At 70.7% G+C, this 57,671-nt stretch carries 45 protein-coding genes and 1 pseudogene; 28 read left to right on the top strand and 18 right to left on the bottom strand.

The annotated features are described in order from the left end of the window. Nucleotides 1–30: 30 nt before the first annotated feature. Nucleotides 31–675 (top strand): class I SAM-dependent methyltransferase, encoded by a 645-nt coding sequence (locus AB0H43_RS17285; protein ID WP_360000335.1) that lies wholly within the window; start codon nt 31–33, stop codon nt 673–675. Between the two features lie 128 nt (nt 676–803). Beyond that, the gene (locus AB0H43_RS17280) at nt 804–3,080 is read left to right on the top strand and encodes a UvrD-helicase domain-containing protein (protein ID WP_360000334.1); all 2,277 of its coding nucleotides are present in this window, start codon (nt 804–806) and stop codon (nt 3,078–3,080) included. 136 nt (nt 3,081–3,216) lie between these two features. Here AB0H43_RS17280 and AB0H43_RS17275 read toward each other — a convergent pair whose 3' ends face one another. From AB0H43_RS17275 to AB0H43_RS17255, 5 genes are all read right to left on the bottom strand, one after another. Next, nucleotides 3,217–4,410, bottom strand: coding sequence for an FAD-dependent oxidoreductase (locus tag AB0H43_RS17275; protein ID WP_360000333.1), 1,194 nt, complete (start codon nt 4,408–4,410; stop codon nt 3,217–3,219). Between the two features lie 93 nt (nt 4,411–4,503). After that, a complete protein-coding gene (locus AB0H43_RS17270; RefSeq protein WP_360000332.1) occupies nt 4,504–5,448 on the bottom strand; it encodes an RNA polymerase sigma-70 factor in 945 nt (314 codons plus the stop codon). 314 nt (nt 5,449–5,762) lie between these two features. After that, nucleotides 5,763–6,581, bottom strand: coding sequence for a DUF72 domain-containing protein (locus tag AB0H43_RS17265; protein WP_360000370.1), 819 nt, complete (start codon nt 6,579–6,581; stop codon nt 5,763–5,765). 46 nt (nt 6,582–6,627) lie between these two features. Then, nucleotides 6,628–7,584, bottom strand: a complete 957-nt coding sequence (locus AB0H43_RS17260; protein ID WP_360000331.1) for a hypothetical protein — start codon at nt 7,582–7,584, stop codon at nt 6,628–6,630. Nucleotides 7,585–7,653: 69 nt separating this feature from the next. After that, nucleotides 7,654–9,300, bottom strand: a complete 1,647-nt coding sequence (locus AB0H43_RS17255; protein ID WP_360000330.1) for a serine/threonine-protein kinase — start codon at nt 9,298–9,300, stop codon at nt 7,654–7,656. A 207-nt stretch (nt 9,301–9,507) separates the two neighbouring features. On the opposite strand from AB0H43_RS17255, the gene AB0H43_RS17250 reads away from it, so the two are divergent. Then, complete coding sequence (locus tag AB0H43_RS17250) at nt 9,508–11,343, top strand: adenylyl cyclase (RefSeq protein WP_360000329.1); 1,836 nt, start codon at nt 9,508–9,510, stop codon at nt 11,341–11,343. Between the two features lie 56 nt (nt 11,344–11,399). Here the strand turns inward: AB0H43_RS17250 and AB0H43_RS17245 are convergent, their stop codons facing one another. Beyond that, a complete protein-coding gene (locus AB0H43_RS17245; RefSeq protein WP_360000328.1) occupies nt 11,400–12,161 on the bottom strand; it encodes an SDR family oxidoreductase in 762 nt (253 codons plus the stop codon). A gap of 319 nt (nt 12,162–12,480) precedes the next feature. On the opposite strand from AB0H43_RS17245, the gene AB0H43_RS17240 reads away from it, so the two are divergent. Continuing rightward, complete coding sequence (locus AB0H43_RS17240) at nt 12,481–13,854, top strand: hypothetical protein (RefSeq protein WP_360000327.1); 1,374 nt, start codon at nt 12,481–12,483, stop codon at nt 13,852–13,854. Nucleotides 13,855–13,986: 132 nt separating this feature from the next. On the opposite strand, the gene AB0H43_RS17235 is transcribed toward AB0H43_RS17240, so the two are convergent. Next, complete coding sequence (locus AB0H43_RS17235; protein ID WP_360000326.1) at nt 13,987–14,883, bottom strand: NAD-dependent epimerase/dehydratase family protein; 897 nt, start codon at nt 14,881–14,883, stop codon at nt 13,987–13,989. A 71-nt stretch (nt 14,884–14,954) separates the two neighbouring features. Here AB0H43_RS17235 and AB0H43_RS17230 point away from each other — a divergent pair, with 71 nt between their 5' ends. Continuing rightward, on the top strand, nt 14,955–15,881 hold the full coding sequence (locus AB0H43_RS17230) for a LysR family transcriptional regulator (protein WP_360000325.1): 927 nt from the start codon (nt 14,955–14,957) through the stop codon (nt 15,879–15,881). A gap of 54 nt (nt 15,882–15,935) precedes the next feature. On the opposite strand, the pseudogene AB0H43_RS17225 reads toward AB0H43_RS17230, so the two are convergent. Then, nucleotides 15,936–16,490, bottom strand: a pseudogene (locus AB0H43_RS17225) (EamA family transporter); the annotation flags it as partial. A gap of 305 nt (nt 16,491–16,795) precedes the next feature. Between AB0H43_RS17225 and AB0H43_RS17220 the strand changes: the two are divergent. The 7 genes from AB0H43_RS17220 (at nt 16,796) to AB0H43_RS17190 (ending at nt 22,323) form a co-directional block, all read left to right on the top strand. Next, nucleotides 16,796–17,731: a LysR family transcriptional regulator gene (locus AB0H43_RS17220; RefSeq protein ID WP_360000324.1), complete on the top strand. Its 936-nt coding sequence runs from the start codon at nt 16,796–16,798 to the stop codon at nt 17,729–17,731. 40 nt (nt 17,732–17,771) lie between these two features. Then, nucleotides 17,772–18,437 carry an NADPH-dependent F420 reductase gene (locus AB0H43_RS17215; RefSeq protein ID WP_360000323.1) on the top strand — a complete coding sequence of 222 codons (666 nt, stop codon included), beginning with the start codon at nt 17,772–17,774 and terminating at the stop codon, nt 18,435–18,437. A 77-nt stretch (nt 18,438–18,514) separates the two neighbouring features. Continuing rightward, nucleotides 18,515–19,258, top strand: a complete 744-nt coding sequence (ppgK, locus tag AB0H43_RS17210) for a polyphosphate--glucose phosphotransferase (RefSeq protein ID WP_360000322.1) — start codon at nt 18,515–18,517, stop codon at nt 19,256–19,258. An 83-nt stretch (nt 19,259–19,341) separates the two neighbouring features. Continuing rightward, on the top strand, nt 19,342–19,566 hold the full coding sequence (locus AB0H43_RS17205; RefSeq protein ID WP_360000321.1) for a hypothetical protein: 225 nt from the start codon (nt 19,342–19,344) through the stop codon (nt 19,564–19,566). A 66-nt stretch (nt 19,567–19,632) separates the two neighbouring features. Further along, nucleotides 19,633–20,154 (top strand): hypothetical protein, encoded by a 522-nt coding sequence (locus AB0H43_RS17200; protein ID WP_360000320.1) that lies wholly within the window; start codon nt 19,633–19,635, stop codon nt 20,152–20,154. Between the two features lies 1 nt (nt 20,155). Continuing rightward, nucleotides 20,156–21,925 (top strand): ABC transporter ATP-binding protein, encoded by a 1,770-nt coding sequence (locus AB0H43_RS17195; RefSeq protein ID WP_360000319.1) that lies wholly within the window; start codon nt 20,156–20,158, stop codon nt 21,923–21,925. Further along, nucleotides 21,922–22,323 (top strand): S26 family signal peptidase, encoded by a 402-nt coding sequence (locus AB0H43_RS17190; protein ID WP_360000318.1) that lies wholly within the window; start codon nt 21,922–21,924, stop codon nt 22,321–22,323. Before AB0H43_RS17195 ends, AB0H43_RS17190 begins: the two co-directional genes overlap by 4 nt. 38 nt (nt 22,324–22,361) lie before the next feature. On the opposite strand, the gene AB0H43_RS17185 is transcribed toward AB0H43_RS17190, so the two are convergent. The 3 genes from AB0H43_RS17185 to AB0H43_RS17175 form a co-directional block, all read right to left on the bottom strand. Further along, nucleotides 22,362–25,358, bottom strand: coding sequence for a BTAD domain-containing putative transcriptional regulator (locus AB0H43_RS17185; protein WP_360000317.1), 2,997 nt, complete (start codon nt 25,356–25,358; stop codon nt 22,362–22,364). A 30-nt stretch (nt 25,359–25,388) separates the two neighbouring features. Continuing rightward, nucleotides 25,389–26,003, bottom strand: a complete 615-nt coding sequence (locus AB0H43_RS17180) for a disulfide bond formation protein DsbA (protein WP_360000316.1) — start codon at nt 26,001–26,003, stop codon at nt 25,389–25,391. Between the two features lie 101 nt (nt 26,004–26,104). Continuing rightward, entirely contained in the window at nt 26,105–28,132 is a 2,028-nt protein-coding gene (locus AB0H43_RS17175; protein ID WP_360000315.1) for a bifunctional SulP family inorganic anion transporter/carbonic anhydrase, read from the bottom strand. Between the two features lie 339 nt (nt 28,133–28,471). Between AB0H43_RS17175 and AB0H43_RS17170 the strand changes: the two genes are divergently transcribed. The 3 genes from AB0H43_RS17170 to AB0H43_RS17160 all read left to right on the top strand — a co-directional run bounded on the left by AB0H43_RS17170 (nt 28,472) and on the right by AB0H43_RS17160 (nt 32,968). After that, entirely contained in the window at nt 28,472–29,437 is a 966-nt protein-coding gene (locus AB0H43_RS17170; protein WP_360000314.1) for a penicillin-insensitive murein endopeptidase, read from the top strand. 106 nt (nt 29,438–29,543) lie between these two features. Continuing rightward, complete coding sequence (locus AB0H43_RS17165; RefSeq protein ID WP_360000313.1) at nt 29,544–30,587, top strand: ScyD/ScyE family protein; 1,044 nt, start codon at nt 29,544–29,546, stop codon at nt 30,585–30,587. Between the two features lie 170 nt (nt 30,588–30,757). Continuing rightward, a complete protein-coding gene (locus AB0H43_RS17160; RefSeq protein ID WP_360000312.1) occupies nt 30,758–32,968 on the top strand; it encodes an amphi-Trp domain-containing protein in 2,211 nt (736 codons plus the stop codon). Nucleotides 32,969–33,023: 55 nt separating this feature from the next. Here AB0H43_RS17160 and AB0H43_RS17155 read toward each other — a convergent pair whose 3' ends face one another. Both AB0H43_RS17155 and AB0H43_RS17150 read right to left on the bottom strand, forming a co-directional pair. After that, a complete protein-coding gene (locus tag AB0H43_RS17155) occupies nt 33,024–33,755 on the bottom strand; it encodes a D-Ala-D-Ala carboxypeptidase family metallohydrolase (protein WP_360000311.1) in 732 nt (243 codons plus the stop codon). 114 nt (nt 33,756–33,869) lie between these two features. After that, a complete protein-coding gene (locus AB0H43_RS17150) occupies nt 33,870–34,757 on the bottom strand; it encodes a hypothetical protein (RefSeq protein ID WP_360000310.1) in 888 nt (295 codons plus the stop codon). A 247-nt stretch (nt 34,758–35,004) separates the two neighbouring features. On the opposite strand from AB0H43_RS17150, the gene AB0H43_RS17145 reads away from it, so the two are divergent. After that, nucleotides 35,005–35,598 (top strand): dihydrofolate reductase family protein, encoded by a 594-nt coding sequence (locus AB0H43_RS17145; RefSeq protein ID WP_360000309.1) that lies wholly within the window; start codon nt 35,005–35,007, stop codon nt 35,596–35,598. A gap of 258 nt (nt 35,599–35,856) precedes the next feature. Here the strand turns inward: AB0H43_RS17145 and AB0H43_RS17140 are convergent, their stop codons facing one another. Further along, nucleotides 35,857–38,853: a S8 family peptidase gene (locus AB0H43_RS17140; protein WP_360000308.1), complete on the bottom strand. Its 2,997-nt coding sequence runs from the start codon at nt 38,851–38,853 to the stop codon at nt 35,857–35,859. A 431-nt stretch (nt 38,854–39,284) separates the two neighbouring features. On the opposite strand from AB0H43_RS17140, the gene AB0H43_RS17135 reads away from it, so the two are divergent. Then, nucleotides 39,285–39,914, top strand: a complete 630-nt coding sequence (locus AB0H43_RS17135) for an HNH endonuclease family protein (protein ID WP_360000307.1) — start codon at nt 39,285–39,287, stop codon at nt 39,912–39,914. Here the strand turns inward: AB0H43_RS17135 and AB0H43_RS17130 are convergent. Beyond that, nucleotides 39,905–41,311: a GH1 family beta-glucosidase gene (locus AB0H43_RS17130; protein ID WP_360000306.1), complete on the bottom strand. Its 1,407-nt coding sequence runs from the start codon at nt 41,309–41,311 to the stop codon at nt 39,905–39,907. The two genes, AB0H43_RS17135 and AB0H43_RS17130, sit on opposite strands and share 10 nt — an antisense overlap. A gap of 129 nt (nt 41,312–41,440) precedes the next feature. On the opposite strand from AB0H43_RS17130, the gene AB0H43_RS17125 reads away from it, so the two are divergent. From AB0H43_RS17125 to AB0H43_RS17105, 5 genes are all read left to right on the top strand, one after another. Continuing rightward, a complete protein-coding gene (locus tag AB0H43_RS17125) occupies nt 41,441–44,869 on the top strand; it encodes a discoidin domain-containing protein (protein ID WP_360000305.1) in 3,429 nt (1,142 codons plus the stop codon). 166 nt (nt 44,870–45,035) lie between these two features. Beyond that, entirely contained in the window at nt 45,036–46,088 is a 1,053-nt protein-coding gene (locus AB0H43_RS17120; protein ID WP_360000304.1) for a LacI family DNA-binding transcriptional regulator, read from the top strand. 162 nt (nt 46,089–46,250) lie between these two features. Then, nucleotides 46,251–47,147, top strand: a complete 897-nt coding sequence (locus tag AB0H43_RS17115) for a sugar ABC transporter permease (protein ID WP_360000303.1) — start codon at nt 46,251–46,253, stop codon at nt 47,145–47,147. Next, nucleotides 47,147–48,031, top strand: a complete 885-nt coding sequence (locus tag AB0H43_RS17110) for a carbohydrate ABC transporter permease (protein WP_360000302.1) — start codon at nt 47,147–47,149, stop codon at nt 48,029–48,031. Before AB0H43_RS17115 ends, AB0H43_RS17110 begins: the two co-directional genes overlap by 1 nt. A 210-nt stretch (nt 48,032–48,241) precedes the next feature. Then, on the top strand, nt 48,242–48,721 hold the full coding sequence (locus AB0H43_RS17105) for a GNAT family N-acetyltransferase (protein WP_360000301.1): 480 nt from the start codon (nt 48,242–48,244) through the stop codon (nt 48,719–48,721). On the opposite strand, the gene AB0H43_RS17100 is transcribed toward AB0H43_RS17105, so the two are convergent. Together AB0H43_RS17100 and AB0H43_RS17095 are read right to left on the bottom strand one after the other, a co-directional pair. Beyond that, nucleotides 48,673–49,338, bottom strand: coding sequence for a response regulator transcription factor (locus AB0H43_RS17100; RefSeq protein WP_360000300.1), 666 nt, complete (start codon nt 49,336–49,338; stop codon nt 48,673–48,675). The two genes, AB0H43_RS17105 and AB0H43_RS17100, sit on opposite strands and share 49 nt — an antisense overlap. Beyond that, on the bottom strand, nt 49,335–50,486 hold the full coding sequence (locus AB0H43_RS17095; RefSeq protein WP_360000299.1) for a sensor histidine kinase: 1,152 nt from the start codon (nt 50,484–50,486) through the stop codon (nt 49,335–49,337). The genes AB0H43_RS17100 and AB0H43_RS17095 overlap by 4 nt, the downstream gene beginning before the upstream one ends. Before the next feature lie 155 nt (nt 50,487–50,641). Between AB0H43_RS17095 and AB0H43_RS17090 the strand changes: the two genes are divergently transcribed. Together AB0H43_RS17090 and AB0H43_RS17085 are read left to right on the top strand one after the other, a co-directional pair. Then, nucleotides 50,642–51,064, top strand: coding sequence for a hypothetical protein (locus AB0H43_RS17090; RefSeq protein ID WP_360000298.1), 423 nt, complete (start codon nt 50,642–50,644; stop codon nt 51,062–51,064). Continuing rightward, the gene (locus AB0H43_RS17085; protein ID WP_360000297.1) at nt 51,061–52,587 is read left to right on the top strand and encodes a multicopper oxidase domain-containing protein; all 1,527 of its coding nucleotides are present in this window, start codon (nt 51,061–51,063) and stop codon (nt 52,585–52,587) included. The genes AB0H43_RS17090 and AB0H43_RS17085 overlap by 4 nt, the downstream gene beginning before the upstream one ends. Here the strand turns inward: AB0H43_RS17085 and AB0H43_RS17080 are convergent. Then, the gene (locus AB0H43_RS17080) at nt 52,584–53,468 is read right to left on the bottom strand and encodes a BadF/BadG/BcrA/BcrD ATPase family protein (protein ID WP_360000296.1); all 885 of its coding nucleotides are present in this window, start codon (nt 53,466–53,468) and stop codon (nt 52,584–52,586) included. The two genes, AB0H43_RS17085 and AB0H43_RS17080, sit on opposite strands and share 4 nt — an antisense overlap. Before the next feature lie 120 nt (nt 53,469–53,588). Here AB0H43_RS17080 and AB0H43_RS17075 point away from each other — a divergent pair, with 120 nt between their 5' ends. Genes AB0H43_RS17075 through AB0H43_RS17060 form a run of 4 tightly spaced genes read left to right on the top strand, consistent with a single transcriptional unit; the run spans nt 53,589 to nt 57,565 of the window. Continuing rightward, nucleotides 53,589–54,473, top strand: coding sequence for a MurR/RpiR family transcriptional regulator (locus tag AB0H43_RS17075; protein ID WP_360000369.1), 885 nt, complete (start codon nt 53,589–53,591; stop codon nt 54,471–54,473). After that, nucleotides 54,470–55,222, top strand: coding sequence for an SIS domain-containing protein (locus AB0H43_RS17070; protein ID WP_360000295.1), 753 nt, complete (start codon nt 54,470–54,472; stop codon nt 55,220–55,222). Before AB0H43_RS17075 ends, AB0H43_RS17070 begins: the two co-directional genes overlap by 4 nt. Nucleotides 55,223–55,241: 19 nt before the next feature. Continuing rightward, entirely contained in the window at nt 55,242–56,657 is a 1,416-nt protein-coding gene (ngcE, locus tag AB0H43_RS17065) for an N-acetylglucosamine/diacetylchitobiose ABC transporter substrate-binding protein (protein WP_360000294.1), read from the top strand. After that, nucleotides 56,657–57,565 carry a sugar ABC transporter permease gene (locus AB0H43_RS17060; protein ID WP_360000293.1) on the top strand — a complete coding sequence of 303 codons (909 nt, stop codon included), beginning with the start codon at nt 56,657–56,659 and terminating at the stop codon, nt 57,563–57,565. The genes ngcE and AB0H43_RS17060 overlap by 1 nt, the downstream gene beginning before the upstream one ends. Nucleotides 57,566–57,671 lie beyond the last annotated feature (106 nt).

Below are 57,671 nucleotides of genomic sequence, written 5' to 3'. Positions count from 1 at the left end.
CGACGAGCGTGCTCCGGGCAGGCTGAACGCATGGAGCATGAGCACGAGCACAATCACCAGGAGATGTTCACGGCGGAGTTCTGGGACGAGCGCTACGGCTCGGCCGACCGGATCTGGAGCGGAAACCCCAATCCCCACCTCGTCAGGATCGCGTCCGAGCTGACCCCGGGCACGGCACTCGACGTCGGCAGCGGCGAGGGCGCCGACGTGATCTGGCTCGCCCGGCACGGCTGGCAGGTGACCGGCACCGACATCTCCGAGGTCGCGTTGAAGCGGGCAGCCGAGGCGGCCGGCCCTGAGCTCGCGGATCGCATCACCTGGCAGCAGGCCGACATCTTCACCTGGGTCCCGTCGAAGGCGGCGTACGACCTGGTGACGGCGCATTTCGTGCACCTGCCGTGGGAGGACCTCCAAGCGCTGCACAGGCGCCTGGCCGACGCGGTCAAGCCCGGCGGGACGCTGCTGATCGTCGGCCATCACCCGTCGGACGTCGAGGCGATCCAGCGCCCGGCGCACGTGGCGGCCCTGATGAACACCGCCGAGCGGCTGGCGACCACGCTCGACGCGAAGGACTGGGAGATCGAGGCGACCAACCCGGGACGCCTGTTCACCGATCCCGACGGGAACGAGGTGACCCTCCACGACGCGGTCGTGCGGGCGGTCAAGAAGCAGTAGGAATCCCCCCTGCCCTTTTCAGTATATGGGAGGGAGGGCGCCGCGCGAATCGCCCCGAATGACGATTTTTGGCGCGTGAACTGCCCATATGCTCGTCAGGTCCCGCAAACTCAGTACCGGGGAGCACTGTGCCTGACGCCAGAACGCTGGAAATCCACGACGAGCAGAAGCACGTCGATCGGGTCTACGAACGGGTCGAGTTCGTCCGGGCCCAAGCCAAGGAACTGGAGCACGAGGCCTACGGCCGGTCCGCCGCCGGCCCGAAGACCGGGCTCGTCGAACGGGACGCCATGGTGCACCGCGCCAGCCGGCAACTGCGCTCACTGGACGCCGAGGCGGAGGGGCTGGTCTTCGGCCGGCTCGACTTCGACGACGGCGAGGCGTACCACATCGGTCGCCTGGGCCTGCGCGACGACGACATGGAGCCGCTGCTCGTGGACTGGCGCGCCCCGGCCGCCGCGCCGTTCTACCGGGCGACCACCGGCGATCCGCTCGGCGTCGTCCGCCGCCGCGTGATCATCTGCCGCGGCCAGGAGGTGATCGACCTCGACGACGACGTGCTTACCCCCGATCGGGCCGGTGACCTTCGCGTACTCGGGGAAGGCGCATTGCTCGCGGCGCTGCGCCGATCGCGCGGGCCGCAGATGCGCGACATCGTCACGACCATCCAGAAGGAGCAGGACGAGGCGATCCGCGCGCCCGCCCGCGGCGTCACGCTCATCACCGGCGGACCCGGCACGGGCAAGACCCAGGTCGCGCTGCACCGCGCGGCGTACCTGCTCTACACCGACCGCGGCAAGTTCGCCGACGGACGGGTCCTGGTGGTCGGTCCGTCCACCGTGTTCACGAACTACATCAGCCGCGTCCTGCCCGCCCTGGGCGAGGAGAGCGTGCACCTGCGCGCGCTCGGCGAGCTGGCCCCCGGAGTCACGGCCACGCGGCGAGACAGCGCCGCGGTGGCCGCGGTCAAGGGCGACGTGCGCATGCTAGCGGTCCTCGCGGACCTCATGTGGCAGACCCCGCCCGAGGCCCCGGACCGGCTCAAACTCGTCTACTCAGGCCAGGTCCTGACGCTTCAGGCCGCGGAACTCGCGGCCGTTCGCCAAGGGGTACGCCGAAAGGGGCAGGCGGAGTCGCTGGCGCCCAACGGCGCGGCCGGGATCGCCTCGGCCGAGCTGGCGGCGGCGTTGTGGTCCAAACTGGACAAGCCGACGCTGGAACGCGACCTCTTCCTGGAGGACGTCGTCGACCGGCCCGAGTTCCAGCGGTTCCTGGCGGCGTGGTGGCCGCCGCTGCGCCCGGCCCCGGTGCTGTCCTGGCTGCTCGACGTCGAGCGGATCACCGGGCTCAGCCCGGCGGAGGCGGCCACGCTGTCGGAGTCGTACCACGTGAACAACGACTGGTCGGTGGACGACGTCCCGCTGCTCGACGAGCTGTCGCTGATGCTCGGCGAGCCACCTCGTAAGGCGCGGGCGGCGGCGCCCGCCGCCCGGCTCCGCGAACTGACGACAGGACCGCAGGTGGTCGAGACGTTCGTGCTGAGCATCAGCCTCAACGACGGCTGGAACCTATACGCTCCAGGGCATCCGACACCGATCGCCAACGCCGGCCCGAACATCGACAACGACGCGATCGTGGCCGCCCAGCGCTGGGCCGAGGCGGTCATCCTGCGCGAGGGGCACAAGGTCGTCAGCTGGATCGACGGCTACGACCCGTACGGCGAAGACGGCTACGTCCCGGTGCTCGCCGATCCACTGCCCGTCCAGGAGGAGGACGAGGCCCCGGTCGAGCCGCCCTACGCCCACGTGATCCTGGACGAGGCGCAGGATCTGTCGCCGATGGAGTGCCGGATGATCGCCCGCCGCTCCGAGTACGCCTCGATGACGATCGTCGGCGACCTCGGGCAGGCCACGCATCCGCTCGCCGCGCCGACCTGGCCGGATCTCCTGCTCCGGCTGGGCCGCCGGGAGGCGCACACACTCGACCTGACCACCGGATACCGGGTGCCCCAGGCGATCGCCTCGTACGCCGCGGAGTTCCTCGCACCCGGCATCGCCCCGACCCAGTCCTATCGCGACGGCGGTTCGCTGACCCTGCAGCCCGTCGGCGACCTGCTCACCGGCGTACGCGACGCGATCGCGGCGGCTCCGGCCGGCAGCACGGTGGCCGTCATCGCCGCCGACGCGGCCGTTGCGCTGCTGTCCCCGATCGTCGGGCCGGAGGTTTCGCTGGTCCCCGCCAGCCTGGTCAAAGGGCTGGAATACGACCACGTCATCGTGGTGGAACCGGCCGACGTCGTGGCCGCCGAACCCCGCGGGTACGCCCGGCTCTACGTATCGCTGACCCGAGCCGTCGCCAGCCTCGTGGTGGTGCACCAGCAGCCGCTGCCCACCCCGCTCCGCTGACCCCGGACATGCACGGGGCGGGCGCCCTCCGGCGCGCCCGCCCTCTCCCGCGCGATGATGAACTATCGGCCATGATCGACCGGCGCGGCGTGTCCGTAGCGCCCTGATCAACTCCGCAAGCAGGTGATCGACTTCGCTACGCAAGGGCTTCGACGGCGCTGCCGGCAGCCGCGTCGCGGAGAACGTGGCGGCGGCGGGTCGGCATACCGAGGGTGGGGTTGGCCACGCCCCAGGCGGCGCCCTTGCAGACGAGTTCCTTGTAGACGGCTGCGAAACGGCCGGTGAGAACGGCGTTCACCGACCGGTCGTCGCCGGTGACGTACTGGATCAGGCCCTCCTTGCGGCCCAGCGAGATGCACTGGTTGAAGTACTTCAAGTGCGCCTGCGGCAGTTTCCCGCCGGTCAGCCGAGCCGCGATCGAGTCCGCCGCCTGCCACGCCATCGGCGTACCGGAGGCGCAGGACATGCGCAGCGGCTTGTCGCCCACGCCCATGGCGTACGCCGCGTCGCCGACTGCGTACACGTCGGGGTGGGAGACCGAGCGCATCGTTTCGTCGACCACGATCTGCCCGGTGGCGGTGACGTCGAGCGTCGTCGCCGCGGCGATCGGGTGCACCGCGAATCCAGTGGTCCACACGGTGACGGCGGCCGGGATCGACCGTCCGTCGGCAGTCGCCACGGCGTCGGCCGCGACGTGCGTGACGTCGGCGTGCTCGTGCACGGTGATCCGGAGCTTGCCGAGGACCTTCCGCAGGTGGCCCTGCCCCTTCGCGGAGAGCCAGTCGCCGAGAGCGCCCCGGACGACCAGGCTGACGTCGAGGTCCGGCCGAGCCTCGGCGATCTCGGTGGCGGCTTCGACGCTGGTCAGGCCACCGCCGACGACTGCGACGGGCTGCCCCGCCTCGAGACGGCTCAGCCGCTCCCGCAGGCGCATCGCGCCGGGGCGGCTGGCGAGTTCGTATGCGTGCTCGGCCGTCCCCGGTACGCCCTGCGCGTTCCAGCCACTGCCCAGTGCGTACACGAGGGTGTCGAAGGAGAGCGTCTCGACGCCGCTGGAGCCGGCGACGGACACGGTCTTGCGGTCGACGTCGACGCTCGTGACCTTGGCGATCTTGACCTCGACGCCGCTGCCGGCGAACATCTCGCTGAACGGGCGGTGCTTGAGTTCCTGGCCGGTCGCGACCTGGTGCATCCGGACGCGCTCGACGAAGTCGGGCTCGGCGTTCACCAGAGTGACGGCCACTTCCTCGCGGTGCAGCCGCTTGGCGAGGCGGCCGGCGGCGATGGCTCCGGAGTATCCGGCGCCCAGAACGACGATGCGGTGCGGCATGTCCTTGCTCCTGTCTGACTCGGTTTCGCTCCCTGAACCGAGCAGCCCGCCGAACCCTGACAGGTAAAGGCTGTGAAGCAGGTCACAGCCTGCTCAGGACGCCTGGAACAGCGCCTTTCCGTGCTCGGACGACGCGAATCGAGCGCTCACGCGATCCAGCTTGTCGGGGTTGACCTGGTTGAGCACGGACGCGATGCCGTCCGCCGTGACCTCCAGGCACATCACGCCGATCACCCGGCCGTCGAGCACCGCCAGCAGGGCGGGATCGCCGTTCGCCGTCCCCGCGTAGACGTCCGGTATTCCGCCGAGCACCTTGCGCTTGGCCTCGGTCGGCTTGAACAGGCCCCACAGGAACTTCGCGACCGCGAGCGCACCCTCGAAGGCCTTCGCCCGGGCGGGCACCTTCCCGCCGCCGTCGCCGATGGACACCACGTCCTGGGTCAGCAGCTTCACCAGCGGCTCGGTCCGGCCACTGGTCGCCGCGGCCAGGAACTCGTCGACGATCCGCCGGGCGGTCGCCTCGTCCACCTGGGTCCGGGCCTTGCCCTCCGCGATGTGCTTCTTCGCCCGGTGGTAGAGCTGCTGACTACCGGCCTGGCTGAGTTCCAGGATGTCGGCGATCTCCTGATGGGAGTACTCGAACGCCTCCCGCAGCACGTACACCGCGCGCTCGTTCGGCGACAGGCGCTCCATGAGGGTGAGGACGGCGTACGACACGGATTCGCGCTGCTCGACGGTCTCGAGCGGGCCGAGCATCGGGTCACCCGCGAGCAGCGGCTCGGGCAGCCACTGCCCGACATAGGTCTCCCGGCGCGCTCGCGCCGAGGTCAGCAGGTTGAGGCAGATGTTGGTCAGGACCTTCGTGAGCCAGGCCTCGGGCACCTCGATACGGTCGACCTCGGCGGTCCGCCACCGCAGGAAGGTCTCCTGCACGGCGTCCTCTGCCTCGGCCGCCGATCCCAGCATCCGATAGGCGATGGCCTCCAGACGCGGGCGCGCCGATTCGAACAGGTCGACGTCACTCGCGAGCAGAGCCATACGCCGAGCCTAGCCGGGCCTCGACGGCTTCCGGACGGCGCCGGACCCCAACTCCTGGAGATCGCGTTGCGGGCCGTCGTACCCACTGCATCGGCACGGCTCGTCGCAGACCCATTTAGGGGGTGTCGAGGCATACTCTTCGACCCAGTGGTCCTCCTGCCAATGGCCGATCACCTCCTCGCACCGGCCGGAAGCCGCGCTGTGCGAGCCGACGCCATGCCCACAGGAACAGCGCGCACCACCGCTCTGTCGCGACGGTTCGTCCTGCGGCGAAGGGAACTTGGGACCGAAGATGACCAACGAACCGCCTCCAGCTAGAACAACGTGCCCTGTTCGACCGGCTCGGCTTCGGGCAACGGCGCCAAATCGGGTACGCGGACGCGTACCTCGTCGTGGAAGCGCCGGGCGAGCACGGGGGCGTCGGCGTTGTCCGGCGTATGGATGAACACGGTCGGCGACCGGCCTTCCCGAAGCCATCCGGCGACCACCTCGAGCCACGGTCGCCAGCCGTCGACCGTCTGCGAGGTCGCATCGCGACCCAGGTAGCGCACGATGGGCCTACCAGTCAGCGCACGCTCGCGCTTCGGCATCCGCGGCTTCTTCTCCCAGGCGTCCCGCTCGGCATCGCTCGTCGGCGCGGCCCGGAAGAATGCCGTCGTGTCGAACGGGATCCACTCCGCGTCCGCCCCGGCCAGGACGCTTTCCAGGATCGCCGTCGCGCGAGCGTCTTCGAAGAAGGCGCGATGACGCACTTCGACGGCGTACCGGTGGTCGGGCGGCAGCCGGCGCAGAAAACTCTCCAGCGCCGGGACGTCGGCGGGGGCGAACGAACCCGGCAACTGCAACCACAACGCGTGCGTACGCCCACCGAGCGGCTCGATGGCGGCCAGGAAGCGGCGAAGGTCCTCGTCGACGCCGTGGAACCGGCGCTCGTGCGTGATCGTCTTCGGCAGCTTGATCACGAACCGGAAGTCGTCGCCGGTCTGGCGCGCCCAGGTCTCGACGGTCGCCCGGGACGGGGTGGCGTAGAAGGTGGTGTTCCCCTCGACGGCGTCACACCAGGTCGCGTACGCCCGCAGCCGGTCGCCGCCGGACGGCATCAGGTGCCCTTGCCACGCCTTGTGCGTCCACATCGCGCACCCCACCGCCAACCGCATGGGATCACCCTATCCAGGGTGGTCAGCGGAGGTCGTCGAGGTCGAGGCGGTACCAGGTGGTGTCCGCGAAGACGTGCAGGTGCGGTCCCCGGCCGATGACCCAGGCGTTGCTCGGCAGCCGCCGGTTGCCCGGCAGGATCAGCTGGTACGCCCGGAAGTGCCCCCGGGTCAGGTCGCCGGCCAGGAGACGGTCGCGGTCGGCGGCGTATCCGCCGAGGAGGGCGCAGCGGGTGCCGTCCACGATGAGGGCTTGGGCCGCGCTGCCGGTGCCGGGCCAGGACGTGACCGTGTCGCCGTCGACCCGGACGATCGGGAAGCGGGAGTAGTAGGTGCTCCACGCGGTTTCGCCGGAGAGGTTGAGCGCGTAGCACTCCTCGATCGGGTCGGGGCCGTTGGCGAAGCGCCATTCGGGGCGCAGGCGGGAGCTGAAGCGGACCATCCCCGCCGCGCCGAGGGGTTCGACCGAGCCGACGTGCCAGCCGTTGCCGCCGTAGACGCCTTCGTCGAAGTAGCCGACCCAGATTTTGCCGGCCGGGGTGGTCTGGACGTGCTCGATGCCGTCGCCGAGGACCCCGGTGCGTTCCACTTGGCCTTCGGCGGTGACGATCATCGCGTTGGCCTCGGCTCCGTCCGCGCCGAGGCGGCAGCGGGCTGCCACGAACAGGACGCGACCGCCGGGCAACGGCTGGACGTGGCAGTGCGCCAATCGGAGGTCGCCCACGGTGAGGTCGAGTCCCGGCTCCGGGGCGTACGCGACGACGCGGGCACGGACGCCGTGGGCTGAGGTCGTGACGGGGAACGACGCCCCGCTCGGCTCGGTGACGCGGGCGGTCAGCGCCTCCCGTCCCGAGGCCGACGACCAGAGCGCGATCGCCTCGCCGAACGGGCCGACGGAGACGGTCACCAGCACGTGGTCCGTCTCGGGCGGGTGCAGCCGTGCGTGTTCGCGCAGCGCGATCGGCTTGCGACGTCTGGCCATGGGCTCCTTCTCGGTCCGGTGCCGTCCCGAGAAAGAAACGCGTGAGGGGCGGTGAAGGGTTGGCTCAGGTCAGCCGCGAGGCTGGAAGCCGCCCGCGACGACGGCGAGCCCGTCCTGGTTGGCCGCCCATTCGTCGGCCGGCACATACCAGGAGAAGGTGTAGAAGCGGTTGTTCGCGATGATCCCCCGGCGCAGCACGTGCATGTGGGTGCCGTTGCCGGTGGTGTACAGCCATTCCCAGTCGGCGGCGGGGAGGCCCCGGTAGTCCACGGTGTCCAGCTTGAGCTTGTCGTACCCCGACTTGCCGCTCTGCTCGCCTTCCTGCTCGGCGAGGGCCGCCTTCGGGTCGCCGGTGGTGACCTCGGAACTCATCACGCCGAGGACGCGGCCGAGACCGTCCTGCTCGCGGAACAGGATCATGCCGCCTTCAGTCGACTTGGACCAGCCGTCCGGAACGGGGATCGAGTAGTCCTGGCCGGTGAAGACGTGCCAGCCCGCCGGGAGCGTGCCACCGTCGGTGGGAGCGGCACTCGGCGACACGGCGCTGGGCGACGCCGCCGGGCTGGGCGACCGCGACGAGGAAGGCGATGCCGACGGAGACGAGGTGGCGACGCGTGTGGGGGTGGCCGACGGCTTGCCGCTCGCGCCGGCGTCGTTGTCCCGATCGCTCAGCAGCGGCACCGTCACGGCGACGGCGACCACGATGAGCACGCTCGCGGCGACGGCGTACCAGCGTTGGCGGGCGGTGAACCGGGGGGTCGCGGGCGGGGGCGGTGGGGCCGCCGGGGCCTCCGAAGTGGACGGCTCCGGGTTGAGCCGCGACAGGTCCAGCCGCGTCGGCTCCGGCTTCGCGGCTACTGCGGGCGCGACGGTCCGCGTCGGCTGCGCGGCCGCTCGGGCCAGCAGCTTCTCGGCCTGCTCCGCCGTCATCCGCTTGGCCGGATCCTTGCGCAGCAGCCCGGTGAGCACCGTCTTCAGGGGGCCGGTCGCGTTCTTCGGGGGTGGTGGCGGCTCGCTCGCCAGCGCGGTGAGCGTCGCGATCGCGGTCGCTCGGGCGTACGGGGATTGGCCCTCGACCGCAGCGAAGATCGTGGCGCCGAGGGACCACAGGTCCGCCTCCGGGCCCGAGGTCCCCTCCTTGGCCCGCTCCGGCGAGATGTACGCCGGTGAGCCGAGCACCAGCCCGGTACGCGTCACGTTGGGGTCGCCGGGGACGGTCGCGAGCCCGAAGTCGGTGAGGACGACGCGGCCGTCCTCGCCGAGCAGCACGTTTCCGGGTTTGACGTCGCGATGCATCACTCCGGCCCGGTGCGCCGCCTGCAGTGCGTGCAGGACCTCGAGTCCGACGTGTGCGGCCTGCTGGGCCGGCAGGGGACCGTCCGCCGCGAGAGCGTCCTGAAGGGAGCGTGACGCCACGTACTCCATCACGATCCACGGATCGGTCTCCGGAGTGGTGCGGACGACGTCGAAGACGCGTACCACATTGGGATGATTGAGCCGCGCGATGGCCCGCGCCTCGCGGAGCGAGCGTTCCCGCATCTCCCGGCGCTCGGCGTCGGTCAGGCCCGGCGGCGGGACGATCTCCTTGATGGCGACGTCGCGGCCGAGGATCTCGTCGCGGGCGAACCAGACCCGCCCCATGCCGCCCTGGCCGAGGGCGTTCTCCAGGCGATAGCGGCCGGCGATGGTACGCGGTTCGGCGGGGGAGGGGGACATCCTTCCGGAGGGTAGTCGTCTCCGGTCGATGCCCTTCGGCTGGGGGGAGCATCGTGAGAGCTGCGCCACGCGTTTGTTCGAGCCGACAACCTATTGTCCCCGGCGACGACTCAAGGTACAAATATTCACACCGCCCGAACCTGTCACACGGATCAATAGTCCTGCGCAAGAGAGCGCTCTCTTTGAGCTCCGTCCTGAGAGGAACCCATGAGCACACGTCCGCTCCGCCGGAGACTGGCGTTCGGCCTCGCGGCCCTGGCTGCGGTCGCCGCGACCGCGTCCGCCGCCCCCGCCGCCGGATCGACCGGCGGCTGGCTCGGCCCGAACGTCACCGTCTTCACCCCGGACATGCCGGTCAGCCAGATCCAGGCCACCCTCGACGCCGTCCACGCCGCCCAGGTGGACGCCGAGATGTCCACCGACCGGTACGCCTTCCTGTTCCAGCCCGGCGTCTACGGAACCGCCGAGCAGCCGCTGCAGATCAAAGTCGGGTACTACACCGAGATCGCCGGGCTCGGCGCGTCCCCCGCCGACGTCGTCATCAACGGCAAGGTGGAGGTCTACAACCGCTGCCTGGCCGACGGCGGCACCGGCAACTGCCTGGCCCTGGTCAACTTCTGGCGTACGCTGTCGAACCTGTCGCTGTCGATCGACTCGACCGGGCAGGACGGCTGCCGGGCGTCGGCCGACTTCTGGGCGGTGTCCCAGGCGGTCTCGATGCGGCGGCTGAACATCAGCGGCGCCAACCTGTCCCTGATGGACTACTGCACCGCCGGACCCCAGTACGCCAGTGGCGGCTTCATCGCCGACTCCCGGCTGCCCTTCGTCGTCAACGGTTCGCAGCAGCAGTGGCTGATCCGGAACAGCGAGATCGGCGGCTGGTCCAATGCCGTGTGGAACCAGGTGTTCTCCGGCGTCGTCGGCGCGCCCGCCGACGCCGGGTTCCCGGACCCGCCGTACACGACGCTCGCGGCGACTCCGGTCAGCCGGGAGAAGCCCTATCTGTTCACCGACGCGCAGGGCCGATTCCAGGTACGCATACCGGCGGCCCGGACGAACAGCAGCGGGATCTCGTGGGCCGACGGCCTCACGCCCGGGCGTACCACGTCGCTCAAGAACTTCTTCGTGGCCCGGCCCGGCGACTCCGTGAAGGAGATCAACAACGCGCTGGCCCGAGGCCAGAACCTGCTGCTGACTCCGGGTGTCTACGACATCGCGCGCAGCATCGAGGTCAAGCGGCCCGGCACGGTGGTCCTCGGGCTGGGGCACGCCACGCTCACGGCGGTCGACGGGGCGATCCCGCTCGACGTGGCCGACGTCCCGGGCGTGATCGTCGCGGGTGTCACCATCGACGCGGGCCTCACCGAATCGCCGGTGCTGCTGCGCGTGGGCAAGCCGCACGGGCCCCGGAAGGGCTCGGCGGAGAACCCGACGACCCTGTCCGATGTGTACTTCCGAGTCGGCGGCCCGCACGTCGGCAAGGCGGACACGGCACTCGAGGTCAACAGCGACCACGTGCTCATCGACCACACCTGGGTGTGGCGCGGGGACCACGGCGTGGAGGGCTTCACCGACACCGAGCGCTGGAACACCAACACCGGCCGGTACGGCGCGGTGATCAACGGCGACGACGTCACGGCGACCGGCCTGTTCGTCGAGCACTTCCAGCGGTACAACACCGTCTGGAACGGCGAGCGCGGCACGACCATCCTGTACCAGAACGAGCTGCCCTACGACCCGCCGACGCAGGCGGACTGGATGAACGGCGCGGTCGAGGGCTACGCCGGTTACAAGGTCGGCGACCATGTGCGTACGCACAACCTGTACGGCGCCGGGGTCTACGTCTTCAACCAGAACAACCCGTCGATCCACACTGAGAACGGGTTCGAGGTGCCGGATCAGCCGGGCGTACGCCTGCACCACATCATGACGGTCAACCTGAGCGCCGGGACGATCGACCACGTCGTCAACGGCGTCGGCGGTCCGGCCGACACGACCCGGATCGGCCAGCCCGTCTTCGTGACGGACTATCCGACTCCGTGAACTGCGCCGCGCCGCCCGGCCCTCGGGCCGGGCGGCGCGGCACCGCGTACCAGTCGCTAATGGACGGAGAAGCCGCCGTCCACGTAGAGGATCTGCCCGGTGACATACGCCGACGCCCCACTGGCCAGGAACACCGCGGCGCCGGCGAAGTCCGGCGGCAGGCCGTTGCGCTTGGCCATCGAGCGTTGCGCGAGTTCCTCGGCGCGGCCGGGGACGGCCATCGCGGGCGCGGTGAGCGGGGTGACCACGAAGCCCGGGATGAGCGTGTTGACGCAGACCCCGTGCGGGCTCCACGCCTCGGCCTGTGACCGGGTGAGACCCGCGATGCCGGCCTTCGTGACGCCGTAGCCGCCGCTGTTGCCGAAGGCGGCGATGGTCTGCTGTGAGCCGACGTTGACGATGCGGCCCCAGCCGCGCGCCGCCATCCGCGGACCGTACTGCTGCCCCAGCCGGTACGGCGCGGTGAGGTTCAGCGCGACCGAGACGTCCCAGTCCTCGTCGGTCAGCGTGTCCATCGGACGCCGGATGTTGTTCGCAGCGCAGTTCACCAGGATGTCGACGTCCGGCACCGCCTCGGTGACCCGGTCGACGCCGGCCCGCTCCGCGAGGTCCGCGCTGATCGTGCGCACCCTTACGTTCGCGCTCGCGAGCTGCTGGGCCGCCGATGCCAGTTCCTTCTCTCGCCGTGCTACGAGGACGAGATCCGCTCCGGCGCGGCCCATCGCCTCGGCCATGGCGAAGCCGATGCCGGAGCTGCCGCCGGTGACGAGCGCGGTGCGTCCGGCCAGCGAGAACAGGTCTTCCAGATACGACGGCATAGTCGACGAGGCTAGCACCGGGCTGGTCGCGGACCGCCGGCTTGCGCGTTATCCGGGATAACGCGGTGTCGGCGGGGTCGCAAGGCCGCCTTATCCCGCATAACGCGCGGCGAGGCCCAGCGCGGCGAGGCCCAGCGCGGCGAGGCCCAGCGCGGCGAGGCCCGGCGCGGCGAGGCCCGGCGCGGCGAGGCCCGGCGGCCGGCGCGGGCGAGGGCGGGCGAGGGCGGCCAGGGAGCGACAGCATGGGAGCGCTTCCGGTAGGGTGACCGACGCGGAACCGGGAACCGCGTCCGAAGATGTCGATCGACGTGAGGCAGGCATGAAGCATCGCCGACCGGTACGCAAACCCCTTCTGATCGCGCTCGCCGCCACCGCCGTCGCCACCATCACCGGGTTCGCCCTGGTGGTGGCGCTGTCCGGGGCGGGCACGCCGTCTGCCGACAACCAGGCTGCGACGAGCCCGACGAGCGACGCGGCGACGCTGGACCCGAGCCAGAGCCCGAGCGCCGCAGTGAGCTCCACTCCAACGGCGGCGGCGAGCGCGGGACCGTGTGGGCGAGTGGCGTCGGCGACGCCGGTCGTGAAAGTCACCACGGTGAACGTCGGGGTGGCCGTGAAGGGCTACGGCGGCGAAGGAGACACCGAGCCGCTGCCGATGGCGATCGCGGCGACCCCTTCCGGCGGTTCCTGGCTCGCCTGGCTCGGCACCAACGGCAAGGTCTACCTCGGCAGGCTCGGCTGCGACGACAAATTGATCGGTACGCCGACGAGCTTCACCGGCATCGACCTGCAGGACGTCCAGGCGGACGCGACCGGGGGCGTACTGCTGGTGACCCGGCGCGGCGACTGCAAGACGGGACCGCTGTGCGGCGGCACGTCGAGCCCGTGCAACACGATGCACATGATCCGCTTCGACACCAGCGGCAGGCAGGTGTGGGAGCGGCAGGTCACCAACCTGACGAGCAGCCGCGGCGGGTACGACGACGGCGCCCGGTTCGTCTGGTGGTACCAGCATCACGGGCGGCTGGCCTCGGACGGCAAGAACTACGCGGCGTACTTCGGGGTGGCGATCACCGTCCAGAACGGGTCCTGTGTGGACATCCATGAGGGCGACCGGATGCAGGTCGTCGGCCCGTCCGGGGCGCTGCTGTCCGGGCACGACACCTTCGAGGTCGGCTGCAGTCACGCGTGGACGTCGCGGATCGTCTGGGATCCCCGGACGAGCCACTTCGTGATGGTCTGCGCCACCGACAACGACTGCCGCATCGCCCGGCCCAATCCTTATCGGACAGTCGCCAAGGGCGCCTGTGACGGGACGTTGTTCGGCGGAGACCTCGTGCTCGCCAAGGCCAAGGGCTACTGGACCGCGTGGAGCCAAGGCGGCCAGGCCCGCCTGGAACACTTCACCACCGGCGCGTCCGACACGACCGTCAAGACCGGCGCGTCCACGAGACATCCGCATCTTGTGAGCTACGGCAGCGGCCGCATGCTGCTCGCGTGGTCCTCCGGGTCCGCCCTCGCCGCCCAGGTCTACGACTCCGGTACCGGCAAGACCGTGGGCGTACGGTTCACCATCGGCGTCAAGGACCACGACTATCTGGCGTTCAAGTCGTACGCCGACGGCAGCGTCGCCTATCCGGCGGCGGGCGGCAGCACCACGATCAAGGTCGCGCGCGTGCTGCCGCTGGCCTGATCAGCCGAGGCGAGCCAGCTCGGCCGACAGTGGCGATCGCCCGAGCCCGGTCCGGCCGGTTCTCGATCGACGGCGGCATCGCGCCCAGGCCGATCGCGCTCACGTCGACGTCTCCGATCCGGCGCGTACGCATCACGCCGCCATCGCTTCGGCGGCGATCGCGGGCAGCCAGGCCGCCGCGTCGGGCAGCTTCATCCCCAGCGACGCCAGCCGGGCGGTGTCCATGGCGTACCAGCGGTCGAAGGCGTAGGGGGAAGTGCCAGAGGTATAGCGCGGCGCGGTGTCTCCGGCGAGTGCCGCGACCAGCTCGTAGACGTCGAACTGGGCCGACGCCGCGTTGACCGGTCCGGTGAAGTCGGCCTTCAACGCCCAGGTCAGGACGTCGGCGATCTGCCGGTCGGTGATGAACGACGACGCGTACGCGGTGGCCGGGGCCTCGATGGGCCGGCCGCTGCGCAGCCGGTCGGCGTAGTACGCCAGCCGTCCGGTGAAGTCCGCCACCCCGCCCCCGAGCACGTGTCCACACCGCACGGATGCGACCGGGAAGGCTGCCCCGGCGAACACCGCCTCGGCCTGGCGCTTGCCCTCGCCGTACGCCGAATCGCGGAACGCCGGGTCGTCCCACGGCTCGTCGAGGTCGACCGGCCAGCTCGTCAGATCGATCGCGTCCTCGGTGACGGGGACACCGGGCGGCGCCGGGAGCAGCCGGGCGCTGGACAGCGGGTCGTAGACCTCGATCGTCGAGGTCATCACATACCGTCCGGTACGCCCGGCGAACACCCGCGCGGCGATGCCGGCCTGACGCGGGGTGTAGCAGACCTGGTCGAGGACGGCGTCGAAGGAGCGCGACCCGAGCGCCTCCCGCAGGGCGGCCTCGTCGTCGCGGTCGGCAACCAGGTGGGTGGTGCCCACCGGAGCGGCCGTCGAGCCCCGGTTGACCACCGTCACGCGTACGCCCCCGGCCAGCAACTGCTCGATCACGTGTTTCCCGAAGTACCGGCTTCCGCCGATCACCAAGACGTCCCTCATGCCGATCACAATGCCTTGCCAGGGTCGCCAGCAGAAGTGATGATCAGCTAACTCAGTCGTAAGGAGAACTGATGATCGACGTTCACCGGCTACGGGTGCTGCACGAAGTCGCCCGGCACGGCAGCTTCAACCGCGCGGCGACTGCGCTGCGCTGTACGCCGTCGGCGGTGTCGCAGCAGATCGCCGCGCTCGAACGGACCCTCGGTACGCCGGTCGTCCACCGCAGCACCCGCGGCGTCCGGTTGACCGCGTCCGGCCGTCTGCTCGTCGAGGCGGCCGAGAACATCACGGCCGAACTGGATCACGCCCGCGAACGCATCGACCGGCTCACGACCGGATCGGTGCGCTTCACCATCGCGACGTTCGCCAGCGGGGGCCGCCGGTTGCTGCCGCCCGCGCTCACCCGGTTGTGCGCCGAGCATCCCGAGGTCGAGCTGACGATCCTCGAACGGGAGCCCGAGGACAGCCTGCCGTTGGTGCGCTCGGGCCGGGCCGACATCGCGCTGGCGTACCACTTCGACGGGCCACCGCCTGCGCGCGGGGAGCGCTCCGGCCTCATCTGGACACCGGTCGCGGAGGATCCGCTGTGGCTGGTGCTCCCGGCCGATCACAAGTACGCCGACGCCCCTGCGGTGCACCTGGCCGAGCTAGCCGCCGAACGCTGGGTGCTGGGCTGCCTGAAGACGGCCGACCTGCTCCAGCGGTACGCCGCCCTCGCCGGCTTCGAGGTACGCATCTCGTGCAGCGCCACCGACTACTTCTTCGCCGCCTCCCTGGTCGCGGCGGGAGTCGGGGTCTCGCTGATCCCGCAGGTCGCCCTGGACCAGCTGCCGCCGGGGCTGGCCGTCGTCCCGCTGGAGACCCCGCGCCCGGCCCGTCACATCGGCCTCGCCGTCGCCCGCCGCGCCGACCGGCCGGCTCAGGCGTACCTCGACACCCTCACCAGCGCGCTCCTCACCGGCGCTCCGGAGTCCTTCGCCTGGAACAGCCGCCGCTGAGGTCGCATGACGAGCGGCGGCGGTGACGGCGAGCGCGTTCACCCCGACGACGATCCCGATGCCGAGCCACACGTGCGGGGCGAGGACCTGGTTCAGCAGCACGAGCCCGGCCAGCGCCGCGAGCACCGGATGGATGCTCATCACGACGCCGAAGAACTTCGTCGGCACCCGGCGCAAGGCGATCAGGTCCGCGGCGTACGGGATGACCGAACTGAGCACGCCGGCGCCGACGGCGTACCAGATGGCGCTGCCGGTGAGCCGGCCCTGCGCGAGCAGGATCCCGGCGACGGGCAGGTAGAGCAGGGCCGAGACCGACGTGGCCGCCGCCGGACCCTGCAGGCCGGGCAGCCGCTGCCCGATCATGCGATTGAGCAGGATGTACGCCGCCCAGCAGGCGGCCGCGAGCAGCCCGAGCCCGATGCCGAGGTAGTCGCTGGACGGGTCGGGCAGCACGAGGACGTAGACGCCGAGGCTCGCGCCCGCCGCGCAGAGCAGATCGACCCGGGTACGCGAGCCGGCCAGCGCGACCGCCAGCGGGCCGAGGAACTCCAGGGTGACCGCGAGCCCGAGGCCGACCCGGCTGATCGCGGTGTAGAGGCTGAGGTTCATCGTGGCGAAGACGAGACCGAGCAGGATCGTCGGCCACCACTGGGCCCAGGTGAATCGGCGCAGGTTGGGCCGGGCCGCCGGAAGCAGAACGGCGACCGCGACGAACTGCCGGACCGCGACGACACCGGCCGGGCCGATCGCGCCGAACGCGTGCGCGCCGACGGCCGCCCCGACTTGATTGCTGGCCGCGCTGGCGACCATCGTCGCGAGCCCGCCGATCACCTTGCGTGCACTCACGCGACCAGTGTGAGAGCGGCTGGTCCAGCCGAGAAATGCGTGAACCGGTCCACTTATACGATCAGCGTATGGATGTGCAGCTGCGGCAGCTCGCCGTCCTCGTGGCCGTGGCGGACGCGGGGACGTTCACCGACGCCGCCCGTGACCTGGGCGTTTCGCAGGCCGCGGTGTCCCGGTCGATCGCCGCGCTAGAGGAGGCCCTGGGTACGCGCCTGGTGCAGCGCACCACCCGGCAGGTCGGCCTGACCGGCGTCGGCACGCAGGTGCTCGCCGGAGCGCGGCGTGTCCTGGAAGAGGTGGGACACCTGCATCGGCTCGTCGAGCAGGCCCGGACCGAACTGCGCGTCGGGTACGCCTGGGCCGCTCTCGGCAAGCACACCCGGCGGCTGCAGAAGGCCTGGGCGGCCGAGCATCCGCAGACGCCGCTCGTCTTCGTCCAGTCGGGCTCGGTCACCGCCGGGCTGAGCGAAGGGCTGGCCGACGTCGCCGTCGTGCGCCGGCCGCTGACTGACCCGCGCTTCGCCACCGCCCAGGTCGGCGTGGAGTCCCGGGTCGCCGCGGTGGCGACCGACAACGCCCTGGCCCGGCGGCGCAGCCTGCGGTTGGCCGAGCTGTCCCGATACACCGTGGCGATCGACGCCCGCACCGGCACCACCACCCTCGACCTGTGGCCGGCCGGCACCGCGCCGACCTCGGTACGCCCCACACACGGCGTGGACGAGTGGCTGACCCTGATCGCGGCGGGCCAGGCCGTCGGCGTGACCTCCGAGGCGACCGCCCACCAGAACCCGCGTCCGGGCGTGGCGTACCGGGCGCTCCGGGACGCCCAGCCGATCCCGGTGCTCCTCGCCTGGTGGAAGGACGATCCACCGGAGTTGCTCGGTGACCTGATCCGGCTCACCTCGGCGCTGGAGGCTTCCGCGCCGGGTTCCGCGTCCAGCGTTCTGGCGCTGGATCAGGGTTCACGGCCGAATCTTGCCCCAAGATTCGACCCAGAACCCTGATCCAGCACGGTGGCAGGAATCCGGCGATACCGTAACCAACGTGGCCATCATCGGACTCATCGGCAGTGGCAACATCGGCAGCACGGTCGCCCGGCTCGCCGTCACCGCCGGACACGAAGTCGTCCTGAGTAACTCGCGCGGACCGGACACGCTGGCCGACCTGGTCGCCGACCTCGGCCCGCTCGCCTCGGCCGGAACCGTTGACGAGGCAGCCGATCAGGGCGAACTCGTGCTGGTCAGCATCCCGCTGCGGGCGTACGCCACGGTGCCGGTCGAGCCGCTGGCCGACAAGCCCGTGATGGACACCAACAACTACTACCCGCAGCGCGACGGTGACATCGCGGCACTCGACGACGGCTCGACCACCAGCAGCGAACTGTTGCAGCGCCATCTCGGGCGGGCGAAGGTCGTCAAGGTGTTCAACAACATCAACTATCGGCATCTGTTGTCGTTGCCACGCCCAATCGGGGCGCCTGATCGGACGGCGCTGCCGATCGCCGGGGACGACGGTCTCGCCAAACAGGTGGTGAGCGACTTCCTCGCCGAGCTGGGCTACGACGCCGTGGACGCCGGTCCGCTCGGCGAGGGCGGCCGGCGCTTCCAGGTCGGCACGCCCGCGTACGGGCTGCCCTATGGTCCGATCAGCGACCCGGCGGGCACTCCCGCGCCGATCCCCGTCATCGAGGCGGCGCTCGCCCGCGCTTGACCGTTTCCAGGACTGCCCGAGATCGTGCCCTGGCGGATTTTCCCCACGCCTGCCCGAGATCGCGCCATGATGGAGTGGTGACTGAGAACCGGACAGGTCAGGCCCTCGGCATCGACATCGGGGGATCAGGCATCAAAGGCGCGCCCGTCGACCTCGCCGCCGGGCACTTCGCCGCCGACCGCGTACGCCTCCCGACGCCGGAGAAGGCGACCCCGGACGCGGTGGCCGAGGTCGTCGTGCAGGTTCTCGGCCAGCTCGGGGTGGCCGGTCCGGTCGGCATCACCCTGCCCGCCGTCGTCCGGCAGGGCATCGCGATGACCGCCGCCAACATCCACGAGAAGTGGATCGGCACCAACGCCGTCGAGCTCTTCCAGCAGGCGACCGGGCGGACCGTGACGGTGCTCAACGACGCCGACGCGGCCGGCATCGCCGAGATGCGCTTCGGCCGGGGGCGCGACCGGAAGGGCGTGGTCCTCATGCTCACCTTGGGGACCGGCATCGGCAGCGCGCTGTTCGTCGACGGGGTGCTCGTGCCCAACACCGAACTCGGCCACCTTCCGCTGCACCACGGCGACGCCGAGGACTGGGCCGCCGCCTCGGTACGCGAGGAGGACGACCTCTCCTGGGGCGAGTACAGCAAGCGGCTGCAGGCGTACCTGGACCTGGTCGAGCGGCTGTTGTGGCCGGATCTGATCGTCGTCGGCGGCGGCGTCAGCAAGAAGGCGGACAAGTTCCTGCCCCGCATCAAACTCCGGACCGAGATCGTCGCAGCCGAGCTGCTCAACGACGCCGGGATCGTGGGGGCCGCGCTCTCGGTGTGACAGTGGACAGTCGATGGAAGTCGGATGGAAAGGATCACCCGCCAGGCTGATGGCAGTTCACCGCAAAGCCTGAAGGAGGCGCGATGAAGACCATCAGCAAGTGGGGCGACCGTCTGCTCGGCCGGGCCCTCGGCACCGGCACCGCCGGCGCGTGCGTACCGGAGCAGGGCAACTCCTGCAGCTACTACAAGAGCGACGGCCACTGCTCGGGTGGCTACTGGTGGCAGACCTACTGCAGCGGCACCATCAGCTGCACCGGCTCGTGCGCCAACACGAGCTGCTACGTCCGCAAGCGCGGCACCTGCTGACAGCCACACCGGTGGGGCCGTGGTAGGGCGGCCCCACCTCCCGCGTACCCCCGTGGAGGTAACCCCATGACCGCCGTGCTGACCGCCGCCGTCGTCGTTCTCGCCGCCCTCACCGCCGTCTGCCTCCTCATGCTCGCCGCCGTCGTGCGGCGGTTGCGCACGATCGAGGAGCGCCTGAACGGGCCGGCGGCCACGCTGCCCGAGGTGGGCCTGACGGTCGCCGGCTTCCAGGCGGCCGACCTGACCGCCACCACGCTCAGTGAGTCTGATGTGGAGGACGGAACCGTCCTGTTCGTCATGCCGGGCTGCGGCCCGTGCGCCGACCTCATCGCCGCGCTCGCCGAGCACCCGTCCGGCGCGCTGACCGCCTTCGTCGCCGGAAACCCCGCCGACGAGGTCACCCAGGAACTCGCCCGGAAAGTCGGCGCGGTCGCCGGTCGCGTCGCCGTCGTCGACGAAGGCGGCGCGGTCACCGCGGCGTTCGGCGGCGTCTCGAGCTTCCCGACCGTCCTGCGGATCTCCGGCGGCGTCATCGCCGCGGCCGGTCGCTCGGTCGACGCGGTCGCCCCCTCTCTGGTCGCGGCCTGACATGAAGGCCGCGCTCGGCCTGGCGCTGCGGCACGCGGCCGGTCCGACCGCCGTGCTCGGGCTGGTCGCGCTGCTGTCCGGGCTGCTGCCGGTCGTCGTCGCCTGGCTGGCCAAGCTGCTCATCGAGGCGCTCGTCGCCGGGACGACCGCGCGGCACGCGATCGGGCTCGCGATCGCCGGGGCGGTCGCGACGGTCGCGATGGTCGCGCTGCGGCAGGTGGGCGACTACGCCGGAGTGCTCGCCCGGCAGCGGATCGCCCTGCGCACCCAGGACGCGCTCTACGCGCGGGTGGACCGGTTCGTAGGACTCCGCCCGTTCGAAGATCCGTCCTTTCAGGACAAGCTCCGGATCGCGGCGCAGGGCGCTCAGGAAGCCCCGGCCGCGGCCACGGCGATGCTCGTGGAGGGCGGCCAGGCCGTCGTCACCATCATCGGGTACGCCTCAGTGCTGCTGGCCCTCTGGCCCCCGATGGCCGCCGTGGTGGTGGCCGCCGCCGTCCCGGCGTATCTCGCGTACCGGAACGCCGCGCGGCGATCCGCCCGGGCGGCCGGCGACTCGGCGGTCCACACACGGCGGGCGTACTTCCTGACCGAGCTGCTCACGACGGCCTCGGCGGCGAGCGAGATCCGCCTGTATGGCTCCGGCAGGCTTCTGCGGTCGCGGTTGCTCGACGGGCTGACCGCCACCGCTCGGCTGCACCGGGCGGCCCAGCGTACGCAGATCCGCGCCGCGCTCGGCGTCGCCGTGCTCAGCGCGGCGGTCGCCGTCGCGGGCACCATCGTCGCCGTGCGGGGTGTCCTCGACCACCGGCTCACCGTCGGCGACCTGACCCTGTTCACGGCGGCGGTCGTCGGCGTACAGGGGGCGATCGCCGGCCTGCTGCACCAGTACGCCGAGACGAGCGCGGCGATGCTGCTGTTCGGCGACTACCGGGAGATCATGGCCGCCCCGCCGGACCTGCCCGTCGGCGAGCACGCCGTCGAGCCGCTGCGGCACGGCGTCGAACTGCGCGACGTGTGGTTCCGGTACGCCGACGACAGCCCGTGGGTCCTCCGCGGAGTCGACCTCTTCCTCCCGGCCGGACAGACCACGGCGCTCGTCGGGCTCAACGGCGCGGGCAAGAGCACCCTGGTCAAGCTGCTGACCCGGGCGTACGACCCGACTCGGGGGAGCATCCACTGGGACGGCGCCGATCTCCGGACGCTGCGCCCGGCGGAGCTACGGCGTCGCATCGGCGCGACCTTCCAGGACTTCGTCCGGTATGAGCTGACCGCCGGGGAGAACATCGGCATCGGCGATCCGTCCCGAGTGGACGACGCCCGTGCCGTGGCCGCTGCCGCTGAGGCGGCGGGAGCCACTCCGATCCTGACGGGCCTGCCGAAGGGCTCCGGGACGATGCTGAGCCGGATCTTCTTCGACGACGACGCCGAGCCGGGCGTCTCCCTGTCCGGCGGCCAATGGCAGCGGGTCGCGCTCGCCCGGTCGATGATGCGTACCTCGCACGACCTGCTGATCCTCGACGAGCCCAACTCCGGGCTCGACGCGCTCGCGGAGCAGGACCTCCAACGGCGCGTACGCGAGCACGCCCTCGGGCGTACCAGTCTGCTCGTGTCGCACCGCCTCGGGACCCTGCGCCACGCCGATCAGATCGTGATCCTCGCGGAGGGCCGGATCGTGGAGGCCGGTACGCACAACGAGCTGCTCGCGGCGGGCGGCCGGTACGCGGAGCTGTTCACCGCGCAGGCGGCCGGCTACCTGGAGCCGGCGTGATCCCGCTGGCCTTGATCGTCCTGTTCGGCCGGTCGCGACTGCGGTGGCTCACCGTGCGCGGCGTCAGCATGGAGCCGACGTACGCCGACGGCGACCGCCTGCTCGTCCTCCGCTCGCGGCCCCGGACCGGCGTGCCCGTCGTCTTCGAGGTGCCGTCGCGGGGTGGCCCGCCGTCCGCGCCGCCCGACGTCGACTGGCTGGTCAAACGGGTCGTCGCCACCGCCGGGCAACCGGTCCCGCCTGGACTCGAACAGTGGGGCTCGACCGTGCCGCCCGGGCACTTCCTCGTCCGCGGCGACAATCCGCGCAGCCTGGACTCGCGGCACTTCGGCTTCGTCCCCGACGACTCCGCACTGGGCCGGGTCCTCCGCGCCTATCGCCCCGCCACGCCCGGTTGACCGGCCGCGCCGCCCACCGCGCCGCCGTAGGGGCTGGATCAGGGTTCCGGGTCGAATCTTGGGGCAAGATTCGACGGAGAACGTTGATCCGGCACCGCATGGGTGAGCCAGTCCTCGACGCGGGCGACGCGGAACGAGGAGATCGCCCGCAAGGTCGCCAACGCCTCCTCGCCGACAGTCCGGGCGTCGTCCGGCGAGCCGGCCGCGAGCAGCACCCGGGCGAGCTGGAACCGGGTCCAGCCGATGGTGTGCGCGTTCCCGGCGATCTCGGCGTGGTCGAGCGCCTGGCGGAGCTGGGGGAGGGCGAGGTCGGGCCGGTCGCGGGCCAGCTCGGCCTGCCCGAGCACGCCGAGACACCGGGCCAGTCCCATGTGGAACCCGATGCGGCTGAAGTGCTGGCGGGCGGTCACGGCGTACCGGCAGGCCCGGTCGGGGTGGCCGGCGGCGAGCAGCGCCTCGGCCAGGTACATCGCGATGAACGGCCGGTTCACCCGGTCGCCCGCCGGGGCGAGCAGGTCGTGGGCCGCTTCGAGAACCTTGACGGCTTCGTCGGCCCGCTCCTCGTGCAGGAGCATCACCGCGGTGATGGCGAGCGCGTTGGCCTGCCCGGCGACGTCGCCGCCGAGGTGGAAGGCGGAGACCGCCACGTCGAGCAGCTGGCGTACGGCGGCTGGGTCGGCGCCGAACTCCCGTCCGGAGTTGGCCAACGCGAGCCAGACCGACCCGTGCTGACCGGTGACGTGCGCGGCGAGCCCGGCGACCGCGGCCGCTCCGGCGGCGAACGCCGTCCGCCGGTCACCGCGTACGCGGGCACAACTGCCCACTGTGGAGGCGGCCAGGGCGGCCCGATGCCGGTCGCCGAGCCGGAGATACATCCGGCGCGCGGCTCGGGCAGCCTGGATGCTCTCGGCATACTGTTCCTTGCCGCGCAGCGCCCCGGCGTACGCGAGCATCGCAGCGGCCCGGGTCGCCGCGGGCACCCCCGGCTGAGCCGCCGCCTCCTGAGCGGCCTCGGCGAGCAGCCGGAGATCGTCCGGTCCGCCGCAGCTCGTCACGTAGTTGACGGCGACCGTCGCCAAGTCGGCTGCTTCGGCGTACCGGCCTCGGCTGGCCAGCTGGACCAGGCCGGTCTGGATCGCCGGAAGGTGCCCGTCGAGCCAGGCGACCGGATCGGCGGCCACCTGCCGCTCGTCGGCGGCGAGCGGGTACGCCGCCACGACCGGGGTGGGGAAGTGCCGTGCGGTGAGGGCGCCGTCGGCGACGGCGACCGACCACGTCAGCGTGGCGTACACGACGGTGAGGATCGCGTCGGTCAGCTCGGTGTGGTCACCCCGGTCGAGGACGAAGTGGCGGACGGCCGGATGCATCTCGTAGGTCGGTGTCCCGCAGACGAATCCAGCCGGGTCGAGCAGGTTCGCCGCGACCAGCTCCCGCCACGCGCCGTCCGGCGTACGCCCGGTGTCCGGGGCGAGCAGCGGGGCGAGCCACACCGGATATCGGGTCCACTGAAGCTCGGCCAGCCGGCGCAGGACGCGCGCGGCCGACTCGGACAGGCCGTCGACGCTGCGCGACAAGGCGCCGCCGAGCGCGAACGGCGTGGGCGGGCCAAGCCGGGCGCGAATCTCCTCGGCCGTCCACTGCGGACGGGAGGCGACCGCCGCCCCGGTCGTCAGCAAGGCCAGTGGCAGCCGTCCGCAGGCCGCGGCGAGGTCGTCGATCGTCTCGCCCGGCAGCCGCGCCTCGCCGACCAGGTCGCGCAGCATCTCGGCGGCGGCGGCCGGATCGAGCGGCGACATCGCCAGCACGCGCAACCCGTCGTGCCGTCCGAAGTCCTCCCGGCTCGTGGCGATCACCGCACCGCAGCGGCCACCCGGCAGCAGGTCGCGTACCTGTTCAGCGCCGACCACGTCGTCCAGCACGAGGAGGATCGCCGACTCGGCGGTGACCGTACGCCACCGCTCGGCCAGCTCGGCCCGGCTCATCGGCAGGTCGGCCGGCCAGCCCAGATCCCGGAGGAACTGGCGCAGCACCGTCTCCGTCGCGACCGGCCGGGCGTCGGCGGCGGTCAGGCGGGCGTAGAGGACGCCGTCGGGAAACGCGCCGCGCCGCCGCTCGGCGACCGCGCGCGCCACCGCGGTCTTGCCGACTCCCGGCGGTCCAGTCAGTAGGATCCCGGCCGGGCCGGTCACATCGTCGGCGGCCCGATGACGATCCAGGTAGGCGTCGATCTCCCCGAGCACGCCGCCGCGCCCGTAGAGCCGCCCGGCCTGGGGCGCCGACTGCCGGGGCACCGGCCGGTCGGCGGGCTGTTCGCGCAGCAGCTGCTCGTGCAGCCGCTCCAGGTCGGCCGACGGGTCGAGGCCCAGCTCGTCGCGCAGCCGTTGCCGGGTCTCGCGGTAGACCCGCAGCGCGTCGGCTCGATGCCCGCAGCCCGCCAGGGCCACCATCCGGTGCCGGACCAGCCGCTCCGAATCCGGGTACAGGTCACTGGCGGAGACGATGTCGGCCAGCACCTCCGCGTGCCGGCCGCGGGCCAGTTCGGCTTCGAAGAGCAGCTCGTACGCGGCCGCGCGAGCGCTGTCGAGGTGCAGGCAGAGCCGGTCGCGCAAGCGGTCGTCGAAGGCGTCGGCGAGCACCGGCCCGTGCCACAGCCCGAGCGCCTGGCGGAGCCGGTCGGCCCGGATCTCCGGATCGTCCACTGCCGACACTTGGCGTACCTGGTCGAGGAACCGGCTGGCGTCCACCTGGGACGGTTCGATCCGCAGGATGTAGCCGTCCGGCCCCGATCCGAGCACGGGGCCGGCCGGACCGAGATCCCGGCGGATGCGGGAGGCGTACGTGGACATCGTCGCGGCCGGGGAGAGCGGCTGCTCGGCCTCCTCCCAGAGGATCCCGGCCAGCCGGTCGGCCGGGATCTCCACCGAGGGCGTCAGGAGCAGTGCGCCCAGCATGCGCCGCTGTTGCCGCCGGGCCAGGCGGACCGGTTCGCCGTCGACGCAGATCTTCAGCGTTCCCAAGATCGTTGCGTCGAGCACGTCGCGATGGTACGCCGAAGATCGGCTCCCTTAGAAGATCGGATCGCGCGTACGCGTCCGCTTCAGCTCGAAGAAGCCGTCGGTCCCCCCGACGAGCAGTACGCCGTCCCAGAGCCGCCCGGCCGCCTCGCCCTGCGGGGCCGGGGAGACGACGGGGCCGAAGAACGCGATCAGCTGCCCGTCCGGCCCGGGGACGTGGATGACGGGAGTGCCGACGTCGTCGCCGACCGGGTCCATGCCCTCGTGGTGGCTGACCCGCAGCGGCTCGTCGTACGAGGGGTCGTCGGCCGCGTCGGCCAGCTCGACGGGCAGCCCGGAGGCGGCCAGCGACGCGACGTAGAGGTCGCGCCCGCGCTCCTGCTTCTCGAGGTGGATGCGGGTGCCGATCTCGGTGTAGAACGTCCGCACCGCCTCGTCCCCGTGCTGCTGCGCGACGGCGATGGCCACCCGGACGGGACCCCACGCGTCGTCCAGCAGCCCCCGGTACTCCGGCGGCAGGTCGCGGCCCTCGTTGAGGACCGACAGGCTCATCACGTGGAAGCGGACGCGCACGTCGCGTACGCGTTCCACCTCCAGCAGCCAGCGGGAGGTCATCCAGGCCCAGGGGCAGACGGGGTCGAACCACATGTCGGCGGAGGTCGTCATGCGTCCAGCTTTGTTCAGGATTCAACCAACCGCCAGGAGCGGGAGAGCCACGTCACATCACACGGGTGACCCAGGAGCTCCGGGCCACCCGTGCGGCCGCCTCAGTGCAGCGGCTCGGGATCGAGCAGGACGCCGTCCGGCCCGACGCGCGCGACCGTTCCGTTCACGGTGTCTGCGTACAAGCCGATCAGGCGCAGGCGCCCGGCGGAGCCCGCGGTGGCCACGGCAGGATGGGTCGCGAGGTTGTCGAGCTGGGCCACGACGTTGAGCCGGGCCGCGTCGTCCATGGTGGACGGACCGAGCGCGGCGTGCCGGAGCCAGCCGTGCCGAGTACGCAGCGCCGCGCGGATGCCGCCGCACGGTGCGTGCCCGCAGACGATGACGGTGGTCACGCCGAGGACGGTCACGGCGTAGTCGACGGCGGTGTCCATGCCGGGATCCTCGCCGTGACGCGGCACGAGATTGCCGATGTTGCGCACGCAGAACTGGTCGCCCGGACCGCTGCCGGTGATCAGGTGCGGCACGATGTGCGAGTCGGCGCAGCCGATGAACATGTGGCTGGGCTGCTGGCCGCCCGCGAGCAGGCCGAGCACGGCGGGCGGCGCGTGCTGGGCGTGGTAGGAGCGCAGCCCGGTCTCCAGCCGCGGCGTGACGTGATGCGGGGCGAGCCAGCGGTGCACCGGCTTGCGGCGGGCGGGCCGTTTCCCGGCGGTCAGGTGATGGCTCGGATCGGTGACCGCCACGTTGCCGCCGCGCCGCCGATAGTCGGTGACCCAGCCGCTCAGCGCGACCTGGGCCGCGTGGTCGAGGAAGTCGGCCCGCAGATCGAGGTGGACGTTGCGGCCCGGCGGGATGTCCCGCAGTACGCGAGTCAGCCGAGCCGTGGTGAAGAACAGCAGACTCCCACTGATCTTCAGGTGGTCGCCGTCGAGGCTGATCTGGCTGTGGCTCAGCCGCCAGAGACCTAGCGCGGCCGCGGTCGCGACCCCGAGCGCCACCCCGGCGACCAGATTGACGGCGACCACACCGATCGCGGTGACCAGGTACGGCAGGATCTCCCGATGGTGGCGCAGCTCCCGCATGTGCCCCGGATTCACGAGGCGAGCGCCGACGACGACGAGAAGCGCTGACAGCGCCGCGAGCGGCACCAATTCGAGCAGCCCCGCCCCGGCGAGGGTCAGCGCGGCGACCCACACCCCGTGCAGGATCGTCGACGCCCGCGTACGCGCCCCGGCCGCCACGTTGGCCGACGAGCGCACGATGACGCCGGTGATCGGCAGCCCGCCGGCCAGCCCGCTGACCGTGTTCGCCGCCCCCTGGGCGAGCAGTTCCCGATCGAGATCGGCGTGCGGGCCGCTGTGCAGTTTGTCCACCGCGACCGCCGACAGCAGCGTCTCGACGCTGGCGATCAGGGCGACGGTGAGGACCGCGAGCGCGAGGCCGCCCCAGTCGCCGGTCGGCAGGACCGGGCGCGTCAGCGCGGCGAACGGGTCGCTCGGCAGGTTCAGGCGCGGCACCTGCCAGCCGAGCACCGCCACCACAGCGGCCGCTGTGGCCACCGCAGCGAGCGCAGCCGGGACGCGCCGCACATACGGCAGACGCGGCCAGCCCAGCAGTACGCCGACGGTGATCGCCCCCACCGCGACGGACTCGATCCGGTCGAGGCTCAGCGCCGTCGGCAGGCTCACCAGGTTCCGCAGCGGCGTCTCCTGCCCCGGTACGCCCAGTACGACGCACAACTGCGACAGCACGATCACCACGCCGATCCCGGCGAGCATGCCGTGCACCACCGCCGGTGGGAGGTTCAAGGCCAACCGGCCCCGCCGGGTGAACCCGGCCGCCACCTGCACGAGACCGGCCAGCAGCGTGATCGCGCACATCGTCGCCCAGCCGTAGTCGGCCACCAAGCCGAGCACGATCACGGTCAGCCCGGCCGCCGGGCCGCTGACCTGCAAGGGCGCGCCACTCAAGCCGCCCGCCACGAGGCCGCCGACCACCGCCGCGACGAGCCCGGCGATCGGCGGCGCACCGGACGCCGCCGCGATGCCGAGCGACAACGGCACCGCCAGCAGCGCCACCGTTATCGAGGCCGGCAGGTCGGCCGCCAGGAACTCTCTTCGTAAAGACATCTCCACCCCCGTTTCGGACACCCTCGCGGGTGTCTCGCACGCCCGGGCGCAATTCTTCGCATTTCGGGCATTTGGCGGTGCATCGTAGCGAGGCGGTCTGCGGATCGGGGCGTCGTCGCGACCGCGTGTCGCTGGCAGATTCCTGAGCTTCCCGCGTCCCGGGTTCCTCGCGGGTGCGGTTCCCCGCGGGTTCCTCGCGTTATCCGGGATAACGCGGCCTTCGGCACCCTTCGAGGCAGCGTTATCCCGGATAACGCGCGCCGCGACTCCGGCACATCGCGCAACACCCATCGATGTGATGCATTTACATATCGTTTAGCAGAGATGAAAATCCCTCCCATGAGACGCTTCCTTCTCCTCCTGACGGCGCTGGTCGCCGCAGTCCCGGCGGCCTTGACGGCGGCCGCCCCGGCGCAGGCGTACGCCAACGCGTTCTTCCCGACGCAGAGCAGCGGCAACCGCGGCGCGGACGTGCTGGCGATCCAGCACCTGCTGGCGTACCACGGGCAGGCGACCGCCCTGACCGGTGTCTTCGACTCCGGGACGGTCACGAACGTCAAGGCCTTCCAGACGGCCAAAGGGCTCGGCGTCGACGGCATCGTCGGCCCGGCGACCTGGGGCGCCCTGGTCGTGCAGATCGGCCAGGGCGCGGCCAACGACGCGGTGAAGGCGCTGCAGGTCGAGCTGAACGCCAAGCGCAACCTCTCGCTGGCGGTCTCCGGCTCGTTCGACGCCGCCACCAACACCGCCGTACGCAATTTCCAGTCCCACGCGGGCATCGGGATCGACGGGATCGCCGGGCCGATCACCTGGAAGAACCTCGTCTGGCACTACGACTACCCGGTCTTCACGAACATGTGCGACCAGGACCCGGATGGCAACGGAACGGCGAACTGGGCCACCGGTGCTGCGATCGGTCAGGTGGAGAAGGCTGCGGCCGACTTCGCCGCGACCGGCCAGGGCAAGCTGCCGCTCGGCGACGCCGGGTTCGAGCACGGGGGTGACATCGCCGGGCACGCGAGCCACGAGGTCGGGCTGGACGTCGACGTCTGGCCCATCCGCACGGACGACGCCCAGTGCACCGCCGGGCGCATCACCTGGGAGTCGTCCACCTATGACCGGGCCGCCACCCGGCAGCTGGTGCAGATGATCCGGGCCGCCGCGCCCGGGCACATCATGGCGATCTGGTTCAACGATCCGACGCTCATCAGTGAAGGGCTGACCTCGGCGTACGAGGGGCACGACAATCACATTCACATCCGCTATTGCGAGAAGATCCATCCGAACTCGCTCTACGACTGCTGACCTGGGACGCCTTCTTCGGCGTGGTGACACGGTCTGCCCTTTTTAGTGCGATTTGATCGCCGAGAGAGCCCGCGGATCGGCGGGCCGGACACATCGGAGGATCTTCGTGCGCGTACTCGTCGCGAGCGCGGTCGCCTTGGCGGCCGCGCTCGCCCCCACACCCGCCTTCGCGGCGCCGACCACTGTCGTCGTCCAAGGCTTGAACAACCCGCGCGGGCTGGCCTTCGGCCCAGACGGCGCGCTCTATGTCGCCGAGGCCGGCAAGGGCGGCAACGGCCCCTGCTTCCCCGGCCCCGAAGGCGGCGAATCCTGCTTCGGCACCACCGGAGCACTCGCCCGGATCAAGAACGGCACGCTCACCCGGGTCGTCACCGGCCTGCCGTCACTCGCCGCCCCGGACGGCTCCGGCGCGATCGGCCCGTCCGACGTCAGCTTCCTCGGCCTCGGCCTGCTCACCACCGGCCTGGGCGCGAACCCCGACCTGCGCGCTCAGCTGCCCGCCGCCGGCCAGAAGCTCGGCAGCCTCTTCACGTTCGTCCCCGGCCCGGTCACGCCCGCGCCGACGCTCAAGCGGGTGGCCGACATCTCGGCGTACGAGAAGGCGCACAATCCCGACGGCGGTGAGATCGACTCCAACCCCCAGAGCGTCGTGCCCGGCCCTGGCGGCCTGGCCGTCACCGACGCGGGCGGCAACAGCCTGCTCGGCGTCTCCGCCTCCGGCGCGATCAAGACGCTGGCGGTCTTCCCCGAGCGCGACGGCTTCCAGGCGGTGCCGACCGGCGTCGCCTACTACCAAGGGGCGTACTACGTCGCGCAGCTCACCGGCTTCCCGTTCCCCAAGGGCGCAGCGCGGATCTACCGGGTCGTCCCCGGCCACCAGCCGCAGATCGTCGCGCAAGGCCTGACCAACCTCATCGATGTCGCGATCGCCCCGAACGGCACCCTCTACGCGCTCGAGATCGCGCACGAGGGCCTGCTCAGCCCGGTACCGTCCGGCCGGCTGCTCAAAATCCGCCCGGGCCAGTCGCCGGTCACCATCGCCGGCGGCCTCGTCCTCCCCGGTGGTCTCGCTCTGCACGAGGGGTACGCCTACATCAGCGACTGCGGCGTGTGCGCCGGCGGCGGGCAGATCGTACGCGTACCGCTCTAACGGTCGCGGTGCTTCATGATCGGGTCACCGATATCTGGTGCGGGAACCGGTTTCCCGACAGGCATCGGTGACCCGATCATGATTGACTCGTGTGCCGTCCGGAGTTGTTCAGCCATGGTTCCTCCGCTGGGTGGACGCGGTAGGTGCACGGTTGTGCAAACATGCTCGCCATGGAGATCTTCGAGGACTCGCGCGTCATCTCGCGACATGATCTGGCAGCCTGGTTGCGGGCTATCGCCGACCAGCTGGACTCGGGCGGCAAGGTGTTCTTCGGCGCCGGCGGCACCGTTTCCGTGGCCGACAACGTCCACTGTGAACTGGAAATCGAGAGCGAAGGCCCGGAGACCTCCATCGAGATCGAGGTGACCTGGGGCGGGACCGTTACCGAGTCCGACGATGCCGCCGAGGACACCGAAACGGCCGAGTCCGCCGAGTCCTCCGATTCCGAGTCGGCCGAGGTCGCAGCCGCTCCAGTGGCCGCCGCCGTGGTGGCAGGCTCCCTTGTGGATGCTGACGCTGACGGTGAGTCCGAAGAGGACGAAGCCGGGGCCGGGGCCGCTGTCGTTGTCGCTGTGGCCGATGACGCTCCAGCCGACGAAGACTCCGAGTCCGACGAAACCGCCGAGATCTCAGCAGAGGCCGAAGCCGACGAGAGCGACGGCGACGCTGCTGAGGCTGCTGACCTTGCTGCGGAGGCGGATGGCGCAGCGGACGAGGACGCCGTCGAGGCCGTGGACGCACAGGCCGCCGAAGCGAGCGACGAGTCCGACGATGCTGCCGAGGCCGCGCAGGTCGCCGAGATTGTCGCTGCGGCGGACGACGCCGAGGGCGACGACGCTGCTGAGGCTGCTGACCTCGTCGCGGAGGCGGATGGCGCAGCGGACGAGGACGCCGTCGAGGCCGTCGACGCACCGGCCGTCGCGGACGCCGAAGCGAGCGACGAGTCCGACGATGTCGCTGAGGTGGTCGCGGAGACGGATGACGCCGACGGCGACGACGCTGTTGCGGATGTTGTCGCCGAGGGCGATGACGCTGAAGCCGAGGACGCCGTTGCGGCCGTGGACGCGTTGGCCGCTGCTGACGACGGCGAAGCGGGCGACGAGTCCGCGGATGTCGCTGCGACCGATGACGCCGAGGGCGATGACGAGACTGGCGATGCGGGGGTGGTCGTCGCTGAGGCTGACGCGGTGGCTGCCGATGACGCTGAGAGCGATGACGAGTCCGACGATGTCGCCGAGTTGGTTGCTGAGGCGGTTGGCGCCGAGGGCGACGACGCTGTTGCGGCCGTGGACGGCGAAGCGGCAGACGACTCCGATGAGGCTGACGAGGACGCCGTGGCTGCCGACAGCGACGCTGAGTCCGGCGACGAGGCCGAGGTTGTTGCGGAGGCGGATCTCGCCGAGGGCGACGACGCTGCCGACGACGCTGAGGGCGATGGCGAGTCCGACGATGTCGCTGAGGTTGTTGCTGCGGCGGATGACGCTGAGGGCGACGATGCTGAGGGCGATGACGCTGCCGACGACGCTGAGGGCGATGGCGAGTCCGACGATGTCGCTGAGGTTGTTGCTGGGGCGGATGACGCTGAGGGCGACGATGCTGAGGGCGACGACGCTGCCGACGACGCTGAGGGCGATGGCGAGTCCGACGATGTCGCTGAGGTTGTTGCTGGGGCGGATGACGCTGAGGGCGACGACGCTGTTGCGGCCGTGGACGCGCTGGCCGCCGCCGAGGACGGCGAAGCGGGCGACGAGTCTGGCGATGCCGCTGAGGTAGTCGCGGAGGCCGATGGCGCGGCCGAGGGTGACGGCGCTGCGGATGAGTCTGCTGAGGTCGTCGTGGCCGCGGAGGATGCCGAGGCGGGTGACGAGGTCGGCGACGAGGCGTCGGACGAAGGCGAAGGTGCGGGCGCCCTGGTAGCGGCAGCTGCTGGTCCCGCCATCGGCGACGAGGATTCGACGGACGGTGAGGCAGCACATTTTGGCGGCACCGCGGCCGCTCGAGCGGCCGCGGAGGTGGCGGCGGAGACGGCCGCCGAGGGGGACGGCGACGCCGCCGTCGTGGCTGAGAAGACTCCCGGGGTGTATGTCGCGACCGCTTCGGTTCCGGGTGTGCAGCCGACCGCGCCGAGCTACCCGGGCGGGCCGAACACTCCGCCGGCGTACCGGCCGACGTCCACTGTCTACGGTGGCGGCCAGGGCGCTCCGGTGCACGGTGGCGGCCCTGTTCCGGTCGGCGGGGTCTACGGCGCTCCGGTCGTTCCGCAGCCCGCTCAGCCGCCCGCGGCCGAGGCGGACACCCTGGCCGAGCCGGAGATCCCGGAAGACGAACCGGCGAGCCCCCGGCACCAGCAGCCGGGCGGGCCGTGGCGTCAGGCGTACTGATGGAAAGAAAGGAGCGGCGGCCGTGCGCCGCCGCTCCTTTGCTTGACCCGCGCGATCAGATGCCGCAGTTGGGCGCGGACCAGTACTGGCTGGCGCGGTTCGCGACGTGCGTGTGGTCGTTGTGGTCCGGGTAGCCCGGGCCGAGGATCTCGGCGAACCCGTGGTAGCGGGCGCGCTGAGCCATGGTGCAGAACGACGGCGCACCGGTCAGATCAGCCGCGTCGCCGTAGAGGTGGCGGCTGGTGGACGAGCCGCCGACCGCGCTGTTGCAGGAGTAGCTGCGAAAGCCGCTGCTGATGTACAGCGGAGAGCCCAGGTCCTTGCGGAGGGCCTCCAGCTTCCACATGGTGACGCGGGCGTTGAACTTCGCCGTGCTCGCCGAGACGGCGCCACCCGACCAGTCCGAGTTGCACTTGTTCAACTCGGCGTAGGAGAAGTGGATCGGGGTGCAGTCGTCGTCCTGCAGGGCGTAGATCTGGTTGAACGTCTGCGGTCCGGCGACGCCGTCCGCGGAGAGCCCGTACGCCTGCTGGAAGCGCGTGACGGCGGCCGCGGTGGCCGGCCCGTACGCGCCGTCGAGCGAGAGGACCGCGCCGTAGCCGGGGTAGCCGGACACCCTGATCTGGAGTTGGCGTACGTCCTCGCCGGACATTCCCTGGGACAGCGTCCGGCCCCAGGTGTAGCAGCCGTCCGCGTGCGCGGGCGCGCCGGTGAACACCAGGGCCGTGACGGAGAACCCGGCGGCCAGGGCGAGCGTGGTGAGGAGTTTGAGGGCGTGTCTGAGCATCGTTGACTCCTGGTTCCGTGGGGGTTGCGGGCGGAGTTGCGCGATGCCGTCCTTGATGGACGGTGCCGGATTTCATCCGGCAGAGACACATTGAAGATTATTGCCGACCATTGGTCAAGAGGTTGGCACGCAGGTATCCAGACCGAGTCGCTGCGCGGCCTTCCCCCATTGGGGGATCGTCGTCTGCGACATCGTGTTCATCGTGGTCATGGTCTGCTGCATCATCTCGGGCGTGGCGTTGCCGATCTGGTACTGCACCAGGAGATCGGCCATCTGCTCGATGCCTCCGGTGAGCTGACCGGTCACCGTCAGGTACGCGTCCAGGTCCGTCCGCGGCAAGTCGTCGGGCACCTTGATCTCCCGAAGGTCGGCGCTGAACCGCCGCAGCGCCTTCGCCAGGTCGCTGAGGGCGTTGCCCGCCTCGGTCATCCCCTGGTCCACCTGACCTGGCGGCGGCAGCGTCGCCATCGCCGCGGCGACCTTGAGCAGTACGCCGTTGATGGAGAACCGGACGTCGGCGAAGTCCCGTTCGCAGGTCGCCAACGCCTTCTGCCGCCATTGCTCGGCGGTGTACTTCTCCGGTAGTGCCCGGTAGCCGAACCAGATCGAGGCCAGCGCGGCGACCAGCGAGATGAACCCGGCGAGGATCTTGACGGCGGTACTGAGCCCTGATTTGCGCGGTGAGGCGTAGGTGGTGGGCGTGTACACGACGGCCGGCGGGGCTTGGCGGATCTGCGGCGCGACGGCAACCTGGGCTTGCGGACTCTGGGGCGCGGCGACCGGCGCTTGGCGGATCTGGGGTGCGGCGACCGGGGTCTGCGGGATCGGTGGTGCCGCGGCCAGCGGGGCTCGCTGCGCCGGGATCCAGAACGTCCAGCCGGCGGGTGCGGGCGGCCACGAGGGGTCCGGCTTCCACCCGGGCGGCGGCGTCCAGCCCGAGGGCGGCACCGGCCAGCCCGGCGGCGCGTTGAATCGCCAGGGTGAGCCGGCGGGCGCGGTCATGCCCAGCCCATCTGCATGCGCCGATGCTAGGACCAGCGGCGTACGCGGGGAGTCGCCGATTCCGGCGGTTCGCGGCTCGACTCGGCGGCGGCGCCCTGCCACCCGGTTCCGGTGTCCCTGACTCCTGGTGGACGGGGCCTGCCGCCTGGCGAGGCGTACCCGGGAAAAAGTCTGGCGCGGGTGTCGTTTCCGGCGGGCGCCGTCCGACGCATGGGTATAAGCACCGTGACACCGAAGGAGCATTGAGATGAGCAAGGTTTACACCGGCGCGAGCATGTCCCTCGACGGCTACATCGCCGGTCCGGGCGAGAGCGGCTTCGATCACCTCTTCGAGTGGTACTTCAACGGGGACGTCGAGGTGCCGACCGCCTCGGACATGACCTTCAAGCTCAGCCGGGCGAGCGCCGACTATCTCACCGCGTACGTGGCGCAGACCGGCTCACTTGTCGTGGGCCGCCGGTTGTTCGACCTGGTCAAGGGCTGGGGTGGGCGTCATCCGCTGGACCGGACGGTCGTCGTCCTCACCCACAGCGTCCCCGAGGGCTGGGCGCCGGCCGACGAGAACTTCGTCTTCGTCACCGAAGGCATCGAGGCCGCGGTGGCCAAGGCGGCCGAGATCGCGGGGGACCGCGTGGTCGGGGTCAACGGCGGGACCATCGCGCGCCAATGCCTGGACGCCGGGCTGCTCGACGAGGTCTGGGTCGACCTGGTCCCGGTCCTGCTGGGCAGTGGTACGCCGTTCTTCGAGCACCTCGGGACGGCTCCGGTGCTGCTCGACGGTCCAGTGTCGATCGTTCCCGGCGACCGGGTCACGCACCTGCGGTACCAGGTCCGCAAGTGACTCGCCGGCCACGGTTCGCGAGGCGCATCCGGCCAGATTTCATGATCATGGTCATCTCCATGTCGCGATGGCAACGCAGAATTGACCATGATCATGGTCCGCCGTGATGAGCGGAGGTTTCGCGGGGCCATAGCCCACAAGTCCTCCGTTGATCATGGTCCGCCGCGATCAACGGAAGCCCACCACCGCAGCGTGCTGGGCGAAGAGGAGCGGCCCGCGAGGAAGAACCTCGCGGGCCGCTCCGATGGGGTTGAGGAATCAGCCGGTGATGGTGACGAACGGCCGCGCGAGCGTGGACGTGCCGTCGGTGAGGGTGACCCGGCCCAGGTACCGCAGGCCGGATGTGAGGCCGCTGCCGGTGACGGTCACCGAGAGCGACTGCCCGGTGGTCACCGCGGTGCTGGCCGGGCTGACCGTGGCGTTGCCCGTCGCGGTCGTGCCGAGCAGGAAGACGTGACCCTTGATCGTGGTGAGCGTGTCACCGGCGAACAGGTCGTAGTAGACGTCGTAGGTGCCCGGCCCGAGTGTGATGAGCTCTTCGGAGTCACCGTCGGCGGCCTGCCCGGCGACCTTGTTCGTGCCGGCGTTGTACGCGTAGACGTCGATGTCCGTGGTGGCGGAGTAGTCCGCCGCGTACGTGCCGAACCGGCCGATGGAACCGTCGGGCACCGTGACCGTCACCTTCGCCGTACGCGAGGACGCGGCCGGCGCGGTGGAGACGAACGCGGGACCGCTCGTGGTCAGCGGGTAGTTCGTGACCGTCGCCGGAGCGAGGCCGGCCAGCGACGCGGTGAGCGTACCGGTGTAACCGGCCTTCACCGAGATCGCCGCGGAGCCGGTGCCGGTGACCTCGGTCGGCGAGGCGAACGCGACCGGCCGGACCGCGATGGGGCTGCGGACCATGTGGTCGCGGTGACCCGTGGCCTTGTCGTACCAGGTGATCGAGCCGAACGCCCAGGCGCCCAGCGCGGCCGAGGTCCGGGTCAGCGTCACCTTGTAGGTGGCCGACTGCCCGGCGTCGACCTTCAGCACCGACGGGCTCACCGAGACGGTGAATCCGGCCGGGGCGACGACGGTCGGCGTGTACTTCGAGTCGCGGTCGGTGATGTTGGTGACCGTACGCGTGATCGTCTGCGAGCCGACGAGGTCGCCGACCGAGATCGACGGGTAGTTCATGTCGCTGGCGTCGATCACCGGCAGGGTGCTGCAGTCCACGCCGACGCTGGCCGCCTGGCCGATGGCGCACGCGTACGCCAGCCAGTCCACCGGGCCTGAGTCGTAGACCAGGCCGGGGTTGAACGCCGCACCGGGCTGAACGTGCCCGGAGCCGTAGTTCAGCGGGTTGGCGACGGTGCCGTCGGACGCCTTGATCGGGTTGCCGAAGTTGGTCGTCTGCCCGGCGGTGGTCATGAGCGCCGACTTGATCGTCATCGGGTCCCAGTCGGGGTGCGCGCTCTTGAGGAGCGCGGCCAGACCGGCGATGTGCGGGCTCGACATCGAGGTGCCGGATTCGGCGTTGAAGTTGTTGCCGTCCTTGGCCGGCGAGATCGCCGCGATGACGTCGACGCCGGGTGCGGTGATGTCCGGCTTGAGCAGGTCACCGCCGCCCGCGAGGGACGGTCCGGCGGAGGAGAAGCCCGCCATCATCGGCGCCTCGACCGGAGTGGTGTCGGTCTCGGTGAGCGACGCGGTCGCGCCCGGCGTCGCCGCGTACGCCTTGACGGCGTCACCGCCCGAGGCGGCTTCGAGGTGCACCGTCGGAACGGAGTGGAAGTCGCCGACCAGTCCGGTGGTGCCCGCCGGGTTGGCCAGCACCATGCCGACACCGCCGGCGTCCTTGACCACCTGGCTCTTCTCGACCCGGGCGTTGGTGCCCCGGGTGCAGAGGACGATCTTCCCGGCCGCCTGGGCCGGGTCGATCGATCCGGGCATGCAGAGCGTGGCGTCGGCGACGGTCCGCCCGGCGGCCGGGATGGCAGCCGAGTCGACCAGCGGCGACGTCGGGACCGCGCCGGGCACGACGCCGACGCCGGTGTAGCGGGCGCCGTTGCCGAGGACGACCGTCTTCTGGTTGCCCCGTGGGTGGGTGCTGGCGGCGACGGTGGCGACCCACGGCGCGATGTGCGCGACCGTGCTCGCACCCGGGCCGTTGTTGCCCGCCGAGGCGGCGACGAACACGCCGGCCGCAGCCGCGTTGAAGAACGCGACCTCGGTCGGGTAGAAGAGCGCAGTCGTCGAGCCCGAGATCGAGAAGTTGATGACGTCGACACCGTCGGTCACGGCCGCGTTGATCGCCGCGACGAGGTCGGAGACGGCGCCGCTCGCCTCGGAGGCCGAGCCCGGCGGGTTCTCCCAGAGCGCCTTGTACGCCGCGACGCGAGCCGCCGGGGCCATGCCGCTGATCGAGCCGACCGCCGCTCCGTTGATGCTGGCCGGGACGTTGTTGTTACCAGCCGACGTGGACGCGGTGTGCGAGCCGTGGCCGTCGTAGTCGCGCGGGGACCAGAACTCGACCGGCTGGATCGAGCTCTGCCCGGCGCCCCGGAAGAATCGTGCGCCGATCAGCTTGTTGTTGCAGGTCACGGGAGCGCCCGTGGTGCCGGCGTCGCAGGTGCCGTGCCACTTCGAGGCAATCGTCGCCGCGTCCGGCCGAGGCTCGGGCAGCGCCGCGAACGCCGGGTTCTCCGGCCAGATGCCGGTGTCGATGACGCCGACGATGACGCCCTCGCCCGCGTTGGCGACTCCGCCGAACTGCTTCTGCCATACGCCGTCGTCACCGGTGAGGCCGAGGAAGCTCGGTGTGGTGACGGTGTCGACCTGGACGGTCTCGTTCGCCCACAACCCGGTCACGCCCGGGGTCTTGGTGAGGCGAGCGGCCTCGGCCTTGGTCAGCTGGGCCGTGAAGCCGTTGAAAACGGTCTGGTAGTCGTACCCCTTGCGGGACGTGCTGATCCCGGCGGTGCGCAGCGTCGCGTCGTGGTCGCTCGTCAGCCGCTGGGCGTACGCCTTCGCCTCGGGGGAGTGGGCGTCGACCTTCTTGCCCTTGCCCGGCTTGGTCGCCTTGTAGCCGGTCCGGTCACCGGCGTAGGTGGCGATCGGCTGGCCGGCCGTCTGGACGATGTACGTGGCGGTGTCGGCGGCGCCGCCCGGGGCCGCGGTGGCGCTGCCGTTCAGAATGACCGTCAAACCGGCCATCGTGACCACGGCGAGCGCGCCCACGGCGAGCCGGTGGGCCGCCTGGCGCTGGAGATTCACGGGGGTATACCTCCTGAGAGTCGCGGCCCCTCACTCCCATGTGGTGGGCCGCCGCTCGTTGACGCTAACGCCGTGATCACCTATGGCGACCTGCTCGAACGGCTGCCCACGTGACGCGGCCACCACAGCGCAAGCCTGATCCGTGACACGGGCGCGACAGTCCTGTCGCCCGAACGACTGATCAATCGGGCTGTGGCGCATCGATGGAAAGTCGATCAGGGACCTACGGAGTCGATCAGGATCCGGCGGACGCGGCACGCCGGTCGATCACGACCGTAAGTTCATGATCGCGCGGCGAGCAGTTCACCGGAAAGCGCACCCACCCAGGATGCGCAAGACCTATATATTCCGCACAATCAATGCATCCGTGTGTCGCGCCCCTGCCGGAGACCCCCGCCCGGCCGCGTACGCGGACAGGCAGGAGAACCCTCGTGCGCAGAACCCTTCAGACCGCGCTGAGTGTGGCGGTCGCCCTCGTCCTCGTGGTCGTGGCCGCGCCACCCGCGAACGCCACCCCGCCCAACATCCCGTCGTACTCCACCGCGGTCAGCCGGCTCGCGGCGCTGACCGTGGCCGCCGAGTCCCACCAGTCCACCTACGATCGGGATCTGTTCCCGCACTGGATTACGATCACCGGCTCCTGCAACACTCGGGAGCAGGTGCTCAAGCGGGACGGCACCGGTGTCGTCGTCAACAGCAGCTGCTACCCGACCGCGGGCTCCTGGTACAGCCCCTACGACGGCGCGACCTGGACCGATCCGGCCGACATCGACATCGACCACATGGTGCCGCTGGCGGAGGCGTGGCGGTCCGGCGCGTGGGCCTGGACGACGGCCCAGCGCCAGACCTACGCCAACGATCTCGGCGGTCCCGAGCTGTGGGCGGTCACCGACAATGTGAACCAGGCGAAGGGCGACCAGGACCCGGCGCACTGGAAGCCGTCGCTCACCTCGTTCTGGTGCACCTACGTCCGGGCGTGGATCCAGGTGAAGTGGTACTACAACCTCACCGTCGACAGCACCGAGAAGTCCGCTCTGAGCACGATGCTGACCTACTGCTGAGCACCGGTCGCCCGGTGGTGCGCGAGGAGATCGGCGTACCACCGGGCGCTGTCCTTCAGCACCCGCCGCTGGGTCGCGTAGTCCACGTGGACGAGGCCGAACCGCTTGCCGTAGCCCAGCGTCCACTCGAAGTTGTCGAGCAGCGACCAGACGAAGTAGCCCCGCAGGTCTACGCCCGCCGCCATCGCCTCGGTCAACGCGGAAATGTGCCGCTGGAGGTATGAGGTCCGCTCGGCGTCCTGGACCCGGCCGTCGGCCGGCTCGTCGGCGTAGGCGGCGCCGTTCTCCGTCACCACGATCGGCACGTCGTACTCGCGGGTGACGCGGACGAGCATCTCCGTGAGCCCGCTCGGGTCGACGGTCCAGTCCATCGCGGTCACCGGCCCCGGCGGCTTGTGGAACGCCACCCGCTCCGCGCTGGGGAACGGCCAGGGCCCGGTGACCGGCTCGGCGGCGGCTCCGACGAGGTCGGGCTGGTAGTAGTTCACGCCCAGCAGGTCGATCGGCGTACCGATCACCTTCAGGTCGTCGTCCCGCACGAACCGCCAGTCCGTCACGGCCGCGGTGTCGTCCAGCACATCCAAGGGGTACGCACACCGCAGTACCGGGTCGGTGAAGACGCGATTGAGCAACCCGTCGATCCGGCGTGCCGCATCGAGATCCGCTGGATCGCCGGACACCGCACGGACGGCCCCCTGGTTGAGCGCTATAGAGATCCGGGAGTCGGGAGCGGCTCCGCGAATCGCCTGGGTGGCCAGACCATGACCGAGCAGCAGGTGGTGCACGGCGGCGAAGGCAGCCGCGCCGTCGGCCCGCCCAGGGGCGTGCGCGCCCGAGCCGTAGCCCAGGAACGCCGAGCACCAGGGTTCGTTGAGCGTGCACCACAGGCCGACGCGGTCGCCGAGACGGTTCGCGACGACCTCGGCGTACTCGGCGAACCGGTACGCGGTGTCCCGCTCGAGCCAGCCGCCGCGATCCTCCAGCGCCTGCGGCAGGTCCCAGTGGTAGAGGGTGGCGACGGGCATGATCCCGCGCTCGCACAACGCGTCGACGAGGCGGTCGTAGAAGGCGAGCCCGGCCTCGGTCACCGGGCCGATCCCGTCCGCCACGACGCGCGGCCAGGACACCGAGAACCGGTACGCGGTCAGCCCGATCTCGGCCATGAGCGCGACGTCGCCGGCGTACCGGTGGTAGTGCTCGGCGGCTCGTTCGCCGGTGTGCCCGTTCGCGACGATGCCGGGCCGGGCGCAGAAGGTGTCCCAGATGGACGGAGTACGCCCGTCGTCGGCGACGGCCCCTTCGATCTGGTACGCAGCCGTGGCGGCCCCCCACCAGAAGCCGGCCGGGAATTGCTCCGCCAGTCCGGCCAGAGATGCCGGAGAGCGCTCTCCATTCATGAAGCAGAGGATTCCGCCTGATCCGGTGCCTTGTCAAGACATCGATGCTTGACAAGGGCGAAACATGAGCGTACGAACGGAGAGCGCTCTCCAACTCCGGCTGCCCCCGTCCTTGGCAGGTGATCGCCCATGAACCTCCGCATACCCCTCGTGTCCCTCGCGGCGGCAGCGTTAGCCGCCGCGCTCACGGTCCTCCCGTTGTCCGCCAGCGCGGCGGATCCGTTGCTCTCCCAAGGCAAACCGGTCCTCGCCTCGTCCTCGGAAGGGGCCGGCACCCCCGCCGAGGCCGCCGTCGACGGCAACGCCGGCACGCGGTGGTCGAGCCTGTTCGCCGATCCGCAGTGGCTCCGCGTCGACCTCGGCGCCCCCGCGACGATCAGTCAGGTCGTCCTGCGGTGGGAGGCGGCGTACGCGTCGGCGTATCAGATCCAGACGTCGGCCGACGGCACGAATTGGCAGACGATCTACTCCACCACCACGAACACGGGCGGGACGCAGACGCTGAGCCTCACCGGCTCCGGCCGCTACGTCCGGGTCTACGCCACCGCCCGCGCGACCGGGTACGGCGTCTCGCTGTGGGAGTTCCAGGTGTACGGCACGCTCGGCGCGTCCACCTGCGACACGGCGACGAACCGGGCACTGAACCAGCCCGCGACCGCCTCCTCGGCGGAGAACGCGGCCAACCCGGCGACGGCGGCCGTCGACGGCAACACCGGTACGCGATGGTCGAGTCTGTTCGCCGATCCGCAATGGCTCCGGGTCGACCTCGGCAGCACCCAGTCGATCTGCCGCGTGGTGGTGCAGTGGGAGGCGGCGTACGCGTCGGCGTATCAGATCCAGACGTCGGCCGACGGCAGCACGAACTGGCAGACGATCTACTCCACGACCGCCGGCAGCGGCGGTACGCAGACTCTCGACGTCTCCGGATCGGGCCGTTACCTCCGGGTCTACGGCACCGCCCGGGCGACCGGCTACGGCTACTCGATCTGGGAACTCCAGATCTTCACCGGCTCCGGCGGCACGACCAGTCCGAGCCCGAGCCCGAGCCCGAGCCCGAGCCCGAGCGGGAATTGGACCACCGTGTGGAGCGACGACTTCACCGGCGCGGCCAACTCCTCGCCGAGTTCGGCGAACTGGCTGCTCCGCACCGGCACGCAGTACCCCGGCGGCGCGGCGAACTGGGGGACCGGCGAAGTCGAGACCGCCAGCGCCTCGACGGCGAACGTCTACCTCGACGGCACCGGGAAGCTGAACGTCAAGGCGATCCGCGACGGGTCGGGCAACTGGACCTCGGGACGGCTGGAGACGCAGCGGACCGACTTCGCGGCCAACCCGGGCGAACTCGTCCGCTTCGCCGCCGTCATCCAGCAGCCCAACGTCGCCAACGCGCTCGGCTACTGGCCGGCCTTCCGGGCGACCGGGGCGGCGTACCGGGGGAACTTCACCAACTGGCCCGGCGTCGGGGAGACCGACATCATGGCCGGGGTCAACGGGCGCAGCCAGCTCGCCCAGACGCTGCACTGCGGCACCGCACCGGACGGCGTCTGCGGTGAGTACACCGGGCGCAGCAGCGGACTGGCGACCTGCGCCGGCTGCCAGACCGGCCTGCACGAGTACGCCCAGGTCGTCGACCGGACGAAGACCGACGAGGAGATCCGGTTCTACCTCGACGGCGTGCAGACCTGGGTGGTCAAGGAGAGCCAGGTCGGCGTGGCCGCCTGGGACGCCGCCGTCCACCACGGGTTCTACCTCCGGCTGGAGCTGCCGATCGGCGGCGCGTGGCCGAGCGCGGTCGCCGGGCGTACGGTGCCGACCCCGGACACGACGTCGGGCGGCGTCATGGTCGTCGACTCGGTGACCGTGCAGAAGCAGACCGGCGCGACCGCTCCGGCGATGACCGACCCGCCGATCCCCGCCGGGCCGAGCGTCGTCAAAGTCGTTGGTACGCAAGGCAACTGGCAATTGCAGGTGAACGGAACGCCGTGGGAGGTACGCGGGCTGACCTACGGGCCGCCCCAGAGTGCCGCCGACGGCTACGTCCGGGATCTCCAGGCGGCCGGGGTGAACACGGTGCGTACCTGGGGAGTGGACGACGCGAACACGCCGACACTGCTGACCACGGCGGCCCGACATGGTCTGAAAGTCGTCGTCGGGCACTGGCTGAACCAGGGCGCGGATTACGTCAACGACGCGACCTACAAGGCGACCACGAAGGCGGAGATCGTCAACCGCGTCAACGCCTTGAAGAACAATCCCGGCGTCCTGCTGTGGGACGTCGGCAACGAGGTGATCCTGACCATGCAGGATCACGGCCTCCCGGCGGCCGAGGTCGAAGCGCGGCGCGTCGCGTACGCCCAGTTCGTGAACGAGGTCGCGGTCGCGATCCATGCCGCGGACCCGAACCACCCCGTGACCTCGACCGACGCCTGGACCGGCGCGTGGCCCTACTACAAGCAGTACGCCCCGGCGCTGGACCTGCTCGCGGTGAACTCGTACGGCGCGATCGGCGGCGTGAAGCAGGCCTGGATCGACGGCAATTACACCAAGCCGTACATCATCACCGAGGGCGGCCCGGCGGGCGAGTGGGAGGTGCCCAACGACGTGAACGGCGTCCCGACCGAGCCCTCCGACCTGCAGAAACGAGACGGATACGCGGCCAGCTGGGCCGCCGTCAAGTCCCATCCGGGCGTGGCGCTCGGCGCGACCGAGTTCCACTACGGACTGGAGAACGACTTCGGCGGCGTCTGGCTCAACACCTATCCCGGCGGCTGGCATCGGCTCGGCTTCTACGCCCTGCAGAAGGCTTACACCGGGACGACGGCGGCGAACACGCCACCGGAGATCACCTCGATGACGGTGTCGAACCAGACCGCCGTCCCGGCGGGCGGCACGTTCACCGTGAACGTGTCCGCGAGCGATCCGCAAGGTGATGCCATCCGGTACAACCTCATGGCGAGCGACAAGCACATCACCGGCGGGACCGGCTTCAGCAACCTCCGGTTCACCCAGACCGGCAACGGCCAGTTCACCGTCACCGCGCCGGAGACGCTGGGCGTCTGGAAGATCTACGTGTACGCCTTCGACGGCCACGGCAACGTCGGGATCGAGCAGCGCTCGGTCAAGGTGGTGCCGCCGACGATTCCTGGGACGAACGTGGCGCGCGGCAAGACCGCGACCGCCTCGTCGTACCAGCCGACCGGCACCAACGGGCCGCAGCTGCCGTCGTACGCGGTCGACGGGAACTGGACGACGCGGTGGGCCTCCGAATGGGTGGCGACGGCGTGGTTCCAGGTCGACCTGGGTGCGGTCACCGCGGTCAACCACGTCGAGCTGGCCTGGGAATCGGCGTACGCCAAGGCGTACCAGGTGCAGGTGTCCACCGACGGCAGCACGTGGACCACGGTGTACTCGACCAGTGGCGGCGACGGCGGGTTCGACGAGATCGCGCTGAACGGGTCTTCACCCACAGTTTCAGCTCGCTACGTCCGGGTCAACGGCACCGAACGGGCCACCACATACGGCTACTCCCTGTGGGAGTTCGGCGTCTACAAGCCGTGACTCCCGTACGCGGGGCGCTCCTGCCCGAGCGCCCCGCGCTTTCATGATCATTGCGTCAGCCATGCTGTTTCCGCGGGCATTTTGCCCGATTCAACAGCATGGCTGACGCAATGATCATGCGGCGGACGAAATGGAGAGCGCTCTCCCCTCGTGCTATAAAGGCCGCATGGCCTTGGGAGAGCCCACGGGGAGGCGCGCCCCGACGCTGGAGGACGTCGCGAAGGTGGCGGGCGTGTCCCGGGCCACCGTCTCGCGCGTCGTCAACAACACCCGCAACGTCGATCCGGCGCTGCACACGGTCGTCTGGGACGCCGTGGCCGCCACGGGCTATGTCCCCAACCGGGCGGCCCGATCGCTGGTGACGCGGCGGACGGATGTCGTCGCCTTGGTGGTCTCCGAGGCGGAGAACCGGGCCTCCGACGATCCGTTCTACAGCCGGTTCCTCGGCGACCCCTTCTTCGGCCGGGTGCTCGGCGGCGCGCTCAGTGTCCTCGCTCCGTTGGGCGTACACGTGCCGTTGACGCTGGTGGGCTCGGCGGCCGCCCGCCGGAAGCTGATCGCCGATCTGCGCGGCGGCCAGCTCGACGGCGCGCTGGTCATCTCGCTGCATCCGCAGGATCCGCTGCCCCGCCAGCTCGCCGAGGCCAAGGCACCGGCTGTCCTGTTCGGACGGCCGTCCACCCCGACCGCCATCGACTACGTGGACGTCGACCAGGCCGGCGCGGCCAAACTCGCCGCCGAGCACCTGTTGAGCCGCGGCTGCAAGCGTGTCGTGTCCGTGGCCGGGTCGCTCGACATGCCGGCCGGCCACGACCGGCTGACCGCGTTCCGGGCCGCGCTGGCCGACCACGGGATCACCGACGTGCCCGCCGAAGAGGGCGGGTTCACCCAGGAGGGCGGCGAGCAGGCCATGCTGCGCCTGCTCAAGAAACATCCCAAACTCGACGGGGTGTACGCGGCCAGCGACGTGATGGCGCAGGGAGCCGTGCACGTGCTGCGCGAGGCGGGCAAACGCGTACCGGAGGACGTGGCCGTCGTCGGCTTCGACGACAGCAGTGCGGCGTCGTCCTGCCGTCCGCCGCTGACGACCGTACGCCAGCCGGTGGAGGACATGACGGCGGAGATGGCCCGGATGCTCATGTTCCACCTGGAGCACCCCGCCGCGCGGACGACGTCGGTCGTCTTCGAGCCCACGCTCGTGGTGCGCCAGTCCGCCTGACGGTCGCGCTTTCCGCGCTGGATCAGCGTTCCCGGTCGAATCTTCGGTCAAGATACGACGCGAAACCCTGATCCAGCTCCCACACCCGCCCCTTGACACGGCCGCGCAACGGAAGCATGCTCGCTCGGAGAGCGCTCTCCGACTCACTCCCGAAGGAGCCGCATGCGGTCGTTCCTCTATCGGCTGGACGTCAAGGGCTCGCCCTACCTGTACGTCGCGCCGTTCTTCCTGATCTTCGCGAGCTTCGGGCTGTTTCCCTTGGCGTACACCGGATGGGTGTCGCTGCACGAGTGGAATCTGCTCGAGGACAGCCACCCGTGGATCGGCCTCGCGAACTACACCACGCTGTTCACCGACTCCAGCTTCTGGAACGCACTGCGCAACACGGCCCAGATCTGGGTCCTGTCGACCGTCCCGCAGCTCGTCGCGGCACTGTTCCTCGCCAACACGCTCAACCAGCGGCTGCGCGCGCCCACGTTCTGGCGGCTGACCGCGCTGCTGCCGAACATCACCTCGGTCGCCGCCGTGGCGCTCATCTTCAGCCAGGTCTTCGGCAAGGAGTACGGCCTGGTGAACTGGGTGCTGAGCCTGTTCGGCGCGGGGCACATCGACTGGCAGGCCGGCACCGCCTCGTCCCAGGTAGCCATCTCGGTGATGATCATCTGGCGCTGGACCGGCTACAACGCGCTCATCTACCTGGCCGCGATGCAGGCCGTGCCGCGCGACCTCTACCAGGCGGCCGAACTGGACGGCGCGAGCGGCTTCCAGCAGCTCACCCGGATCACCCTGCCCGCGATCCGGCCGACCGTGATCTTCACCGTCATCGTCTCGACCATCGGCGGCATGCAGGTGCTCGCCGAACCCCTGCTCTTCGGCGGCTCCTCGACCACCGGCGGCTCCGACCGCCAGTTCCAGACCCTCGGGCTCTACCTCTACGAGGCCGGCTTCACCCGGTTCGACTTCGGGTACGCCGCCGCCGCGGCCTGGGCCATGTTCGGCGTGATCGTGCTGGCCGCCATCGCCAACTACTTCCTCACCAGCCGTCTGCGGAGGTCCTGATGACGACTTTGACATCCCGGGTTGCCGTCCGGCCGGCGGTGAAAGGTCGCCGCAAGCCTTATCGCGCCGAGCGCCGGCCGGGGAAGCTGGCGTACCTGACGCTGGCCGGGCTGGCCGTCTTCTCCGGCTTCCCGATCTACTGGTCGCTGGTCGTCGCGTCGCAGGACAACTCCGTGCTCGGCGCGGTCCCGCCGCCCTTCGGCATCGGCAGTCACCTCTTCGAGAATCTGGACCGGGCCTTCGGGACGGTCCCTTTCCTGCGAGCGCTGGCCAACTCGTTCATCGTCTCGGGCGCCATCACGGTCAGCGTCGTCCTGTTCTCCACCCTGGCCGGATTCGCCTTCGCCAAGCTGCGCTTCCGGGGCCGCAACGCGATGCTGCTCATGATCGTGGCCACCATGATGGTGCCGACACAGCTCGGCATCATCCCGCTGTACCTGATCATGATCAAGGCCCACCTCGCCGGCACGATGTACGCCGTGATCGCGCCGTCGCTGGTGAGCGCGTTCGGCGTCTTCTTCATGACGCAGTTCCTGCGGGAGGCGGTGCCGACCGAACTCCTCGAAGCGGCCCGCGCCGACGGGTGCTCCACCATCCGGATCTTCTGGCACGTCGTGCTGCCCGCCTCTCGTCCGGCCGCGGCGGTGCTCGGCATGCTGACCTTCATGACGGCGTGGAACGACTTCTTCTGGCCGCTCGTCGTGCTGACCCCGGAGGACCCGACGGTGCAGGTGGCGCTGTCCACGCTGGCCAGCGGCTACGTGCAGGACTACTCGCTGTCGCTGACCGGTACGCTCATCGCCACCGTGCCGCTGCTGGCGCTCTTCGGCATCCTCGGCCGCCACATCATCGGCGGCATCATGCAGGGCGCGGTCAAAGGCTGACCGGCCCCTCCGGACGCCCGAGATCACGGTTCCGGGTCGAATCTTGGGCGATGATTCGACCCGGAACCCTGATCCAGCGCTGGCCGGGGGCACGGCACCGCTGGCAGGTTCGTGGATCTTGGCGGTGAAACGTGCTCTTAACAGGGCGGCGATAGCGTCGAAGGGCCCGGCCGATCATGGCTTTCGGCGTACCACTGGAAAGGACGCAGCGTGACCACCGTGGAGATCGTGGAGACCGACGAGGGCGATCCTCGCGTGGCGCCGCTCGTGCGCGAGTTGCGCGCGGAGCTGGACGCGCGATATCCCGAGGAGATCGAGTTCGATCACCCGCGGGTCAAGGCGCGGGCGCGGTTCCTGCTCGCGCTGGTGGACGGCCACGCGGCCGGATGTTGCGCGTTGCAGGCGCTCGGCGACGGTGACTCGGAGTTGAAGCGGATGTACGTGCGGCCGGGCAACCGTGGTCTCGGGATCGGCAAGCGGCTGATGGGTGCGGCCGAGGAGCTGGCTCTCGCAAGTGGACTGACGAGCATGCGCCTGGAGACGGGACCGCGCCAGCCGGAGGCGATCGCCGTCTACGAACGCGCGGGGTTCACCCGCATTCCGAACTACCCGCCCTACGACCAGTGGGAGTTGAGCCTCTGCTACGCCAAGGCGCTCAGCTCACCCGGGCTGACCAGTCCGCTCTCGTAACCGAGGACGACCAGCTGGGCCCGGTCGCGGGCGGCGAGTTTGGCCAGCAGGCGGCTCACGTAGGTCCGGGCCGTCGCGGCGCTGATGTGCAGGCGCGTGGCCAGCTCGGTGTTGGACCGGCCCAGGGCGATCTCACGGAGCACATCGCGTTCGCGGTCCGTCAGCGTGCTGAGCAACTCGGGCCGGGTGCGCACGCTCGTGTAGCTCGCGATGACCTTGCGCGTCACGGCGGGGGAGAGCAGCGCCTCGCCTGCCGCCACCACGCGGATCGCGTGGCGAAGATCGCCCGGCCGGATGTCCTTCAGCAGGTAACCGGCCGCCCCGTGGCGCAGCGCCGCCGCGATGTGCTCGTCCTCGTCGAAGGTCGTGAGCACCAGGACCCGGACTCCGCGCAGCTCAGGGTCCGCGACGATGCGCCGGGTCGCCTCCAGCCCGTCGACCCCGGGCATCCGGATGTCCATCAAGGCCACGTCGGGCCGCTCGCTTCGGACGAGCGAGACCGCGTCACTTCCGGTCGCCGCCTCGCCCACGACCGCGATGTCTCCCTCACTTTCAGCAAGGGTACGCAGACCGGCGCGGACGAGTTCCTGATCGTCGACGATCACTATCCGGATCACGCCAGCCTCACCGGGAGGGTGGCGGTGACGGTGAATCCGGCCGGCGTTCCGTTCCCGGCCGTCAGGCTTCCGCCGAGGAGCCGGGCGCGTTCGCTCATGCCCCGCAGGCCGTGCCCGGTCTTCGCCACCGGCCCGCCGTGCCCGTCGTCGCTGACCTCCAGCCGGAGGATGTGCTCTTCCCGACGTAGCGCGATGCGGACGTTCTGGGCTTGTGCGTGGCGGATCACGTTGGTCAGCGCCTCCTGGACGATCCGGTACGCCGCCGCGTCGATGGCCGGGGAGATCCGGCCGAGTCCCATGTCCACATGCGAGCGTACGGTGAGGCCGGTCGCCTCGGCCGACGCGATCAGGCCGTCGAGGTCTCGCAGCGAGACCATTGTTTTCGGCGGGTCGTCGGTACGCAGCAGTTTCACCGTGCTCCGCAGTTCTCGCATCGTCTGCTCCCCGGTGTCCCGGACGAGTGCGACGGCCTTCGCGGCGACCGTCGTGTCACCCCGCACGATCGCCTCGGCGGCTACGTTCGTCTGCAATGCGATCACCGACATCGTGTGGCCGACCGAGTCGTGCAGGTCCCGGGCGATGACCTCCCGTTGCGCCTGCAGGCGGCCTTCGGCCTCCCGGGTCAGCCGCTCCTGCTCGTCGCGGCGGATCACGCGACGGGAGCGTACGCCGTCGCCGAGCGCGATGGCGGCGGCCAGGAGCGCCACGTTGGAGATCAGCTCGTAGCCGAGCAGGTACGCAGCCGGCTCCCCGCCGCGGAACCGGAAGAACCACGACACGCTCACCACCACGATCGCGGTGACGACGGCCGGCCGCACGAGCCCCAGCTCGGCTGCCGAATAGAGGGCGGCCACCACCGGGACGGCGACGCCGATCGCCGGGTAGCCCATCGTGTAGTACGCGAACAGCCCCAGCGTCGTCACGGCGAGCACGACCCGGGGCGTACGCCGCCGGACCAGCATCAGCGCGCCGAAGCCCAGGGCGAAGGCGTACGCCGTGACGCCGGATGCCGTTCCCGGGGACGACTGGCCGGCCCGGTCGGTCGCGATGATCAGCGCGATCGCCAGCGTGACGAAGACGCCGAACAGCACGTCGATCACCCAGGGCGCGACCCCTCGATCGTCCCGCTCGTCCGGCCGGCTCTCCATGGTCTCGATGCTAGGCGGGTTCTGACCTGCCGAACGTCGCCTGCCGACGACTTCCGGGGTCAACCGGTGACGACCCTTAAGGGCCGTGTTTTCGAGTCCCGGTACGCGATCGTGGTCCGATGCCGGGCGAGGCGCCGATTCCTAGCGTTGGCCGCATGGAAGACGTCAAGCAGTTCTCCGATGGCCTCCGGCGGCTGCCGTGGCCGCTGATCCTGGGGCTGGGCGGGCTCGCCCTCGTGCACCCACTGATCAGCGTGACCGGGCTCGCCGACATCTTCGGCGACGCCGTCACACACTTGTCCGTCCTCGCCGCGATCTCGGTGATCTGGATCGCCGTCGTGGGCCTGAGTCGGGTGGAGCGACCGGTGCTGACGCTGACGGCGGCCGGCGCGGCGTACGGGGTGATCGAGCTGGCCATCGGCGGTGTCGTCGGGGTCTTCGCCGACGACCCGTCGACCGGGCTCGACTTGTCGCTCCTCGGCTTCGCCCTCATCCCGGTGCTGCTCACGAACGGGATCTGGGGCGCGTTCACCGGGCTGATCGCGTTGCTCGTCCAGCGGCTGCGAGGTGTGCGATGACTGCCCTCTCCCGGCGCGCTTTGCTGACGGCCGGTTCCCTCGCCGCGGCCGGATTGGCCGGATGCGACGGGATCATCGCCTCCGGCGGCGCAAATAACAGCGCCCAGGGCAGTGCGGGCAGTCTCCTGAAGAGCAAGCTCGACCTGCCGGGCCGGTTCCAGGCGCCCCTGCCGATCCCGCCCGTCCTCAAGCCGGTACGCACCGACGGCACGACGGACTACTACGAGATCACCCAGAAGGTGGCACAGGCCGAGATCCTGCCGGGCGTGTCCACGACGGTGTGGGGCTACAACGGGATCTTCCCTGGACCCACCGTGGTCTCCCAGGCCGGACGGCGTACCGTCGTGACCCATCGCAACGAGCTGCCGGTGCCGGTCTCGGTGCATCTGCACGGCGGCAAGGTCGCGCCGGAGCACGACGGCTACCCGACGGATTTGATCATGGGCACCGGCCCGCACTCCGGCCACAGCGGACGCATGACGACCGGTCCCCGGGACTACGTCTACGGGCTGGACCAGCCCGCCGCCACTCTGTGGTACCACGACCACCGCATGGACTTCACCGGACCACAGGTCTACCGGGGCCTGGCCGGATTCCACCTGATCCGGGACGACCTGGAGGAGTCGCTGGGGCTGCCTGACGGCGACCGCGACATCCCGCTGATGATCACCGACCGGGCGTTCGAGGCCGACGGCGGCTTCCGCTACCCGTCGGTCGACCCGTCGCTGGCGAATACGCCCGGCGTCACCAGCGACTACGTCAGCGGCGTCCTGGGGGACTGCATCCTGGTGAACGGCGCCCCTTGGCCGGTGCTGGAGGTGGCGGCCGCCCGCTACCGCTTCCGCATCCTCAACGCCTCCAACGCGCGGCGCTACGAACTCAGCCTCGACGAGGGCGCGACCTTCGTCCAGATCGGCAGCGACCTCGGCCTCCTCGAACGGCCGGTTCGGCGCAAGACGATCGAGATCGCCCAAGCCGAACGGTACGACGTGATCGTGGACTTCTCCGGTTTCCCGCCCGGCCGGCAGATCACCATGCGCAACGGCCATGGCCGGGGCGGCACCGCCGACGTGATGCGGTTCGTCGTCACGCGTACGGCGTCGGACGACAGCCGCATCCCTGACAAGCTCGCCGCCCGGGAGCAGCTCTCCCCGGACCAGGCCGTCGCCGAGCGGCAGATCGTCTTCGCCCGGGGCGGTGGCGAGAAAAACGGCATGACACTGTGGACGGTCAACGGCAAACCGTTCACCGAGGACTACATCGTCGCCCGCCCGAAGCTCGGCACCGTCGAGAAATGGACCGTCCGGGCGCTGAACGTCGAGCACCCCTTCCACATCCACCTCGCCGGATTCCAGATCCTGAACAGTGCGCAACAAGGCTGGAAGGACACCGTCAACCTCGACAACGGCGGCAAGGCCGAGCTGCTGGTGAAGTTCGCCGGATATCGCGGCAAATACGTCCTCCACTGCCATAACCTCGAGCACGAGGACATGATGATGATGGCCAACTTCGAAGTCGTCTAGGCGCTGGGGCCGGCCGTGATCAACGGGGTGGGGAGGGCGAGGCGGGCGGCGGCGAGGGCCGGGTCGCCGGCGACGGAGTGTGAGACCGAACGCCGTGTCAGGGCGCGCGTGAGAGCGGCGGAGACCGGCGTACGCCCGGTGAGGAGGCCGCCGGCGAGGACCACCGGTCCGTCCGGCGGCCCGAGGTCGTCGAGCGTACGGAGCAACTCGGTGGCCGCGGAGTCTACAAGGGACTGGGCAAGAGGGTCGCCGGCAAGAGCGTGCGAACACACGACGGGGGCGAGGGCGGCGTACTGGTCGGGGGTGGTGCGGTTGCCCCAGGCGAGCAGTTCGTCGACGGTTTCCGCGCCCGCGTGCGACGCGACGGCTGCTGCGAACGGCGTGTCCGGCCAGTGAACGGCGATGCTGCGTACGGCGGATAGGCCGAGCCACACCCCGGAGCCCCGGTCGCCGAGGAGCCAGCCCAAGCCGTCCGCCGTCGCGGTGACCTGCCGATCGCGTACGCGGGCCGCGATCGCCCCCGTGCCCGCGATCAGCACGACGCCGTGGTCTGAGGTGGTGCCCGCCGCGAACGCCGTGACCGCGTCGGCGTACGCCGAGAAGGAACAGGCGAGGCCGAGGCGAATCAGCGACCCGGAGTAGTCGCCGAGCCGGAGGCCGGTGATCCCCGCGACGCCCAGCCCGACCGCGACGACGCGGGAGACGTCGTGCCCGGCCAGCGCGGCCCCGACCGCCTGCTCGAACGCGACCGGGGCAGAAGGATGACGCAGCGGGTTGCCGGGACCGGCCTGGCCCCGGCCCAGGACGACACCATCCACCGTGGCCACCACGGCGCGGGTGCCGGTGCCGCCGGCGTCGACTCCCACCATCAGCGCGTTCACGCAGGTCATCGAAGCACGCGAAAACAACTATTGACAAGACCTAGTCGCGATCGTAATTTTCATCGCACCGACAGGAACGTGAAAAAGGTGAAGACAATGACGGTGGTGAGCGGCGGCCTGATGGAGCGCCTGAAGACGGAGGGGCCCGGCCTGCCCGACGCGCTGGCCCGCATCGCCGAGCAGATCCTCGCCGATCCGCAGGCGGCGGCCCATGCGTCCATCGTGGACCTGGCCGAGCGGGCCGGCACCTCGACGGCAACCGTCACCCGGTTCAGCCGCATGTTCGGCTTCCGGGGCTACGCCAATCTCCGGGTCGCCGTCGCTACCGAGACGGGCCGGGCCGAGCAGGCCCGCTGGGAGACCGACATCAGCGGCGACATCACCCCGGGCGATTCGCTCGACCGGGCGCTGAACGTCATCGCCACCGCCGACACGCGGGCGATCCAGTCGACCGCGGCCGGTCTGGACCTCGCGGCGGTGGACGAGGTGGCGACCGCGATCGCGGCGGCCTCCCGCGTCGAGATCTTCGGCCTGGGCAGCAGCGGCACGGCCGGTCAGGAGATGGCGTTCCGGCTGGAGCGCATCCGCATCCCGGTCTGGTACCGGCCGGACACCCACCGCGCGCTCACCAACGCCGCCCTGCTCGGCCCCGGGGACGTCGCCGTCGGGTTGTCCCACTCCGGGCGTACGCGGGAGGTCATCGAGGCGCTCGCCGAAGCCGGGGACCATGGTGCGACCACCGTCGCCGTCACCTCGTTCGGCCGGTCGCCGCTGGCCGAGGTCGCCGACGTCGTCCTGACCACCTCGGTCCACGAGACGACCTTCCGGCTGGCCGCTCTGTCGGCGCTGCATTCCCAGCTCGTCGTGCTGGATCTCATCTACGTCGCGGTCGCGCAGAAGACGTTCGACCGCACGGCCGAAGCGCTGGAGGTCACCGTCCGCGCCGTCGACGCCCATCGGCTGCCCGAAACCCCGAAGCGGACGAAGAAAGGCCCTACCACGTGACTATCAGCAGCGCTGACTATCTCAGCGTCATCCGGGAGGCGATCGATCGAGTCGGCACCGGCCAGCCCGCTCGGCTGGCGGCGGCGGCCGGATTGCTGGCCGACTGCGTCCGCAAGGGCGGGGTGATCCAGGCCTTCGGCTGCGGGCACTCCGAGGCGCTGGCGATGGAGATCGCCGGCCGTGCCGGGGGACTGGTCCCCACGAATCGGATCGCCCTGCGCGACCTCGTCCACTACGGCGGCGAACCGGCCACGATCCTGGCCGATCCGGGGCTCGAACGCGATCACACGATCGCCCAGCGACTCTACGACTTGGCCCCGGTCGGGCCGGACGACGCGTTCGTCCTCGCCAGCAACTCCGGGGTCAACGGCTCGGTGGTCGAACTGGCCCGGGTCGTCAAGGCGGCCGGGCATCCGCTGATCGCCATCACCTCGCTGGCCCACAGCTCCGGCGTCGACTCCAGGCATCCCTCCGGCGAGAAGCTGCTCGACCTCGCCGACGTCGTCCTCGACAACGGCGCACCCTACGGCGACGCCGCGCTGCCCCTGCCCGGGGGCGGCAGCGTGGGCGCCGTCTCCTCGATCACGGCGGCGCTGCTGGCGCAACAGCTCGTCGCCGACGTAGTCGCCCGGCTGCTCGACGCCGGGATCACCCCGCCGGTCTACCTGTCCGACAACGTGCCCGGCGGGCGCGAACACAACGCTCAGACAGAGGCGCGGTACGCCGGGCGCATCCGGCGTACCGCTTAGGAGAAAGAGAACCGCTGCGATGGTTCAGATCCCCACAACGAAGTATGGCACTCCACGCCGGGCCGTCCTCGGGGCGGCACTGGCCGGCGTCGCCGCACCGGCCCTGGCCGGGTGCGTGACCTCGGGCGGCGACTCCGGCAACGGCTCCGCCACCGGGGCGAAGACGGCCGAGAATCCGCTGGGCGTCGTCCCCGACGCACCCTTGGAGGTGGTCGTCTTCAAGGGCGGCTACGGCGACGACTACGCGAAGAACGCCGAGGCCCAGTACGCCCAGAAGTATCCGAAGGCGAAGATCGATCACAAGGGCATCCAGCGCGTGGGCGAGGCGCTGCAGCCCCGCTTCGTCGCCGACACCCCGCCGGACGTGGTCGACAACAGCGGCGCGGGCCGTCTCGACCTGCCCACCCTGGCCGCCGCGGGCAAGCTGTCCGACCTGACCGAGCTGCTCGACGCGCCCGCCTGGGACGTCGCCGGGGCGAAGGTCCGCGACACCCTGCTCCCGGGGGTGATCGAGGACGGCACGCTCGCCGGAAAAGTGGTCACGCTCAATCTGACCTACACGGTGTGGGGGCTGTGGTACTCGCGTCCCCTGTTCGATCAGCACGGATGGGCGTACCCGAAAAACTGGACCGAGATGCTGGCGCTGTGCGACCAGATCAAGCGCGCGGGCATCGCGCCCTGGACCTACCAGGGCAAGTATCCCGAATACCTGAACGACCCGCTGCTGACGATGGCCGCCAAGACGGGCGGAACCGATCTGCTGAAGGCGGTCGACAACCTGGAGCCGAACGCCTGGAAGAGCGACGCGCTGATCGGCGCGGCGAGCGCGATCGCGGAGCTGGCCGGTAAGGGCTACATCATGGCCGGGTCGGAGGCGTTGTCGCACACCGAGTCGCAGGCCGCGTGGTGCCAGGGCAAGGCCGCGTTCATCCCGTGCGGCTCGTGGCTGGAGAGCGAGCAGAAGGGCGTGGCGCCGGCGAACTTCGGCATGGTGATGGGCGCGGTGCCCGCGCTGACCGCGGGCGACAAGATGGCCGGGACCGCGGTCCAGGCCGCGAGCAGCGAGTCCTACCTCGTCCCGGCCAAGGCGAAGAACTCCGCCGGCGGCCTCGAGTACCTGCGCATCCTCTTCTCCAAGGCGTCCGCGAAGGCGTTCGCCGAGGCCAACGCCACGCTGCCCGCGATCGCCGGGGCCACCGACGGGCTCACCCTCACGTCGGGGCTTTCGTCGGTACGCGACGCGGTGACCGCCGCGGGCAAGGAGGCGTTCAGCTTCGGCTTCCGATCCTGGTACGCGCCTCTGGCGAAGGCGGTCGACGACGCGACCGGCGAGCTGGCGAACAAGCGGATCACGCCGCAGGCGTGGGCGGAGCGCATCCAGAAGGCGGCCGACGCGGTGGCCAAGGACTCCAGCGTCACGAAGTACCAGCGCTGATGCGTCACGGGAAGCTCCGGTTCGTCGCCGGCGCCTTGGCTCCGGCGCTGGTGCTGCACGCCTTGTTCGTGCTGTCGCCGTACGCGCAGGCGTTCTACCTGTCGCTGACTGACTGGACGGGCGTCGCGGGCGGCGCGCACTTCGTCGGGCTGGGCAACTACGCCCGGCTCGGCGGGGACGCGCTGTTCCTCGACGCCCTGCGCAACACCGCCGTGATGCTGATCGTCGTTCCCACCGTGACCATCGCGATCGGGCTGTTCCTGGCCAGCGTGCTGCATCTCGGCGGGCGGCGGGGCCTCGACGGCGTCCGGGGAAGCTCCTTCTACAAGGTGGTCTACTTCTTCCCGCAATTGCTGTCGCTGGCCATCGTCGCGGTGCTGTGGCAGTTCGTCTACAACCCGACGAACGGGCTGCTCAACGGCAGTCTGCGCGGGCTGGGTCTCGGTGGGCTGGCCCGCAGCTGGCTCGCCGAGCCGCACCTGGCGCTGGCCGCCGTGATGGCGGTGATCGTCTGGTCGTCGGTCGGCTTCTACATGGTGCTGTTCAGCGCGGCGATGGACGCCATACCGCGCGAGCTCTACGAGGCGGCGCTCATCGACGGTGCGGGCGCCTGGGCGACCTTCCGCAAGGTGACGATGCCCCTGGTACGCGACAACGTCCGGGTCGCGTTCGTCTACTTGGGAATCGCAGCGCTCGACGGCTTCGCGATCGTGCAGATCATGACGGTCGGCCCCGGCGGGCCGGACGGCGCGACCGAGGTCATCGGGCTCAGCCTGTATCGCAACGCCTTCACCTACGGGAAGTTCGGCTACGCCTCCGCGATGGGGGTCACGTTGTTCTTCCTCACCCTGGCCGTCGCCCTGCTCGCCCTGCGGGGACGGCGTACCGACCGGTTGGAGGTCGCGTGAGTCTCTGTCTCCGGTATGCGGCCGCCTGTTCGCGCTGGGTCGCCGCTTGTTCGCGCTGGATCAGGGTTGGGGGGGGGGTTTTGGTGGGTGTATTGGCCCCGCGACC

The sequence above is a fragment of the Hamadaea sp. NPDC050747 genome, from assembly GCF_040654195.1.
Classification (GTDB): domain Bacteria; phylum Actinomycetota; class Actinomycetes; order Mycobacteriales; family Micromonosporaceae; genus Hamadaea.
Note: the sequence above shows the minus strand (reverse complement) of the source record. Positions and strands in the feature narration are given on the sequence as shown.

What these genes read in the sequence shown, in the direction of transcription:
- AB0H43_RS17285 (WP_360000335.1), top strand. Translation starts at nt 31, where the DNA reads ATGGAGCATGAGCACGAGCACAATCACCAGGAGATGTTCACGGCGGAG.
- AB0H43_RS17275 (WP_360000333.1), bottom strand. Translation starts at nt 4,410, where the DNA reads ATGCCGCACCGCATCGTCGTTCTGGGCGCCGGATACTCCGGAGCCATC.
- AB0H43_RS17270 (WP_360000332.1), bottom strand. Translation starts at nt 5,448, where the DNA reads ATGGCTCTGCTCGCGAGTGACGTCGACCTGTTCGAATCGGCGCGCCCG.
- AB0H43_RS17265 (WP_360000370.1), bottom strand. Translation starts at nt 6,581, where the DNA reads ATGTGGACGCACAAGGCGTGGCAAGGGCACCTGATGCCGTCCGGCGGC.
- AB0H43_RS17260 (WP_360000331.1), bottom strand. Translation starts at nt 7,584, where the DNA reads ATGGCCAGACGTCGCAAGCCGATCGCGCTGCGCGAACACGCACGGCTG.
- AB0H43_RS17255 (WP_360000330.1), bottom strand. Translation starts at nt 9,300, where the DNA reads ATGTCCCCCTCCCCCGCCGAACCGCGTACCATCGCCGGCCGCTATCGC.
- AB0H43_RS17250 (WP_360000329.1), top strand. Translation starts at nt 9,508, where the DNA reads ATGAGCACACGTCCGCTCCGCCGGAGACTGGCGTTCGGCCTCGCGGCC.
- AB0H43_RS17245 (WP_360000328.1), bottom strand. Translation starts at nt 12,161, where the DNA reads ATGCCGTCGTATCTGGAAGACCTGTTCTCGCTGGCCGGACGCACCGCG.
- AB0H43_RS17240 (WP_360000327.1), top strand. Translation starts at nt 12,481, where the DNA reads ATGAAGCATCGCCGACCGGTACGCAAACCCCTTCTGATCGCGCTCGCC.
- AB0H43_RS17235 (WP_360000326.1), bottom strand. Translation starts at nt 14,883, where the DNA reads ATGAGGGACGTCTTGGTGATCGGCGGAAGCCGGTACTTCGGGAAACAC.
- AB0H43_RS17230 (WP_360000325.1), top strand. Translation starts at nt 14,955, where the DNA reads ATGATCGACGTTCACCGGCTACGGGTGCTGCACGAAGTCGCCCGGCAC.
- AB0H43_RS17220 (WP_360000324.1), top strand. Translation starts at nt 16,796, where the DNA reads ATGGATGTGCAGCTGCGGCAGCTCGCCGTCCTCGTGGCCGTGGCGGAC.
- AB0H43_RS17205 (WP_360000321.1), top strand. Translation starts at nt 19,342, where the DNA reads ATGAAGACCATCAGCAAGTGGGGCGACCGTCTGCTCGGCCGGGCCCTC.
- AB0H43_RS17200 (WP_360000320.1), top strand. Translation starts at nt 19,633, where the DNA reads ATGACCGCCGTGCTGACCGCCGCCGTCGTCGTTCTCGCCGCCCTCACC.
- AB0H43_RS17195 (WP_360000319.1), top strand. Translation starts at nt 20,156, where the DNA reads ATGAAGGCCGCGCTCGGCCTGGCGCTGCGGCACGCGGCCGGTCCGACC.
- AB0H43_RS17180 (WP_360000316.1), bottom strand. Translation starts at nt 26,003, where the DNA reads ATGACGACCTCCGCCGACATGTGGTTCGACCCCGTCTGCCCCTGGGCC.
- AB0H43_RS17175 (WP_360000315.1), bottom strand. Translation starts at nt 28,132, where the DNA reads ATGTCTTTACGAAGAGAGTTCCTGGCGGCCGACCTGCCGGCCTCGATA.
- AB0H43_RS17170 (WP_360000314.1), top strand. Translation starts at nt 28,472, where the DNA reads ATGAGACGCTTCCTTCTCCTCCTGACGGCGCTGGTCGCCGCAGTCCCG.
- AB0H43_RS17160 (WP_360000312.1), top strand. Translation starts at nt 30,758, where the DNA reads ATGGAGATCTTCGAGGACTCGCGCGTCATCTCGCGACATGATCTGGCA.
- AB0H43_RS17155 (WP_360000311.1), bottom strand. Translation starts at nt 33,755, where the DNA reads ATGCTCAGACACGCCCTCAAACTCCTCACCACGCTCGCCCTGGCCGCC.
- AB0H43_RS17150 (WP_360000310.1), bottom strand. Translation starts at nt 34,757, where the DNA reads ATGACCGCGCCCGCCGGCTCACCCTGGCGATTCAACGCGCCGCCGGGC.
- AB0H43_RS17145 (WP_360000309.1), top strand. Translation starts at nt 35,005, where the DNA reads ATGAGCAAGGTTTACACCGGCGCGAGCATGTCCCTCGACGGCTACATC.
- AB0H43_RS17130 (WP_360000306.1), bottom strand. Translation starts at nt 41,311, where the DNA reads ATGAATGGAGAGCGCTCTCCGGCATCTCTGGCCGGACTGGCGGAGCAA.
- AB0H43_RS17125 (WP_360000305.1), top strand. Translation starts at nt 41,441, where the DNA reads ATGAACCTCCGCATACCCCTCGTGTCCCTCGCGGCGGCAGCGTTAGCC.
- AB0H43_RS17120 (WP_360000304.1), top strand. Translation starts at nt 45,036, where the DNA reads ATGGCCTTGGGAGAGCCCACGGGGAGGCGCGCCCCGACGCTGGAGGAC.
- AB0H43_RS17115 (WP_360000303.1), top strand. Translation starts at nt 46,251, where the DNA reads ATGCGGTCGTTCCTCTATCGGCTGGACGTCAAGGGCTCGCCCTACCTG.
- AB0H43_RS17110 (WP_360000302.1), top strand. Translation starts at nt 47,147, where the DNA reads ATGACGACTTTGACATCCCGGGTTGCCGTCCGGCCGGCGGTGAAAGGT.
- AB0H43_RS17095 (WP_360000299.1), bottom strand. Translation starts at nt 50,486, where the DNA reads ATGGAGAGCCGGCCGGACGAGCGGGACGATCGAGGGGTCGCGCCCTGG.
- AB0H43_RS17090 (WP_360000298.1), top strand. Translation starts at nt 50,642, where the DNA reads ATGGAAGACGTCAAGCAGTTCTCCGATGGCCTCCGGCGGCTGCCGTGG.
- AB0H43_RS17085 (WP_360000297.1), top strand. Translation starts at nt 51,061, where the DNA reads ATGACTGCCCTCTCCCGGCGCGCTTTGCTGACGGCCGGTTCCCTCGCC.
- AB0H43_RS17075 (WP_360000369.1), top strand. Translation starts at nt 53,589, where the DNA reads ATGGAGCGCCTGAAGACGGAGGGGCCCGGCCTGCCCGACGCGCTGGCC.
- ngcE (WP_360000294.1), top strand. Translation starts at nt 55,242, where the DNA reads ATGGTTCAGATCCCCACAACGAAGTATGGCACTCCACGCCGGGCCGTC.
- AB0H43_RS17060 (WP_360000293.1), top strand. Translation starts at nt 56,657, where the DNA reads ATGCGTCACGGGAAGCTCCGGTTCGTCGCCGGCGCCTTGGCTCCGGCG.